The 57,428-nt window shown below is 59.7% G+C and carries 49 protein-coding genes, 2 other RNA genes and 1 pseudogene (1 of these 52 running past the window's edge); 33 read left to right on the forward strand and 19 right to left on the reverse strand.

The window, feature by feature from the left end; genetic code table 11:
• The first annotated feature begins 135 nt into the window (after positions 1-135).
• From PG899_RS13980 to PG899_RS13990, 3 genes are all read left to right on the forward strand, one after another.
• Positions 136-1,041: a hypothetical protein gene (locus PG899_RS13980; RefSeq protein ID WP_077098391.1), complete on the forward strand. Its 906-nt coding sequence runs from the start codon at positions 136-138 to the stop codon at positions 1,039-1,041.
• Positions 1,042-1,188: 147 nt separating this feature from the next.
• Complete coding sequence (locus PG899_RS13985; RefSeq protein ID WP_143239049.1) at positions 1,189-1,761, forward strand: YkgJ family cysteine cluster protein; 573 nt, start codon at positions 1,189-1,191, stop codon at positions 1,759-1,761.
• Positions 1,762-1,853: 92 nt separating this feature from the next.
• Positions 1,854-2,366 carry a hypothetical protein gene (locus tag PG899_RS13990; protein WP_143239050.1) on the forward strand — a complete coding sequence of 171 codons (513 nt, stop codon included), beginning with the start codon at positions 1,854-1,856 and terminating at the stop codon, positions 2,364-2,366.
• A gap of 177 nt (positions 2,367-2,543) precedes the next feature.
• On the opposite strand, the pseudogene PG899_RS13995 reads toward PG899_RS13990, so the two are convergent.
• Positions 2,544-3,532, reverse strand: a pseudogene (locus PG899_RS13995) (replication endonuclease); the annotation flags it as partial.
• 85 nt (positions 3,533-3,617) lie between these two features.
• Positions 3,618-5,117 (reverse strand): alanine/glycine:cation symporter family protein, encoded by a 1,500-nt coding sequence (locus PG899_RS14000; protein WP_011705934.1) that lies wholly within the window; start codon positions 5,115-5,117, stop codon positions 3,618-3,620.
• Between the two features lie 314 nt (positions 5,118-5,431).
• On the opposite strand from PG899_RS14000, the gene PG899_RS14005 reads away from it, so the two are divergent.
• Together PG899_RS14005 and PG899_RS14010 are read left to right on the forward strand one after the other, a co-directional pair.
• The gene (locus tag PG899_RS14005; RefSeq protein ID WP_179101507.1) at positions 5,432-5,869 is read left to right on the forward strand and encodes a GNAT family N-acetyltransferase; all 438 of its coding nucleotides are present in this window, start codon (positions 5,432-5,434) and stop codon (positions 5,867-5,869) included.
• A gap of 18 nt (positions 5,870-5,887) precedes the next feature.
• Entirely contained in the window at positions 5,888-6,697 is an 810-nt protein-coding gene (locus PG899_RS14010; RefSeq protein WP_077097695.1) for a zinc-dependent peptidase, read from the forward strand.
• 82 nt (positions 6,698-6,779) lie between these two features.
• Here the strand turns inward: PG899_RS14010 and PG899_RS14015 are convergent, their stop codons facing one another.
• The 9 genes from PG899_RS14015 to PG899_RS14055 form a co-directional block, all read right to left on the reverse strand.
• The gene (locus PG899_RS14015) at positions 6,780-7,376 is read right to left on the reverse strand and encodes an acetate uptake transporter (protein ID WP_011705937.1); all 597 of its coding nucleotides are present in this window, start codon (positions 7,374-7,376) and stop codon (positions 6,780-6,782) included.
• A 673-nt stretch (positions 7,377-8,049) separates the two neighbouring features.
• The gene (locus tag PG899_RS14020) at positions 8,050-10,950 is read right to left on the reverse strand and encodes a DUF748 domain-containing protein (protein WP_190283606.1); all 2,901 of its coding nucleotides are present in this window, start codon (positions 10,948-10,950) and stop codon (positions 8,050-8,052) included.
• Between the two features lie 48 nt (positions 10,951-10,998).
• Positions 10,999-11,760 (reverse strand): substrate-binding periplasmic protein, encoded by a 762-nt coding sequence (locus PG899_RS14025; protein ID WP_077097691.1) that lies wholly within the window; start codon positions 11,758-11,760, stop codon positions 10,999-11,001.
• Positions 11,761-11,797: 37 nt separating this feature from the next.
• Positions 11,798-12,220 (reverse strand): MerR family transcriptional regulator, encoded by a 423-nt coding sequence (locus PG899_RS14030; protein WP_016350898.1) that lies wholly within the window; start codon positions 12,218-12,220, stop codon positions 11,798-11,800.
• 11 nt (positions 12,221-12,231) lie between these two features.
• Positions 12,232-13,188, reverse strand: coding sequence for a hydroxymethylglutaryl-CoA lyase (locus tag PG899_RS14035; protein WP_077097689.1), 957 nt, complete (start codon positions 13,186-13,188; stop codon positions 12,232-12,234).
• Positions 13,185-15,149, reverse strand: coding sequence for an acetyl/propionyl/methylcrotonyl-CoA carboxylase subunit alpha (locus PG899_RS14040; protein ID WP_077097687.1), 1,965 nt, complete (start codon positions 15,147-15,149; stop codon positions 13,185-13,187). Before PG899_RS14040 ends, PG899_RS14035 begins: the two co-directional genes overlap by 4 nt.
• Complete coding sequence (locus PG899_RS14045; RefSeq protein ID WP_077097685.1) at positions 15,146-15,985, reverse strand: enoyl-CoA hydratase-related protein; 840 nt, start codon at positions 15,983-15,985, stop codon at positions 15,146-15,148. Before PG899_RS14045 ends, PG899_RS14040 begins: the two co-directional genes overlap by 4 nt.
• 9 nt (positions 15,986-15,994) lie before the next feature.
• Positions 15,995-17,596 (reverse strand): carboxyl transferase domain-containing protein, encoded by a 1,602-nt coding sequence (locus tag PG899_RS14050; protein ID WP_190283605.1) that lies wholly within the window; start codon positions 17,594-17,596, stop codon positions 15,995-15,997.
• On the reverse strand, positions 17,593-18,741 hold the full coding sequence (locus PG899_RS14055; RefSeq protein ID WP_077097681.1) for an isovaleryl-CoA dehydrogenase: 1,149 nt from the start codon (positions 18,739-18,741) through the stop codon (positions 17,593-17,595). The genes PG899_RS14050 and PG899_RS14055 overlap by 4 nt, the downstream gene beginning before the upstream one ends.
• Positions 18,742-18,986: 245 nt before the next feature.
• Between PG899_RS14055 and PG899_RS14060 the strand changes: the two genes are divergently transcribed.
• The 10 genes from PG899_RS14060 (at position 18,987) to PG899_RS14105 (ending at position 29,743) form a co-directional block, all read left to right on the forward strand.
• On the forward strand, positions 18,987-20,498 hold the full coding sequence (locus PG899_RS14060) for a CoA-acylating methylmalonate-semialdehyde dehydrogenase (RefSeq protein ID WP_077097679.1): 1,512 nt from the start codon (positions 18,987-18,989) through the stop codon (positions 20,496-20,498).
• Positions 20,499-20,563: 65 nt separating this feature from the next.
• Positions 20,564-21,721 carry an acyl-CoA dehydrogenase family protein gene (locus tag PG899_RS14065; RefSeq protein ID WP_167825099.1) on the forward strand — a complete coding sequence of 386 codons (1,158 nt, stop codon included), beginning with the start codon at positions 20,564-20,566 and terminating at the stop codon, positions 21,719-21,721.
• A 137-nt stretch (positions 21,722-21,858) separates the two neighbouring features.
• Complete coding sequence (locus PG899_RS14070) at positions 21,859-22,671, forward strand: enoyl-CoA hydratase (protein ID WP_077097675.1); 813 nt, start codon at positions 21,859-21,861, stop codon at positions 22,669-22,671.
• Between the two features lie 59 nt (positions 22,672-22,730).
• Positions 22,731-23,834 (forward strand): enoyl-CoA hydratase/isomerase family protein, encoded by a 1,104-nt coding sequence (locus PG899_RS14075; RefSeq protein ID WP_190283604.1) that lies wholly within the window; start codon positions 22,731-22,733, stop codon positions 23,832-23,834.
• 27 nt (positions 23,835-23,861) lie between these two features.
• Positions 23,862-24,782, forward strand: a complete 921-nt coding sequence (gene mmsB / locus PG899_RS14080) for a 3-hydroxyisobutyrate dehydrogenase (RefSeq protein ID WP_190283603.1) — start codon at positions 23,862-23,864, stop codon at positions 24,780-24,782.
• A 71-nt stretch (positions 24,783-24,853) separates the two neighbouring features.
• Positions 24,854-25,615: an SDR family oxidoreductase gene (locus tag PG899_RS14085; protein WP_041218642.1), complete on the forward strand. Its 762-nt coding sequence runs from the start codon at positions 24,854-24,856 to the stop codon at positions 25,613-25,615.
• Positions 25,616-26,004: 389 nt separating this feature from the next.
• Positions 26,005-27,441: an arginine-ornithine antiporter gene (gene arcD, locus PG899_RS14090; RefSeq protein ID WP_039214372.1), complete on the forward strand. Its 1,437-nt coding sequence runs from the start codon at positions 26,005-26,007 to the stop codon at positions 27,439-27,441.
• A gap of 90 nt (positions 27,442-27,531) precedes the next feature.
• The gene (locus PG899_RS14095; protein ID WP_011705953.1) at positions 27,532-28,320 is read left to right on the forward strand and encodes a sulfite exporter TauE/SafE family protein; all 789 of its coding nucleotides are present in this window, start codon (positions 27,532-27,534) and stop codon (positions 28,318-28,320) included.
• 102 nt (positions 28,321-28,422) lie between these two features.
• An RNA gene (ffs, locus tag PG899_RS14100) (signal recognition particle sRNA small type) lies at positions 28,423-28,519 on the forward strand.
• Positions 28,520-28,603: 84 nt separating this feature from the next.
• Entirely contained in the window at positions 28,604-29,743 is a 1,140-nt protein-coding gene (locus tag PG899_RS14105) for a site-specific integrase (RefSeq protein ID WP_244776030.1), read from the forward strand.
• Between the two features lie 196 nt (positions 29,744-29,939).
• On the opposite strand, the gene PG899_RS14110 is transcribed toward PG899_RS14105, so the two are convergent.
• Complete coding sequence (locus PG899_RS14110; RefSeq protein ID WP_270697447.1) at positions 29,940-32,573, reverse strand: phage/plasmid primase, P4 family; 2,634 nt, start codon at positions 32,571-32,573, stop codon at positions 29,940-29,942.
• A gap of 592 nt (positions 32,574-33,165) precedes the next feature.
• Here PG899_RS14110 and PG899_RS14115 point away from each other — a divergent pair.
• Genes PG899_RS14115 through PG899_RS14140 form a run of 6 tightly spaced genes read left to right on the forward strand, consistent with a single transcriptional unit; the run spans position 33,166 to position 40,917 of the window.
• Entirely contained in the window at positions 33,166-35,127 is a 1,962-nt protein-coding gene (locus PG899_RS14115) for a type I restriction-modification system subunit M (protein ID WP_270697448.1), read from the forward strand.
• Entirely contained in the window at positions 35,124-36,476 is a 1,353-nt protein-coding gene (locus tag PG899_RS14120) for a restriction endonuclease subunit S (RefSeq protein ID WP_270697449.1), read from the forward strand. The genes PG899_RS14115 and PG899_RS14120 overlap by 4 nt, the downstream gene beginning before the upstream one ends.
• A complete protein-coding gene (locus PG899_RS14125) occupies positions 36,473-36,889 on the forward strand; it encodes a hypothetical protein (protein WP_198506210.1) in 417 nt (138 codons plus the stop codon). Before PG899_RS14120 ends, PG899_RS14125 begins: the two co-directional genes overlap by 4 nt.
• A complete protein-coding gene (mntA, locus tag PG899_RS14130) occupies positions 36,879-37,292 on the forward strand; it encodes a type VII toxin-antitoxin system MntA family adenylyltransferase antitoxin (protein ID WP_198506209.1) in 414 nt (137 codons plus the stop codon). Before PG899_RS14125 ends, mntA begins: the two co-directional genes overlap by 11 nt.
• 8 nt (positions 37,293-37,300) lie before the next feature.
• Positions 37,301-37,750 (forward strand): type VII toxin-antitoxin system HepT family RNase toxin, encoded by a 450-nt coding sequence (gene hepT / locus PG899_RS14135; protein WP_270697450.1) that lies wholly within the window; start codon positions 37,301-37,303, stop codon positions 37,748-37,750.
• Entirely contained in the window at positions 37,747-40,917 is a 3,171-nt protein-coding gene (locus PG899_RS14140; protein WP_270697451.1) for a type I restriction endonuclease subunit R, read from the forward strand. Before hepT ends, PG899_RS14140 begins: the two co-directional genes overlap by 4 nt.
• Before the next feature lie 264 nt (positions 40,918-41,181).
• Here PG899_RS14140 and PG899_RS14145 read toward each other — a convergent pair whose 3' ends face one another.
• Complete coding sequence (locus PG899_RS14145) at positions 41,182-41,559, reverse strand: hypothetical protein (RefSeq protein WP_024943929.1); 378 nt, start codon at positions 41,557-41,559, stop codon at positions 41,182-41,184.
• 261 nt (positions 41,560-41,820) lie between these two features.
• Here PG899_RS14145 and radC point away from each other — a divergent pair, with 261 nt between their 5' ends.
• From radC to PG899_RS14180, 7 genes are all read left to right on the forward strand, one after another.
• Positions 41,821-42,288 carry a RadC family protein gene (radC, locus tag PG899_RS14150; protein WP_157160914.1) on the forward strand — a complete coding sequence of 156 codons (468 nt, stop codon included), beginning with the start codon at positions 41,821-41,823 and terminating at the stop codon, positions 42,286-42,288.
• Complete coding sequence (locus tag PG899_RS14155; protein ID WP_043852068.1) at positions 42,285-42,653, forward strand: DUF2787 family protein; 369 nt, start codon at positions 42,285-42,287, stop codon at positions 42,651-42,653. The genes radC and PG899_RS14155 overlap by 4 nt, the downstream gene beginning before the upstream one ends.
• 17 nt (positions 42,654-42,670) lie before the next feature.
• Positions 42,671-42,799, forward strand: a complete 129-nt coding sequence (locus PG899_RS14160; RefSeq protein ID WP_254902196.1) for a hypothetical protein — start codon at positions 42,671-42,673, stop codon at positions 42,797-42,799.
• The gene (locus PG899_RS14165) at positions 42,796-42,939 is read left to right on the forward strand and encodes a hypothetical protein (protein WP_167332170.1); all 144 of its coding nucleotides are present in this window, start codon (positions 42,796-42,798) and stop codon (positions 42,937-42,939) included. Before PG899_RS14160 ends, PG899_RS14165 begins: the two co-directional genes overlap by 4 nt.
• Before the next feature lie 240 nt (positions 42,940-43,179).
• Positions 43,180-43,743: a recombinase family protein gene (locus PG899_RS14170; RefSeq protein ID WP_270697452.1), complete on the forward strand. Its 564-nt coding sequence runs from the start codon at positions 43,180-43,182 to the stop codon at positions 43,741-43,743.
• Positions 43,744-43,870: 127 nt separating this feature from the next.
• Positions 43,871-45,313 (forward strand): hypothetical protein, encoded by a 1,443-nt coding sequence (locus PG899_RS14175; RefSeq protein ID WP_270697453.1) that lies wholly within the window; start codon positions 43,871-43,873, stop codon positions 45,311-45,313.
• A gap of 135 nt (positions 45,314-45,448) precedes the next feature.
• On the forward strand, positions 45,449-46,222 hold the full coding sequence (locus tag PG899_RS14180; protein WP_270697454.1) for a hypothetical protein: 774 nt from the start codon (positions 45,449-45,451) through the stop codon (positions 46,220-46,222).
• 278 nt (positions 46,223-46,500) lie between these two features.
• Here PG899_RS14180 and PG899_RS14185 read toward each other — a convergent pair whose 3' ends face one another.
• Positions 46,501-46,683 (reverse strand): hypothetical protein, encoded by a 183-nt coding sequence (locus tag PG899_RS14185; protein WP_082030157.1) that lies wholly within the window; start codon positions 46,681-46,683, stop codon positions 46,501-46,503.
• Positions 46,684-46,952: 269 nt separating this feature from the next.
• On the opposite strand from PG899_RS14185, the gene ffs (PG899_RS14190) reads away from it, so the two are divergent.
• Positions 46,953-47,046, forward strand: an RNA gene (ffs, locus tag PG899_RS14190) — signal recognition particle sRNA small type.
• A 363-nt stretch (positions 47,047-47,409) separates the two neighbouring features.
• Here ffs (PG899_RS14190) and PG899_RS14195 read toward each other — a convergent pair.
• Entirely contained in the window at positions 47,410-48,390 is a 981-nt protein-coding gene (locus PG899_RS14195; RefSeq protein ID WP_081398581.1) for a LysR family transcriptional regulator, read from the reverse strand.
• A gap of 192 nt (positions 48,391-48,582) precedes the next feature.
• Between PG899_RS14195 and PG899_RS14200 the strand changes: the two genes are divergently transcribed.
• From PG899_RS14200 to PG899_RS14210, 3 genes are all read left to right on the forward strand, one after another.
• Positions 48,583-49,566, forward strand: coding sequence for an aldo/keto reductase (locus PG899_RS14200; RefSeq protein WP_041218643.1), 984 nt, complete (start codon positions 48,583-48,585; stop codon positions 49,564-49,566).
• Between the two features lie 108 nt (positions 49,567-49,674).
• Entirely contained in the window at positions 49,675-49,893 is a 219-nt protein-coding gene (locus PG899_RS14205) for a hypothetical protein (RefSeq protein WP_077095522.1), read from the forward strand.
• Positions 49,893-50,741 (forward strand): aldo/keto reductase, encoded by an 849-nt coding sequence (locus PG899_RS14210; RefSeq protein ID WP_077095521.1) that lies wholly within the window; start codon positions 49,893-49,895, stop codon positions 50,739-50,741. The genes PG899_RS14205 and PG899_RS14210 overlap by 1 nt, the downstream gene beginning before the upstream one ends.
• 124 nt (positions 50,742-50,865) lie before the next feature.
• Here PG899_RS14210 and PG899_RS14215 read toward each other — a convergent pair whose 3' ends face one another.
• Together PG899_RS14215 and PG899_RS14220 are read right to left on the reverse strand one after the other, a co-directional pair.
• Positions 50,866-52,503, reverse strand: a complete 1,638-nt coding sequence (locus PG899_RS14215) for a GGDEF domain-containing protein (RefSeq protein ID WP_077095520.1) — start codon at positions 52,501-52,503, stop codon at positions 50,866-50,868.
• A gap of 188 nt (positions 52,504-52,691) precedes the next feature.
• A complete protein-coding gene (locus tag PG899_RS14220) occupies positions 52,692-53,594 on the reverse strand; it encodes a LysR family transcriptional regulator (RefSeq protein WP_077095519.1) in 903 nt (300 codons plus the stop codon).
• A gap of 157 nt (positions 53,595-53,751) precedes the next feature.
• Here PG899_RS14220 and PG899_RS14225 point away from each other — a divergent pair, with 157 nt between their 5' ends.
• Positions 53,752-55,185: a glycoside hydrolase family 1 protein gene (locus tag PG899_RS14225; RefSeq protein WP_043161748.1), complete on the forward strand. Its 1,434-nt coding sequence runs from the start codon at positions 53,752-53,754 to the stop codon at positions 55,183-55,185.
• Between the two features lie 109 nt (positions 55,186-55,294).
• On the opposite strand, the gene PG899_RS14230 is transcribed toward PG899_RS14225, so the two are convergent.
• On the reverse strand, positions 55,295-57,217 hold the full coding sequence (locus tag PG899_RS14230) for a putative bifunctional diguanylate cyclase/phosphodiesterase (protein WP_179101329.1): 1,923 nt from the start codon (positions 57,215-57,217) through the stop codon (positions 55,295-55,297).
• A gap of 2 nt (positions 57,218-57,219) precedes the next feature.
• On the reverse strand, positions 57,220-57,428 hold the 3' portion of the coding sequence (locus PG899_RS14235) for a molybdopterin-dependent oxidoreductase (protein ID WP_077095518.1). It continues 277 nt past the right edge of the window; the window shows 209 of its 486 coding nt (coding positions 278-486); its start codon lies beyond the right edge, outside the window; it ends in the stop codon at positions 57,220-57,222.

Genomic DNA, 57,428 nt, shown 5'->3' on the forward strand with positions numbered 1-57,428 from the left:
AAGAGGGATTTGGTGATCAGATCACCGTCTCAACCATAAGTTCAATTCAGGTCACTCTGATTTGGGAAACAACGCCGCAGAACCGGCTAAACCCTGTCCCTTAACCAAACGTTACATGTTAATCGAGATCTACAAATGATTACACTTAATAGTGAACGAGGATTTGTTAAGGTTGAAAGCTGGGAAGATATTGAAACCCTTCCTGGCTTCACAACGAATTTAGATCCCAAAGAGCACGAACTAAATCAAATTATTGGTAGGTACATATTTAAAGATTATATTAAATGCGGTTTGTCCAGCTGCCACACCCCTCATGGAAAAGGATATATTGTTAGCACAAAATCAGGGCCTATTACGAATATTGGACATAATTGTGGAAAGAACCATTTTGATGTTGAGTTCGATCAGCTGTCTAAAGCATTTGAGAGGGATATTTCACTTCATACATACCGTGAGAATGTTGGAAGCACGCTTATAGTGCTCGATTTGTACAAAGAAAAGATCACAAGTATTAGGAGTGGGTCTCAAGGTGCAGATGTTTTGTATAAGAAGTCCAGACTTCTAGCAAAAGGATCGTCTGGTTGCCCAGAGGCTGCTACATCAATCATCTCTAAAATGGTTCGCAGCAGAAATCCAGTTATAACTACCGAGAGAGAGGCTAGTAGAGAGGAGATTGACGACCTCGAGGTAATTCAAGGGAAAAAATTACCACGTCCGTATTACATTGAGGAAAAGATTGGAGAATTATCTGGTCTGTCATTTCTTTTCGAAGAAAATTGCTTAAGAAGTATATTGATTTTAGATCTTGAGGAAGGCTTCAAAAGTTTGTCTGAGCTAGACGTTGACAACGGTAGTTTCAACGATTTAAAACGTTGGTCTGCATGGTGTTTCGATATAGAGCGGAAAATTGAGAAAACAAAGAGCTTAATTGAAGTTGGACGGATTTTTTTGCAAAAAGATAATCTTCTTAAGATTTCTGAGGCTATATCAGATAAAGAACAAAGGGATGAGTACATTAGATTTGTCAATGAAAATATGTAACAAACTGCTCTGTTAAGACTGACTGTGCTGCACAGGCTTTTTCTGTAGCTGGGTACAAACTTTACAAAACAACCCCCTCTGCTGTATGTGCAGGTGAGTGGAACTTTATGCCACGTTTTCTTCATCTATAGCAACTTAGGACTTTTTATGGATCATGAGTTCGATGAAAAAAATCCAAGAAGCGCTGTTGAATTCGCGAATGTGAATCGTGAAAAAATAATTAAATTATTTCCTGCTTCTCTATCTAAAAAAGAAGAAGGATTATATTTAAGAATGTTAAAAAGCAAAGGAAATTATTTAAATAAGTTGTCGTCATTATTCTCTGAAATGAATGAGATTTACGCTTATGTAGATAAGTATACTCCTTGTGAAAAAGGTTGCTCTCATTGCTGTTATATTCCAGTGACAGTGTCTGAGCTAGAGGTTGAATATATAGAAAGATCATTAAAAATAAAAAGAAAGTCATTCTCTGAATATGACAAAACGCAGAGTAAACCTTGTCCTTTTCTAAAAAATAATAGCTGTTCCATATACAATGTGAGGCCGTTTGTTTGCAGAAGGCATGTTGTTTTAACAAAAACACCTTATTGGTGTGAGCTTGAGCGTTGCAACCAAGAAATAATGCCTCTTTTAAATTTCACTGAAACTCAAAAAAGCTTTGAGTATTTGGTTTTTAAATCTGGAAAGAATAACTTTTTTGATATACGCGAAGTTTTTTAATTGTTACATATCAACAGCTGTTGGAGGGCTCTATTTTACGGGGGTGGGGGTAATTTTAACATTATGCATAGCCACAAGGTAGAGGTATAAAATTGAGTTCGGAAATAAATTGGTATTTGGAAGGTCTTAAGATTATAGCCCAATTGGCTGTAGGCGCAGTTGGTGCGGCTTGTGGTTACAAATCAGCAGTGAGAAAATTTTCAGAAACTACCAAAGATACAGATAAAACTATTTTTACCTCATCGGTTACTAATGAAAGAGCTGTTTGGCGCAGTGAGTTACGTGAGACTGTTGGTATATACATCGAGTGTTCATATAAGTTTATCGAAAACACAGGAAAACTTTCAGAACTTAGTAGTTTGAAATCTCTAGTTATTATGCGTCTTAACCCTAAAGCTTGGTTTTATAGTTCGGAGCATGCACTTGATCATGCTGTGTTAAAATCAATAAATTCAATTTATTCTACCTGTGAGAAAGAACGATTGAATTTAATCAAGCTAAAGGCTGAAATAGCCGCTCTTGAAAAAAATGCTCAAGAATTGTTAAAAAGTGAATGGCAAAAATCTAAAAAAGAAGCGGTTGAAGGGCGAGAGCGTGATGTATGAAAAAGCGTTTAACATGGCTTTCCAATGTTTGAGATCCTATGAGAGGATGGCGCAGGACGCAGACAGCTGTTTGCCCTGTATCAAAGCCAGCCACTGGTTGAGCTCGTTGTTGGAGAATACAGGCCACCCGATTACCCAGGCTGCGGTACTCTTCGCGGCTGATATTCTGCTTGCTCCTCATTTTAATGCCCAATCCGCGCTGTAGTCGTTCTGTTCTTGCAGCCACTTCGGGGTGTCCAGTTTCTCCAGTTCTGCCCACATCTCCAACCGATAGGACTCCGGCAGCATCTCAATCCATTGGTGTGCTCCGACATGGCCTTGTGCTTGGTAGACCTCGCTGCACAGCTCAACCAGCATCGGCCAATTCTGGTCATAATCCGGGATCGCGTATTCATCCGCTTCGGCCTGTTCGGGAGGCTGTAGTCCCTCCAGCTGCCAATCCGGCTGTCTTGTGAGCGATTTGCACGACTGCACCTGCCCGTTCTCAAGCCAGAGGGTGAAACCGTCAGCCGTGACGCTGGAACCCGCCCGCAATCGGTCGATGGAAAAGGGCGATAACTCCCACTGTTCGCTCATGATCAGGTCTGCGAAGGCATCAGGATCCGGTAGCGTACAGTTATTGTCAGAGCGCCAAGGTGCCGGGCTGTCGCCCGTCTTAACCCCAACCCCCTCGCAGCAGCCTCGGCGGCTTTCCTGGCTTCATGGGTGCCGGCGGGCACAATTTCCCACCCTTGCAGGCGGGTCTTGATGCCAAGGCGAGCGCAGGTAATGCCCATCAGGCGCTTGATGTCTTCGCCTTGAGCTTTGGTCTGCTCCTCAGTGAGGTGGGCCAGTTTGATGGGGTGTTCGGCACGGGTGGCCAGTGTACCGCCCATGGCGTGCTGGTAGCAGCGAAAGATGTCGTTATCTGCGGCAAAGCGGGCAGCCTCAAAACGCGGGTCTTGCAGCACTGGCTTGGGTGGGCCCACCAGATCGGCATGCTGCTTGGCGTTGCTGATGTGGCGCAGCGCGCGCCATACCCCGACCGGGGCGCCGCCGCTCTGCTGGAAGGTGCGAATGCCCCACCAAATGGCCCAGGCCACGGCATGCAGGGCGTCCTCATCGGCGGCAGTACCGACCTCTTCGTCATCGTCCAGGTAGGCGCCGTCGATGCTTTTGGCACTGAACTAATTGAGCTAACACAAGGTGTTGAATTTAAAGAAATAAAAATGGCAGCCGAGGCTGCCATTTTTGTTGGGGAGTTATGCGCGATCAGGAGATCTTGCGATCCTGGTCCGGTTCGAAGGGGTGACCGGATTTCTCCTGCTCCAGGTTGTCTTCGGAGCGGTGACCGGCCCAGTAGTCGGCGTTCTTGATGCCGAGCTTCTCCGGGTGGAACACCGGATCCAGCCCCTTGGCTTGCTGTGCTTCATAGTCGCGCAGGCAGGCAAAGGCGGTCTTTTGCAGCAGCAGGATGGCGATGATGTTGAGCCAGGCCATCAGCCCGACGCCGATGTCACCCATGCCCCAGGCGAGCTCGGCGGTCTTGACGGTGCCATAGACGGTGGAGGCCATCAGGGTCAGTTTCAGCACGAAGGTCAACCAGGGACGGTTTACCTTGCGGTTGATGTAGGCGATGTTGGTCTCGGCGATGTAGTAGTAGGCAACGATGGTGGTGAAGGCGAAGAAGAACAGCGCGATGGCCACGAACATGCTGCCAAAGCCAGGCATCATGCTCTCCATGGCGGTCTGCACGTAGCCCGGGCCTGCGGCCACGCCGGCGATGCCGGTGTAGAGGGCGGCGCCGTCCGGACCCTGCACGTTGTAGAGGCCGGTGATGAGCAGCATAAAGCCGGTGGCGGAGCAGACGAACAGGGTGTCGATGTAGACCGAGAACGCCTGCACCAGGCCCTGTTTGGCCGGGTGGCTTACTGCGGCGGCGGAGGAGGCGTGCGGCCCGGTACCCTGACCCGCTTCGTTGGAGTAGACCCCGCGCTTGACCCCCCACATGATGGCCAGACCCAGAATGGCGCCAAAGCCGGCATCAAAGCCGAAGGCACTCTTCCAGATCAGCAGGATCACGCCGGGCAGGGCGTGGATGTTGAGGGCGATGATGACGCAGGCGACGATGATGTAACCCAGCGCCATGAAGGGCACCACGGTACTGGCGAAGTTGGCGATGCGCTTGACGCCGCCGAAGATGATGAAGCCGAGCAGCAGCGCCAGGCCGGCGGCGGTGACATTCGGATCGATATCAAACGCGGTTTGCAGGCTGGCGCCGATGGAGTTGGCCTGCACCCCCGGCAGCAATACGCCGCAGGCAAAGATGGTGGCGATGGCGAACGTCCAGGCGTACCACTTCATGCCAAGCCCCTTCTCGATGTAGAAGGCCGGACCGCCGCGGTATTCGCCGTTGATCTTCTCCTTGTAGACCTGACCCAGGGTGGACTCCACGAAGGCGGAGCTGGAGCCGAGGAAGGCCACCATCCACATCCAGAACATGGCACCCGGGCCGCCGAAGGTGATGGCGGTGGCGACCCCGGCGATGTTGCCGGTACCCACCCGGCCAGCCAGGGTCATGGCCAGCGCCTGGAAGGAGGAGACGCCAGCATCCGTGCTTTTGCCATCAAACATCAGCCGGATCATCTCCTTGATGTGACGCAGTTGCAGGAAGCGGCTGCGCAGGGAGAAGTAGAGGCCTACCCCCAGACACAGATAGATGAGCGCCGGGCTCCAAATCACACCATTGATGGCATTGACGATCTCATTCATGTACAACAACTCCTTTGTTGTGCTGTCTTGTTGGCGGGGTCTGTGCCCTGCTCCCTCAAATTGGTGGTGACCCTCGGGTCACTCGTTATGGTATGGGACGGGTCGGTGGATGTTTCCACTGGCCAGTCCGCGGGTTTTAACATATCGATTTGTGCTGGGGCTTCCCAGCGAAATATGTTGTTATCTTGTTAATTTGTGAATTGACATTAACAAATGGCCGGTGCAACTGGACAGAATGCGGTGCTGGCCCGGTATCATCTCCTCTTTCGTCGGCGCTCTGCGGCGGGAGAGGGAGAGCAAAATCAAGGCCAAGGATGAAGATGGAGCAAGAAAAAGCGATGATCCGCCCGGCGTGTGCCGAGGATATGGCTGCCATGGCCGACCTGTTCGGCCAGCTGGGTTATCCGGTCAGCCCGCAGGTGCTGGGCGAGCGGTGGTTGGCGCCGGATCCGGCCCGCGAGGTGCTGGTGGCCTGCCTGGGGGAAGAGATTGCGGGCGTGCTGGTGTGGCACTGGCTCAGCCCGCTGCACGTTGCACCAGCGTGGGGCCTGATCTCGGCGCTGGTTGTCGATGAGGGTGCAAGGGGACGCGGCGTCGGCGCCGCCCTGCTGGTGGCGGCAGAGGTGCGGGCGCGAGCGCAGGGTTGCAGCCAGCTGGAGCTCTCCAGCAGCCTCAAGCGGGAAGGGGCCCATCGCTTCTATCTGGCGCAGGGGTATGTCGAGCGTCCGAAACGGTTTGTGAAAACAGTCTGATCAGCAAGAGGAGTCTGCGTGTTCTGGTCCCGCTTACGAAGTGTGTTTGGTGGTGCGTCCCGGCAAGATGACAATGGGCCTGGTGCGCTGGAGTGGCAGCAGGCCCTGGCTGCAGTGCCCATTTTGCAGGGTTTTTCCCGGGAGGAGGAGCAGACCCTGATCGGGTTGGCGCAGCAGCTGCTGGCTCGCAAGACCCTGACCCAGCTCGGGGTGTCGCTCACTCCCCGTCAGCAGGCGGTGCTGGCCCTGCAGGCGGCGCTGCCCATTTTGCACCTGGGGCTCGACTGGTATCGGGGCTTTCACGAGATCATCCTGATCCCCGAGCCGGTGGTGCGCCGGCAGCAGGTGCAGGACGAGTTCGGGCTGGTGAGCGAAGTTGAAGAGGAGAACGCCGGCGAATCCTGGCCGCAGGGGCCGCTGGTGCTGGCCTGGAGCGAGCTGCAGCAGGACGGGGATTGGGACGGCTTCAATCTGGTGATCCACGAGCTGACCCACAAGCTCGACATGCTGGGAGGGGAGGCCGACGGGGCGCCGCCACTGCCGGCGGGCATGGATCCGCGCCAGTGGACCGATGCGCTGCAGGCGGCATTCGATGCCATGCAGGCGCAGCTGGATCGCCACGAGCCTACCGCCATCGACCCTTACGCTGCCTCGCACCCGGCCGAATTTTTTGCGGTGTGCAGCGAGTGCTTTTTCACCGATCCGCTGCGCCTGCGCGACACCTATCCGGCGGTGTATCAGCAGTTCACCCGCTTCTTCGGCCAGCAGCCGGCAGCGCGTTTTCCTGCCACCCGGCTGCTGGCGGAGGAGCCCGAGTATCACGGCTAGCCGGGCGATCCTGGCAAATCGCGCCCAACAAAAAGGCACCCCGCAGGGTGCCTTTTTCGTGACAGCTGTGTCGGCCGGGTGCTTAGGCTGCGGCTTTGAGCTGAACGGCGGCGGCTTTCTTGTGATCGCCGATGGGCATCACGGTGCGGCCGAACTGCTCGTTGATCACGGTGGCCATGGCCAGATAGATGGCGCTGGCGCCGCAGATGATGCCTTCGAAACCGGCGATGGTGCCGATCAGGGTGCTGCCGGTAAAGTCACGGGCGGCCAGCAGGAAGAACAGCACGGTCAGGGAGGCGAACACGAATTGCTTCACGCGCGGGTAGTTGACGGTCCCGATCAGCATGAACAGGGTGAACATGCCCCACATCAGCAGGTACCAGCCCATGTAGGCGTGCGGGGTGGCTTCGGCCAGACCCATGGTCGGCATCACCAACAGGAACACCAGGCTCCACCAGAAGGTGCCGTAGGAGATGAAGGCAGTCACACCGAAGGTGTTGCCGCGCTTGTACTCCATGATACCGGCGATGATCTGGGCCAGACCGCCATAGCACAGGCCCATGGCCAGGATCATGGCGCTGATGGGGAAGAAACCTGCGTTATGGATGTTCAGCAGAATGGTGGTCATACCGAAACCCATCAGACCCAGAGGGGCAGGGTTGGCCAATTTTTCGCTCACGTGGCGTTCTCCAAAAATAGAGGTGGGGGTTGATAAAAGACGCGCGATTTTAGGCAGGGTCTGGGCGCTGGGCAAGGGGGGGAATGGCTGAAACGGTAAAAAAATAACGGGATTTTTTACCTGACTGACCATTCGTGCGATCCAGGTAGATGGCAGGTGAATGAATGGTACGGACAAGGTTGATAAATTGTATTGAGCTGCACGATTCTGAAAGTTTCATACAATTCAAGCCGATGGGTTGAGCCGCGTCGTCGACAGTATTTCCATCGCCAAGCCAGAGTACATTTGAGGCTAAAAAATACTCTCATATGCCATCAGACAAGGGGCGTCCATTACTTGATTAAGGCAAACGGCCAAGTTGTCTGCTCGCAGCGCTGGCAAGGTTAGGCAGAGGTCTTTGCGCCGGACTTGTTCGCTAAGGGGATTGAGGAGCGAAACAACCGAAGGCTAGGGGGCTGGGTGAGAAAATCCTGGGCCGATAAGTGGCTGTGTCATCACGCAGGCGTGGCCGTGCGGTGGCTGAATGGCCGAAGAGCCAGTGGCCGGTCGAAGAAGGGGGAAAAGCAACGTTGCGGCGAGACTATGCATGTAGCGGCAGGCGCGAGAAGAAGGCGAGCGTGCCACGTGCAGGATGAGGAGATGGCATCCCCCTCATCCTGCAGATGTCAGCGACTCAATCGTCCAGGGTCAGCACCACCTTGGCCTCCTTGTCGGCCTCCTTGACCTGGCTGTCCAGCACGAACAGCCGCTCCGGCGCGATCCCCTGGCGGTCCACCAGAAACTCCTTGGTGTTCTGGGCACGGCGCATGGCCAGATTGCGCAGAGACTTGGCGGTGATGAGCTGCTGATCCCGCAGCAGGAGAACCGCCTGGGCGCGCAGGGCCGGGCTCTCTTCATCGAGCTTCAGCCGAGCGGCCAGATCCCCGAGATCTTCGTTGAACCGGGCCTCATAAGCTTGTGCCAGCGCCGATTGCATGGCGGGGTCCTGCTCCAGCAGCTCGAGGTCCACCGGGCCGCCGGTGATCTTGGCCAGCACCCGCTCGAGCTTCTGGCGCTGCAGGATGGGGCGCTCCTCGTTGAAGTTGACCTTGCCGCGAATGTTCATGCTGAGCTTGGGCCTGTCCTTGAGGGCCTGCGCCAGTTTGGCCAGTTTCTCCTGCTGGGTGGGGGTGAGATCCGGCTCACCGGGCAGGAAGGGCAGCTCATCGAGATCCTCGCTGCCGCCCGCCAGGGAGGCAAGCAGCGAGAAGGGGGAGGTGACCGCCTTGCGCAGGGTGTTGCCGAGTACGTCCCAGAAAATGTTGCCGAGACTGAAGTCCGGCTGATCCAGATTGCCCTTCACCTTCAGGTTCATCTGGATGACGCCGTTGGCATCGCTCAGCAGGGCGACCGCCAGCCCCAGCGGCAGATCCTTGGCCTGTTCGCTTTTGACCTTTTCCCCCAGCTGCAGCTTCTTGATGGTGATGTCGTTGTCCCCCTCCAGCCGGTTGCCCTGCAACTGGTAGTTGAGCTTCATGGAGAGCTGGCCCTTGTCGATGGCATAGCCGGCGTAGGTACTGGAGTAGGGGGTGAAGGTGGTGAGCTCCAGGTTGTTGAAGGTGACGGCCACGTCCAGCACCGGCTGCTCGATCAGCAGGTTGGTGCCGCCGCGGATGGTCACCGGGGCGTAGCGGTCCACCTTGCCGTTGAAGGCCAGCTCGGAGCGCTGGCCGGGGATGTTGCTGATGTGGCGGCTCTGGCCGCTGAGGGAGGCGATGTCCACCACGAATTCCGGACTCAGACTGCGATCGGCAAAGCGCAGGTTGCCCTGCTCGGTGCGAACCTGGGCAATGCTGACGCGAGGGGCTGGCTCGCTGCTGGCGGACTTGGCCGTGGCGGGTTGCGGCAGCAGCAGTTGCTGCACGTTGGTGACCCTGTCTTCGTTGATCTCGATGCGGGCGAAGGGCTTGCGCAGCAGGATGTCGTCGATCTTCACCTGCTGGCTGATGCCGTCGTAATGCAGGCCGCTCAGCTGCAGCTGCTCAATTTGCAGCAGGCGCTGGTTGTCGGCCCGATCCAGCACGTTGAGCCGTTCGATATCGAGTCCGCCGCTCAGCTCCAGCTTGCTCAATGCCCCCTTGGCATCGGTGGCCAGCGCCAGCTTGGTGCGGCTGGCAAGCTGGCCGTCGCGCACGCTGATGCGCAGCAGATCCTGCAGATAGGGTTGGGCCCAGCTGAGCGGCAGACCCTGTTGCTTGATCTCGCCGTTGAGGCTGAAGGGGGTGAGGGCGAGGTCGCCGTCAAAATCCAGTTTCGCCTGGTTGTTGAACGCCCCGCTCAAGGTGAGCGGGGCGCTCTGTCCGCTCTGACTGCCCAGCGGGCCCAGCGCCAGCGTCAGGGCGGAGAGCTCGCGCAGCAGCAGTTTGCCGCTGCTCGATTCGGTCAGCTTGAGCTGGCCCTGTTCGATGCGGGTTTGTTTGAGGCTCCAGCGCCAGGGTTTGCCCGGCGCCGCCGGTTTGGCAGCTTTGCTGGTGTTGACCGGCGGTTGGGGGAGCAGCAGGGTCGCCAGATCCAGCTGCTGGTTGGCATCGAGCACCGCGCTGATGGCCGGGGCCTTGAGCGCCAGCCGGTCTATCTGCAGCGTCTGCTTGTTGCCGTCGAGTGCGATGCCGGTCAGCGCCAGCTGCTTGAAGCGGGCAAATTCGTCGCCCTGGCGGCGCTGGAGATGCCAGTCATTGAGGGTCAGCTTGCCCTTGGAAAGCTGCCAGCTCAGCCCCTGCTTGCCCTCGGCTATCTGGTAGGCAAGCTCGGCGTTGGCCTCGCCCTTGGGCAGCTTGACGTCGAGATAAGGCGCCCAGAGCGGGGCGAAGGGGGCGAGCGCCAGCTTGCCGAGGCTGATCTTACCCTTGCCGGCGCCGCTCATGATGTCGAGCTCACCGCTGGCTTTGAGCGGGCTCTGCTGGTTGAGGGTGGCGGCGAGCACGAAGGGGTTGGCGCGACCAGGGGCGGTAGAGAAGGTCGGCAGTTGCAGGTCGAGCCCGCTCAGGGTCAGGGTGGGCACCCAGCCGGGGCTGCTCTGCTTGCGGCTGTCCTGATAGGCGATGTGACCCTGCTCTGCCGCCAGTTGGTTGATCTGCACCAGCAGGGGGGCCTCGTTGCTGGTGGTCGGTACATCATCTTGCACGAGCAGGCTGGCCAGCGCCTCGGTCAGATTGAAGCGAACGGTTTTGTCTTGATCCGCCAGCCGCACCAGGTTGACGGTTGGCTTGACGAGGCGTGCCTCGTCGAGGATCAGGGCGCGCTGGCGCCAGCTTTCCCCTAGCAAGGGGGTGAGTTGCAGGCGCTCGAAGGTGACGAGGGGCTGCTGCTGGTCATCGAACAGGGTGGTGGGGCCGATGGCGAGGGAGGGGTGGCGCAGGCCGACGTCGATCTCCCCCAGGCTCAAGTGCAGGCCGTAGTGTTTGGCCAGCCAGGTTGGCAGGTGGCGCTGGGTCAGCGTGGGGGCTTGCCATAACAGAATAAGCAGGGAGAGCAGCAGGGCGGCGCAGAGGTAGAGGGCGTAGCGCAGCAGACGGGCACGCAGAGGCTTGGGCATGAGGGTCTCCAATTGATGCGCATAGGGTAACAAACTTTCAGGGCATGATCATGGTGCCACTTGATGCTGTACGCCGTACTTTGTCCAAAGGCTTGCCAATTGCCCGCTCTCTTTCAGCCGGGCCAGCCACTGTTCCAGCTGCTGTACCGAGATCCCGGCGTCCGGGCTGAGCAAGGCTCGTAGCTCATACTGTTGATCCCACCGGTTGGAGCGCAGCAGCTGGCTTGCCTGCTCGGGGTAATCCTTGTCGAACTGGTTGAGGTAGGAGAGGTTGAGGATGGCCACCTCGCCGCGCCCCTTGAACAGTCCCTGCAGGGCGCTGATGTTGTCCTTGACCAGGGTGATATTGAAGCGCAGCTTCAGGGTGCTGGCGGTGGCGTCGAAATCGGCGATACCGTAGTGATAGCCACTGACCCCGATCAGCTGGCGCTGGGCCAGGTTGTCAAAGAAGGATTGATCCCGCCCCGGTGCCTTGAGGGCGACGTAGCGCTCGCCCCCCAGCAGCAGTGGACGGCTGATGCGCACCTGATCGGCATTCCAGTCCCAGCGGATATCCTCGAACAGCATCAGCGAGAAGCGGCCGAGGGCCAGCGCCTTGTAGCGGTGGGGGGCAGAGGTGGGCACGAACACGAAGTGCACATCCTGCTGGATGTCGTTGAGCAGGGCAATGAGATCCAGAGTCAGCCCGCGATAGCGGCCGCTGTCGTCTTTTACGACGAAGGGGGCATAGGGATAGCCACCGACCCGGATCAGCGGGTGGCCCCATGCCGTACAGCAGAGCAGCAGCAACAACCAGCACCAGCGTTTCATGGGGTCTCCCAGGAGGCAGAGATGATCCCAGATTCGGTTAATCTGCGCTGGTTTTCAAGCTGTTAAGGGAATTAACACAGCGCTGCTCGGCCGCCTCCAGCTCGGCCATCACCATCTGGATGTCCTCCAGCTGCTGGCGCAGGGAGTGACGCTTGGCCTCGATGAGCTGGATCATGGAGTTGAGCTGGGTCTTGCTGGAGCGGTCGGTGTCATACATGTCGAACAGCTCGCGGATCTCCGCCAGGCTGAAGCCGAGGCGTTTGCCACGCAGGGTCAGCTTGAGCCGGATCTTGTCCTTGTGGCTGTAGATGCGGGTCTGTCCCTCCCGGGTCGGGGTGATGAGCCCCTCGTCCTCGTAGTAGCGGATGGTGCGCGGCGTGATGTCGAACTCGTGGGCCAGCTCGGAGATGCTGTAGGTCACCTCCTTGCCGGCGAGCCCGTGGGCGAGGGTATTGGACATGGCAGGGCTCCTTATTGCGGGGATGGCTGGCACAGCCGGGTGCGCAGCCGCTCGGCATTGGCGTGCAGGGCCCGGCCGACCCGCGAGCCGTTGGGGCGGCCGAGCCGCTCGCTCACCCACTGGCCGGTGGCGGCCAGCTGGTCGAGATCGACGCCGGTGCTCATGCCAAGGCCGTGCAGCAGGTAGACCACCTCCTCCGAGGCGACGTTGCCGGAGGCGCCGGGGGCATAGGGGCAGCCGCCGAGCCCGGCCACTGAGCTGTCGATGGTGCGGATGCCGCGCTCCAGCGCCGGCAGCAGATTGGCCAGCCCCTGGCCATAGGTGTCGTGAAAATGGACCGCGAGCCGGCCAGCCGGGATCTCGTGCAGCACCGCATCCAGCATGGGGGCCACGGTGCCCGGGGTGCCGACGCCGATGGTGTCGCCGAGGGATATCTCGTGGCAGCCCAGATCCAGCAGCCGCTCGGCCATGGCGGCGACCCGCTTGGGCCGGGTCGGACCATCGAACGGGCAGGCAATGACGGTGGAGAGGTAGCCGCGCACCTTGATGCCGAGGCTGCGCGCCTCCTGCACCAGCGGGGCGAAGCGCACCAGCGACTCCTCCACGCTGATGCCGATGTTGGCCCGGGTAAAGCCGTCGGAGCAGGCGGTGAAGAGGCCTATCTCGTCGGCGCGGGCGGCAATGGCGGCCTGCAGACCCTGCAGATTGGGCACCAGGGCGCCATAGCGGGTCGGCCCCCTGCGCGGCAGGGCGTTGAACAGCTCGGCGGAATCCGCCATCTGCGGCACCTTCCTGGGTGACACGAAGGCGCCCACCTCGATGCGCTGCAACCCGCTCTCGGCCAGGCGGGCGATGAGCTCCAGCCGCTGCACCAGCGAGAGGGTCGCGGCCTCATTTTGCAGGCCGTCCCGCGGCCCCATCTCCACCAGGCTGACCTTGTCGTCCCGGCTCTCCTGTGCTCGGCTCATGAGCGCTCCTCCTGAGTGGTATGCTGCTCGGCAAAGCGCACCAGCAGGGCGCCCTGACTCACCTGTTCGCCCTGGCGGCACTGCAGCGCCTCTATCACCCCATCCCGGTCGGCCTTGAGGACGTGCTCCATCTTCATCGCTTCCAGCACCAGCAGGGGCTGCCCCTTGCTGACCGGCTGGCCGGCCTCGACCTGCAATGCCACGACGATGCCGTGCATGGGGGCCAGGATGCCGGGGGCGTCGCCTGCCTCATGATCATGGTGCAGCTGATGGTGCTGATCATCGGCCGAGAAGCGGATGCGCCTGCCCGCCAGGTGCAGCAGATAGTCGCCCTCGTCGAGGGCGTGCAGCGGGTAGCGCTGCCAGCTGCCGGCCTGCTGCAGGCGGATCTGATCCGCCCCGAGCTCGAACGGGATCTGCTCGCCCTGCCAGAGCAGGCTGCCGGCCCGTTCGGTGAGAGTCAGCACGCGGGCCTCCTCGCCGATGCGCACCGCTGCGCTAAAGCTGCGGGTGGGGCCCAGCCGAAAGCCTGCGGCCTGCTGCCAGGGGGAGGCGCCGTGCTCGCGAGTGGCGAGCCAGAGCGCGGCGAGCGGCCAGGCGAGCGCCGGGACGGGCAGGGTATCGGTGGGAATGGGCCACTGGGTATGGTGGCCCATGGCCAGCACCTCTGGCTCTTCGCACAGGCGCAGCAAGAGCGGGCCGTTGTGCATCAGGGGGCCGAGCTCCAGTGCCGCCAGCGCGTCGGCCAGGCTGGCAAAGGCCTCGCTGCGGCTCGGTGCGTGGACGATCAGCTTGGCGATCATGGGGTCGTAATAGGGGCTCACCGCATCGCCGGCGCCGACGCCGGTGTCGATGCGCACGCCATCCGGCCAGTGGAGCCAATTGATGGGGCCGCTGGCGGGCAGAAAACCGGCGGCCACGTCCTCGGCGTAGAGACGGGCTTCCACCGCGTGGCCGCGCAGCACCACCTCATCCTGGGTGAGCGGCAGCGGCTTGCCTTCGGCCACAGCCAGCTGCCAGGCCACCAGATCCTGGCCGGTGACGGCCTCGGTGACCGGGTGCTCCACCTGCAGCCGGGTGTTCATCTCCATGAAGAAGAACTCCTCCCCGCACAGCAGAAACTCGATGGTGCCAGCCCCCTGATAGTGGATGGCTTTGGCAGCGGTGACGGCGGCCTCGCCCATGGTACGGCGCAGCGCCGGTGCGATGTGGGGGGCGGGAGCCTCCTCGATCACCTTCTGATGGCGGCGCTGCAACGAGCAGTCCCGGTCCCCCAGATAGATGGCGTTGCCAAGGGTATCGGCAAACACCTGCACCTCCACGTGGCGGGCACGGGCGAGATAGCGCTCCAGCAGTACGTGGTCGTCACCGAAGGCGGCGCTAGCCTCCCGCTTGACCGCCGCCAGGGCGTCGTCAAAGTCGGCGAGCTGATCGACCCGGCGCATCCCCTTGCCACCGCCGCCACTGGCCGCCTTGATAAGGAGCGGAAAGCCCACCTGGCTCGCCTGATCGCGCAAAAAGTCGGGGTGTTGATCCGCACCGTGATAACCGGGCAGCACCGGCACGCCGGCTGCCTGCATCAGCGCCTTGGCGCCCGACTTGTCGCCCATGGCGAGGATGGCGGCGCCGCTTGGGCCGATGAAGCGCACGCCCCGCTGCTCGCAGGCGGTGGCAAAGTCGCTGTTTTCGGACAGAAAACCGTAGCCCGGGTGGATGGCGTCGGCGTTGGCCTGTTGGGCGATGCGCAGTACCTTGCCGGTGTCGAGGTAGCTCTCCCGGGCGGGGGCCGGCCCCAGATGCCAGGCTTCGTCGGCTTCCCGCACATGCATGGCGCGGGCGTCGGCGTCCGAGTAGAGGGCGATGGTGTGAATGCCGAGGCGCCGGGCTGTCTTGATGATGCGCACGGCGATTTCGCCGCGGTTGGCGATCAGCAGGCGCTTGATGGAGTGGTATTGAGTCATGCTTCGTCCTTGAAACGGGGGCGCCAGGCGGGGGGGCGTTTGTCGAAGAAGGCCTGCATCCCCTCCTGGGCTTCGAGACCGACCCGTACCCGGGCGATGGTCTCGACGGTTTTCTCTTCGTGCAGGTTGGCGCCATGGCTCTCGAGGGCGGCCAGCAGCCGCTTGGTCTCTTTCATCGCTTCTGGCCCGTTGCGGCACAGGCGCAGAGCCTGCGCGCGTCCTTCGGCCAGCAGCTGATCCGGCGGGCAGCGTCGGTGCGCCACATTGAGCCGGCAGGCAGTGACCGCATCGAACGGTTCGGCGCAGAGCATCAGGGCCCGGGCCTGGCGCATCCCCATGGCGCGCACCACGTAGGGGCTGATCACCGCGGGCACCAGCCCGAGGCTCACCTCGGAGAGGCAGAAGCGGGCGTCATCGGCGGCCAGCACCAGATCGCAGGCGCAGATGAGGCCCAGCGCTCCGCCGTAGGCGGCGCCCTGCACCAGCGCCACCGTGGGGAAGGGGAGCTCGTCCAGGGTTTGCATCAGCCGCGCCAGCACCCGGGCGTCTTCCCGGTTGTGCTCGAAATCGGCATGGGCCAGGTTGCGCATCCAGTTGAGGTCGGCGCCGGCGCAAAAATGCTTGCCTTCGGCCCGCAGCAGCAAGGCGTGGGGGCGATCGGCGAGGGCCTGGCCGTGGGTGTGGGCCAGCTCGTCGAGGCAGTCGAGCAGCCCCAGCATGAGGTCGGCGTCAAAGGCGTTGTGGCGGGCCGGGCGGTCGAGCACCAGCTCGGCCAGCGGGCCGTGTCGCTCCAGCCGAAAACCGGGCTGGAGAGCGTGACTGAGTGGATCGGACATGTGAACTCCTTACATCCGGAAGATGCCGTACTGTTCTGGGCCGGTCTCGGCCCCCTGACAGGCCGCCAGCGCCAGCGCCAGCACGGTGCGACTCTGGGCCGGGTCGATGACGCCGTCATCCCACAGGCGAGCGCTGGCGTAGTAGGGGTGACCCTGACGCTCATACTGCTCGATCACCGGGGCACGGATAGCGGTTGCCTCCTGCTCGCTCAGGCTCTTGCCCTCGGCCGTCAGCTTGTCTCGGCGCACCTGCACCAGCACCCCGGCCGCCTGCTCGCCGCCCATGACGGAGATGCGGCTGTTGGGCCAGCTGAACAGAAAATCGGGGTCGTAGGCGCGCCCGCACATGCCGTAGTTGCCGGCACCGAAGCTGCCGCCGACGATCAGGGTGATCTTGGGTACCCGGCTGCAGGCCACGGCGGTGACCAGCTTGGCGCCGTGCTTGGCGATCCCTTCGCGCTCAGCTTGGCTTCCCACCATAAAGCCGGTGATGTTCTGCAAAAAGATCAGCGGGATGGCGCGCCGGTTGCAAAGCTGGATGAAGTGGGCCCCCTTCTGGGCGCTGTCGCTGTGCAGCACGCCATTGTTGGCGAGGATCCCCACCGGCATGCCGCAGATCCGGGCAAAGCCGGTCACCAGAGTGGTGCCGAACAGCGCCTTGAATTCGTCAAAATCCGAACCATCTACCAGCCGGGCGATCAGCTCCCGTGCGTCATAGGGGCGCTTGAGGCTGGTGCCCACCAGGCCGTAAAGATCCTCGATGGGATAGCAGGGGGGCTCATAGCCGGGGCTGGTCTCTACCGGTTCGCTCCTCAGGTGGGTCACCAGGGTGCGGGCGAGGGCCAGGGCGTGGCCATCGTCGCGGGCCATGTGATCAGCAACCCCGGAGTGGGCGCAGTGCACCTCGGCGCCGCCCAGCGCCTCGGCGCTGATCTCCTCGCCGGTGGCAGCCTTGACCAGCGGCGGCCCCGCCAGAAAGATGGTGGCCTGCTCCCTGACCATGATCGACTCGTCCGCCATGGCGGGCACGTAGGCGCCGCCGGCGGTGCAGAGCCCCATCACCACCGCCAGCTGGGGGATGTTCTGGGCCGACATGCGAGCCTGGTTGTAGAAGATGCGGCCAAAGTGATCCCGGTCGGGGAACACCTCGTCCTGCATCGGCAAAAAGGCACCGCCGGAATCCACCAGATAGAGGCAGGGGAGGCGCAGCCGCTCGGCGATGGCCTGGGCGCGCAGGTGCTTTTTCACCGTGAGCGGGTAGTAGGTGCCACCCTTCACGGTGGCGTCGTTCACCACCAGCATGCACAGGCGCCCAGAGACCCGGCCGATGCCGGTGATGATGCCGGCGGCGGGCACCGGCTCGTCATAGACCTGCCAGCCGGCCAGCGCCGACAGTTCGAGAAAGGGGGAACCCGGGTCCAGCAACTGGTTGATGCGCTCGCGGGGCAGCAGCTTGCCACGGGCCTGATGGCGGGCGTTGTTGGCAGCGCCGCCGCCCAAGGCTATCTCCTCCAGGCGGGCATTGAGATCGTCGACCAGGGCCTGCATGGCGGCCCGATTGGCCTCATAGTCGGGACTGGCAGTGTCGAGGCGGGAGTGGATCCTGCTCATGCGTTATCCCCCATCAGCTCGCGGCCGATGAGCCAGCGGCGGATCTCCGAGGTGCCGGCGCCTATCTCGTAGAGCTTGGCGTCCCGCAGCAGGCGGCCGGTGGGGTATTCGTTGATGTAGCCGTTACCGCCGAGCAGCTGGATGGCATCAAGCGCCATCTGGGTGGCATTTTCGGCGGCAAACAGGATGGCGGCGGCGCAATCCTTGCGGCTGGTGCGGCCCTGATCACAGGCGCTCGCCACCGAGTAGACCAGTGCCCGGCTGCTGGCGAGGCGGGTATACATATCGGCAAGCTTGCCTTGCACCAGCTGGAACTCGCCGATGGGCTGGCCGAACTGCTTGCGCTCGCGCACATAGGGCAGCACCACGTCCATGCAGGCCTGCATGATGCCAAGGGGGCCCGCCGCCAGCACCACCCGCTCGTAATCCAGCCCGCTCATCAATACCTTGACGCCGCCGTGCAGGGGGCCCAGCAGGTTCTCCTGCGGCACCCGGCAGTTATCGAATACCAGCTCGCAGGTACTGGAGCCGCGCATGCCGAGCTTGTCGAGTTTCTGGGCTGTGGAGAAACCGGGGGTCCCCGCCTCGACGATAAAGGCGGAAATCCCTTTGGGACCGGCAGCGGGATCGGTCTTGGCATAGATGACGAAGGTGTCTGCATCGGGCCCGTTGGTGATCCACATCTTGTTGCCGTTCAGCACGAAGTGATCCCCCTCACGCACGGCAGTCAGGCGCATGCTCACCACGTCGGAGCCGGCGCCCGGCTCGCTCATGGCGAGCGCCCCCACATGCTCACCGCTCACCAGCGGGGGCAGGTAGCGCGCTTTTTGCTCCGCCGTGCCGTGGCGGTGGATCTGGTTGATGCAGAGGTTGGAGTGGGCGCCGTAGGAGAGACCGACCGAGGCGCTGGCGCGGCTCACCTGCTCCATCACCAGCACGTGGGCCAGATAGCCGAGGTTCACCCCGTCATACTCCTCCGCCACCGTGATGCCGTGCAGCCCCAGCTCACCCATGCGGGGCCAGAGATCGCGGGGGAAGGCGTTGCTTTGATCAATCTCGCTGGCGCGCGGCGCGATCACTTTCTGGCAGAAGGCCTCGACCTGCTCGGTCAGGGCGCACAGGGTCTCGTCCATCACTGCATGCATCCTTACTTTCCTCATATGAAGGGGGTGACAGCTTGGCGGCCGAGCTGAAACAGGGGGCCAAACTGGTCAGTCCATTTGTGATTTAAGTTTACGTTAGCGTAAACGTAAATTGATTGTTAGTCTAAGGTAAATTTGTTGCGCCATGACGGCAAGGGCGATTGCCCGGTCGTGATGGCCCCCGTCACAGGAGTGCCCATGGTCCGTCCGCAAACGGCCCATGATGTGCCAGCAAGGAGAGAGTGCCCATGAACAACCATCAGACCCGGTTCGGCGACGTGCCGCTGCACATCGGCGGGGAGGCGTATCCTTCCGCGAGCGAGCAGTGGATCGAGGTGACCGATCCGGCGGATCAGAGCCTGCTGGCGCGGGTGCCGAAGGCCACCTCGGCGGAAATTGAACTGGCGGTGCGCACCGCTCACGACGCCTATCTGCTGTGGCGAGAGGTGCCGGCCTCCGAGCGAGCCCGGGTGATGTTCAACTACCAGCATCTCTTAAAGACGCATCACGACGAGCTGGCGGCCCTGCTGGCCCAGGAGACCGGCAAGAATCTGGCGGATGCCAAGGGGGATGTGTGGCGCGGCATCGAGGTGGTGGAGCAGGCCTGCGCCATCGCGAGCCAAACCCTGGGGGAGACCATGGGCAACGTGGCGCGGCGGGTCGACGGCCACTCCTGGGTGCAGCCGCTCGGGGTCTGCCTTGGCATCACTCCCTTCAACTTTCCGGCCATGATCCCGCTCTGGATGTTCCCGCTGGCGGTGGCCTGCGGCAACGGCTTCGTGCTCAAGCCCTCCGAGCAGGATCCGCTCACCCCCATGCGCCTGGTCGAACTGTTTGCCGAGGCGGGGGCCCCCAAGGGCATTCTGTCGGTGGTGCACGGCGGCGCCGAGCAGGTGGATGCGCTGCTGGCCCATCCCGACATCAAGGCGGTCAGTTTCGTCGGCTCGGCCCGGGTTGGCGGCCACGTCTATCGCAGCGCCACGTCGCAGCTCAAGCGGGCCCAGTGCTTTGTCGGTGCCAAGAACCACATGGTGATCATGCCGGATGCCAACAAGGCGCAGGTGCTGAGCAATCTGGTGGGGGCCGGGGTCGGCGCCGCCGGTCAGCGCTGCATGGCCATCAGCGTGGCGGTGTTCGTGGGCAGTGCCCGGGAGTGGATCCCCGAGCTCGCCGCCGAGTTCGCCAAGGTGAAGCCCGGCGTCTGGCACGATCCAGAGGCCGCCTATGGCCCGCTTATCAGCCCGGAGGCCAAAGTCAGGGTGGAGGGGCTCATCGAGGCGGGGATCGCCGAGGGGGCCGAGTGCCTGCTGGACGGCCGTTTTTGCGACGTGGCCGGCTACCCGGTGGGCAACTGGGTGGGGCCGACCCTGTTTCGCGGCGTGAGCCCAGAGATGCGCATCTACAAGGAGGAGATCTTCGGGCCCGTGCTGGCCTGTCTCGAGGTGGCGAGCCTCGATGAGGCGCTCGCCCTCATCAACGACAACCCCTACGGCAACGGCACCTCCATCTTCACCGGTTGCGGTGCTGCTGCCCGCAAGTTTCGTCACGAGGTGGCGGTGGGCCAGGTGGGGATCAACGTGCCCATCCCGGTGCCGCTGCCGTTTTTCTCCTTCACCGGCTGGCGCGGCTCCTTCTACGGGGATCTGCACGCCTACGGCAAGCAGGCGGTGCGTTTTTACACCGAGACCAAGACGGTCACCGAACGCTGGTTCGACGAAGACATCCCCAGCGGTCCCAACATGACGATTCAGCTGCGCTGATGGCAGGTTGCCCAGGCGCACCCACTGACAGAAACGGATCGAACAAGTACAAGGAAGCGAACAAGATGGATTTTACGTTGACCCCGGATCAGCAGGCCTATGTGGAGGCCGCCAGTGCCTTCGCCGAGGAGGCGCTCAAGCCCCACGCCGCGCGCTGGGACAAGGAACATGAATTTCCCATCCCTACCATCAAGCAGGCGGCGGCACTCGGCTTTTGCGGCCTCTACACCCCGGAGCAGTATGGCGGCCTCGGCCTGCCGAGGCTCGATGCCAGCCTCATCTTCGAGCGCCTCGCCATGGGCTGCACCTCCACTACCGCCTATCTGACCATCCACAACATGGTGAGCTGGATGCTGGGCAGCTGGCTGCCTTCCGAGGTGGCCGAGGAGTGGGTACCAAGGCTCGCCAGCGGCGAACTACTGGGCTCCTACTGCCTCACTGAGCCGGGCGCAGGATCCGATGCCGCGGCCCTCAAGACCCGCGCCGTGCGTGACGGCGAGGATTACCTTCTCGATGGCAGCAAGGTGTTCATCTCGGGCGCCGGCAGCACCGACGTGCTGGTGGTGATGGCCCGCACCGGTGGCGAGGGGGCGAAGGGGATCTCCGCCTTCATGGTACCGGCCCAGACCCCCGGCGTGAGTTATGGCAAGGCGGAGGAGAAGATGGGTTGGAACAGCCAGCCGACCCGGGAGGTGAACTTCAGTGCTGTGCGCATTCCCGCCCGTTACCGGCTGGGGCAGGAGGGGGAAGGGTTCAAGTTCGCCATGCAGGCGCTCGATGGCGGGCGCATCAACATCGCTACCTGTTCTGTGGGCACCGCCCAGCAGGCCCTCGACGATGCCCTGGCCCATGTGCAGCAGCGCCAGCAATTTGGCCACCCGATCAGCGAATTCCAGAGCGTGCAGTTCCGCCTGGCCGACATGGCCACCGAACTGGCGGCCGCCCGGCTGCTGGTGCGTCAGGCCGCCGCCAGGCTCGATGCCGGGGCACCGGACAAGAGCGCCTGGTGCGCCATGGCCAAGCGTTTTGCCACCGACGTGGGGCACCGCGTCTGCGACGACGCCCTGCAACTCTTTGGCGGCTATGGTTATATCCGCGAGTACCCGCTCGAGCGCTACCTGCGCGATACCCGGGTCCACCGCATTCTGGAAGGGACGAATGAAGTGATGCGGCTCATCATCGCCCGCCGTCTGCTGGCCGAACCCGGGCTGGCGCTGGAGTAGCGGGAGGGCCGCCGTGCCCGTTGCCCGCCCTGACGCCGCGGCTGGCGTGACTCGTCGTCAGGCTTTGTGAGCCAGCCGCAGGTCGGCTCCATTCAACCCTGTCATCATGGGGCAGGTTTTTTGACAAGGACAACGCAATGACAAGGATCAGGCTCGAATATCACGGTCACGTGGCCTACATCACCCTCGACCATCCTCCCGCCAACACCTGGACCCTCGCCAGCCTGCAGGCCTTCTTGCAGATGATGGTGGAGCTCGACGGCCGCCCCGACGTGGTGGCGCTGGTGATCCGCGGGGCCGGGGACAAATTCTTCTGCGCCGGTGCCGATCTCAACATGTTTGCCGACGGCAACCTGGAGCACGCCCGCGAAGTGGCCGAGGCCTTTGGCCGCGCCTTCGAGGCACTGGCCCGCTTTCATGGTGTCAGCATCGCCGCCATCAACGGCTACGCCATGGGCGGGGGCCTCGAGGTAGCGCTGGCCTGCGACATCCGCATCGCCGAGCAGCAGGCCAAGCTGGGCCTGCCGGAGGCCTCGGTGGGCTTGCTGCCCTGCGCCGGCGGCACCCAGCGCCTCACCGAACTGGTGGGGCCGGGCTGGGCCAAGCGGATGATCCTCTGCGGCGAGAAGGTGAGCGCCACCCTGGCCTACGAGATGGGGCTGGTGGAGGAGGTGGTGAAGGAGGGCCATGCCTGGGAGGCGGCGCACCAGATGGCCCAGCTGGTGGAGCGCCAGAGCCCGAGCGCCCTGCGCGCCTGCAAGCAGCTCATCAACCAGGGGCGCAGCGGCCATCGGGACGCGGCACTGCCGCTCGAGCGCAGCCTGTTTCTCACCCTGTTTGACGATGCCAACCAGCGCGAAGGGGTGGCCGCCTTCCTCGAGAAGCGAGCCCCGCGCTGGCACTACGACCAATCCAAGTCGGTGAAGAGTGAGGGAGTGAAGGATGAATGAGGTAATGATGGCGGCCCGCCATGTCGCAGGGGCTGATACCCGGTCTGCGGGGGCTCGCCATGAGTGAGCCTGTGCGCATCGAGACCCACCCCACGGCGGATGGTGGCCAGATCGGCATACTGACCCTAGACAGCCCCGCCTCCCTCAACGCCCTGAGCCTTGAGATGATCCAGTTGTTGCAGGCGGCGCTGACCCGCTGGGAGCAGGATCCGGCCATCGTCTGCGTGCTGCTGCAGGGGGCCGGCGAGAAGGCGTTTTGCGCCGGTGGCGACATCCGCTCCTTCTACTACCGCAAACAGGAGGTGAGCGAGTCGGCACTGTTTGGCTATGCCCGCGACTTCTTCGAGCAGGAGTACCGGCTCGATCACCATATCCATCGCTACAGCAAGCCCCTCATCTGCGTGGCGGACGGCATCTGCATGGGCGGCGGCATCGGCCTCTTTGCCGGTGCCGGGTTCAGGGTGGTGACTGAAAAGAGCCTGTTCGCCATGCCGGAGGTGACCATCGGCCTCTACCCCGATGTGGGGGCCAGCTGGTTTTTGAGCCGCATGCCGGGGCGGCTCGGGCTCTGGCTCGGCCTCACCGGAGCCCGCTTCAACGGGGCGGACGCCATCGGCCTGGGTCTGGCGGATCACGCCATGGCGAGCCGCGAGCGGGTGGAGCTGCCGGCGCGCCTCGCCGCCCTCGACTGGTCTGACTCTGCCGATACTGGCGAGCAGATTGAGGGGCTGCTGGCCGGTTTGCAGCGATCCCTTGGCCAGACGCTGCCGGCCCCCGTGCTCTTGCCCCACCAGGAGCGCATCGATGCGCTGTTGGCCGGCCGCTCCCTGCAAGGGGTGTTGGCACGCCTCGCGGGCACCGAGCTGGACGAACCGGCGCTGGCCCTGGCGCGGGAGACCTGCCAGAGCGGCAGCCCCATCAGCCGCGCCATCCTCTGGCGTCAGTTCTGGCAGGCTCGGCGCCAGTCGCTGGCCGAGGTGTTTGCCGACGAGCTGGCCCTCTCGGTCAACTGCGTGCTCAAAGGGGATTTCGTGGAAGGGGTGCGGGCCCTGCTCATCGACAAGGACAAATCACCCCGCTGGCAGGCCCCGCAGGCGGGCGAGGCCTGGCTGGATGACTTCTATCGTTGGCCCGAGGGGAACAACCCCCTGCGTCCCTGCTGACGGGCGATCACACACAAGGAACAGACCATGACAAGGATTGGATTTATCGGGCTTGGCAACATGGGGGGCCCCATGGCCGCCAACCTGGCCAGGGCGGGGCACACGGTACAGGTGTTTGATCTGGTGGCCGAGAGCCTGACCCGCGCCATCGAGGCCGGCTGCATCGCCGCCGGCGATGCCCGCGAGGCGGTGAGCGGCTGCGAGCTGGTGATCAGCATGCTGCCGGCGGGCGAGCATGTGCGCAGCCTCTGGCTGGGTGAGAGTGCCGGTGAGCGGGGCGGGCAGGATCTGCTGGCAGCCCTGCCGCTTGGCGCCCTGGTCATCGACTGCTCCACCATCGACGTGGCCTCGGCCCGTCAGGTGGGGGCGGCGGCGCAGGCGCGCGGCATCCGTTTTCTCGATGCCCCTGTTTCGGGGGGGGTGGCCGGCGCGGCGGCGGGCACGCTCACCTTCATCGTCGGTGGCGAACAAGCGGATTTTGAGGCGGCCAAACCCGTGCTCGCCTGCATGGGGCAGAACCTGTTTCACGCCGGGGCGCTCGGCGCTGGCCAGATCGCCAAGATGTGCAACAACATGCTGCTCGCCATCCACATGGCGGGCACTGCGGAAGCGCTGGCGCTCGGGGTCAAGGAGGGGCTGGATCCGGGCGTGCTCTCCACCATCATGGGCAAGAGCTCGGGCAACAACTGGAGTCTCGAGCGCTACAACCCCTGGCCCGGGGTGATGGAAAACGTACCGGCGTCGCGCAACTATCAGGGGGGCTTCATGACCCGGTTGATGGTCAAAGACTTAGGATTGGCCATGGCCCTGGCCGAGCATGCCCACAGCGCCGTGCCGATGGGGGCCCTGGCCCGCAACCTCTTCAACCTGCACGCCAGCAAGGGGCAGGGGAACAAGGATTTCTCCAGCATTCTCGAACTCTATCGGGACAAGACAGCGCCGGATTAAGGGCCGCTATCTACCTTTTTACCCGATAGTCTTTGACTCGACAGTCACCGGCCATCTCACCAGGAGCATTTATGGATATCACACAGAAAGTTATCGCCATCACGGGGGCGGGCAGGGGGCTGGGCCGCGCCATCGCCCTGAGTCTGGCGGAGCAGGGGGCGCAACTTGCGCTCATCGACGTCAACCGCACCGATCTGGAGGTGACCGAGGCGGAAGTGCGCAGCCGTGACGGCCAGTGCGCCCTATTCGTCTGCAACGTGGCGAGCGAGCCGGAGGTCGAGGCGACCTTTGCCGCCATCAAGGGACAGTTCGGTGCCCTGCACGGCCTCATCAACTGTGCCGGCATTCTGCGCGACGGCATGCTGATCAAGGTGAAGGAGGGGGTGCTGACGGAGAAGATGAGCCTGGCCCAGTGGCAGAGCGTCATCGACGTCAACCTCACCGGCTCCTTCCTGTGCGGGCGCGAGGGGGCGGCGTTGATGGCCACCGGCGGGGAGGGGGGCGTCATCATCAACATCTCCTCCATCGCCCGCGCCGGCAACATCGGCCAGAGCAACTATGCCGCCAGCAAGGCGGGGGTGGCCTCGCTGGTGGTCACCTGGGGGAAGGAGCTGGCTCGCCACGGCATCCGGGTGATGGGTATTGCTCCCGGGGTGTTTGCCACCGACATGACGGCGGCGATGAAGCCGGAGGCGATGGCCCGCATGCAGCAGGCCATCCCGGTGGGCACCCTCGGGCAGGCGGCGCAGCTGGCCCAGACGGTGCATTTTATTCTCGCCAATGACTATCTGTCGGGGCGGATGATCGAGCTGGACGGCGGCTTGCGCCTCTGAATATCGGCGCTCTTTTGCAGATGCCCCTGGCCCTCGGCGCAGGGGCATTTTTATTGAAACGTTTGTCAGCAACCGGGTTTGTCGACCTCGGCCGCAAGCTGCATTCTCATGCAGGTCTGATCCGTAAAAACGGGGCTCAGGTCATGGAAAAATGTGAAATATCAACGGGTCTTTCTTAATTTGAACCAGCTCACAGGCCCCCGGGGTCAGTGCTGTAAAATTGCGCGCGGTCAAGACGGTGCATGATTGACGGTACGAGGGATTGCGGTCGGAATAGTCATGCAATATAGTTGCCGCCTTTTTCACGGGGTACGGATTTCTAGCCCCTCCCATATTGCGCGCAGTATGAATACGGACGCTCTGCCGCCGCCTAATTAAACAGGATTGAGATGGACAAGAAACTGGGGCTTGGTGCCCTCATCTCGCTGGTGATCGGCTCCATGGTCGGTGCCGGAGTCTTCAGTCTGCCGCAAAACATTGCCGCTCATGCCAGTGCCGGGGCCGTCGCGCTGGGATGGGCCATCACCGGTATCGGCATGATCTGCCTCGCACTGGTGTATCAGAACCTCTCCATGCGTCGCCCGGATCTCGATGGTGGCATCTTCAGCTATGCCAAGGCCGGTTTCGGCGATTTCATCGGCTTCAACGCCGCCTGGGGCTACTGGCTCTGTCAGTTGCTGGCCAACGTCTCCTACGCCATCGTGGTGTTCAGTGCGCTGAGCTACTTCTTCGACACGCCGGACAAGGTCATCTTCGGTGACGGCAACACGCCGGTGGCCATCACCTTGGCGTCCATCCTGATCTGGTCGGTGCACGCCCTGGTGCTGCGCGGCATTCAGGTGGCGGCGCTGGTGAACATCGTCACCACCATCGCCAAGATGGTGCCGCTCATCGTGTTCTGCGTGGCCATCCTGCTCGCCTTCAACATGGAGACCTTCACCCTGGATATCTGGGGTCAGGGCACCCCTGAACTGGGTTCGGTGATGGATCAGGTCAAGTCCACCATGAAGGTGACGCTCTGGGTCTTCATCGGCATCGAGGGGGCCGTGGTGGTCTCCGCCCGTGCCCGTCATCGCAAGGATGTAGGCCGTGCCACCGTGCTGGCGCTGCTGGGGGCCCTGGCGCTCTACGTGATGGTGACCCTGTTCTCGCTGGGGGTCATGAACCAGCCGCAACTGGCGGCCCTCAAGAATCCCTCCACCGCCATGATCCTGGAGGCCGTGGTTGGCCCCTGGGGCGCCTGGCTCATCAACATCGGCCTGGTGATCTCGGTGATGGGGGCCCTGCTGAGCTGGACCGTGCTGGCGGCGGAAGTGCCCTACATCGCGGGCAAGACCGGCGTGTTCCCCGGCTGGTTTGCCAAGGAGAACAAGAACGGCTCGCCGCAGGTGTCGCTCTGGTGCTCCACCTGCCTGGTGCAGACCTTCCTCATCATCATCTACTTCCAGAGCAGCACCTATCTGGCGCTGGTCAACATCGCCACCTCGGCGGCGCTGGTGCCCTACGTCTTCTCCGGTGCCTACGGGCTGAAGCTGGCGCTGAAAGGGGAGACCTACGCAGGCCAGCCCCATCAGCGCAAGCGCGACCTGCTCCTGGCGCTGGTGGCCACCGGCTACGGCTGCTGGCTGGTCTATGCCGCCGGGGTCGAGTACCTGCTGCTGGTGGCGCTGCTCTACAGCCCCGGCATCTTCATCTACTGGAAGGCGCGCCAGCACCACGGGCTGCGCGGCCTCAACCGGCTGGAGCAGGGGATGACGGCGGCCCTGCTCGGTTGCGCGGTGCTGGCCTTCTACAAGGTGATGGACGGTACCATTCCCTTGAGTTAACCGGCACAATAAAGAGATGGCCCAAGGGCCATCTCTTTTTTTATGTGCAGCGCACTCTTTGCTCGCTGCACCGCCTCGGAAGGAATTTTTATGCTGTTTATGGGTTATCTGCTGCTGGGGGCGTTCGCCGGCATGCTGGCGGGATTGTTCGGCATCGGCGGCGGTCTCATCATCGTCCCCGTGCTGGTGCTGAGCTTTCACGCCCAGGGCGTTGCGCCCGACATCATTACCCATCTGGCACTAGGTACCTCGCTGCCCACCATGATCTTCACCGGCTTCAGCTCGCTGCGTGCCCACCAGGAGGCCGGTGCGGTCGACTGGGTGATGATCCGCCGGCTCGGCGCCGGCATGCTGGTCGGGGCCTGGCTCGGCGGAATGACCGCCAACCTGCTCAGCGCCAGCACCCTCAACATCATCATCGGCTGCTTCGCCTGGACCATGGCGTTGCAGATGGGGCTCAACCTCAAGCCCAAGGCGGAGCGTCATCTGCCGGGGGCGCTCGGCACCGGCATCGCCGGCACCGTCATCGGCTGGATGTCGGCCTTGTTCGGCATCGGTGGCGGCTCGCTGACCGTGCCTTATCTGAGCTGGAACAGCGTGCCGATGCGCAACGCCGTGGCAGCCTCCGCCGCCTGCAGCATGCCCATCGCCCTGGCGGGCAGCCTCAGCTACCTCTACGCCGGCTGGAACAATCCAGACCTGCCAGAGTGGAGCCTGGGGTTCATCTACCTGCCGGCGCTGCTCGGCATCGTGCTCACCAGTACCCAGTTTGCCCGGGTGGGGGCCAAGCTGGCGCACCGGCTCTCTCCCCAGCGGCTCAAGCAGGCATTCGCCCTGCTGATGCTGCTGGTGGGCGCCAAATTCATGCTGTTTAGCTGAACCCTTGGCCAGATTGTTGAAAAATAAGGCGAACAGCATGAGCGAGGGCAGAAAGCCGTTGCATTGAGAGGCCAGTTTGCCTATTCTCCTCGCCGGTGGTCCTATTGGTCCTCTCGCATTGATAACCCGTCGACCTGGTCAGGACCGGAAGGTAGCAGCCAAGGCGGGGGACTCGAGTGCCGGGATGTGGCTGGTAGGGCCACCACTTGTTTCTGCAATTCAATAAGTTAGCTTCCTAAAGCCCTTGGTCATCCACTTTGTGTGGACGACGAGGAGCTCATCGATGAATCTCTGGCTCAGTCCCCACGGCATCTGGTATTACCGGAAAGTGACCACGCTCCCCTGTGGTCGTCGTAAAGAGATCAAAAAATCCCTGCATACCCGAGACAAGCTTACGGCACGAAGCAAGGTTGCCCAGTTGCTTGCCTGTGTGCGTTCCAGAGCTCAGCCAGTCGTGCAATCCGCAAGCGAGCCAGAGAACCCTCAACCTCAGTCGCACATCAAGCCTGCTGTTCCGGCGGCCAAACCGCTTGCTCCGCTCTTGTCGGTCTTGAGTGACCGCTATCTGAAAGAGAAGGCCCTCTCCTGGGCACCGAAAGAGCTCAGCAACCAGAAGAACTACATCGGCTGCTTCATCAAGGCGCTGGGTGATAGACCGGCCGCTGACTATGGGAAAGCGGATGTGGTCAAGTTCAAGGAGGGCCTGCTGAACTCCGGCAAGAGCCCGACCACCATCAACAAGTATCTCCAGAAGCTCTCCCTGCTGTTTAACTGGCTGGCTAACCATCAGGATGGGGTCATCAACCACTTCGCCGGATTGAAGCTACAGCGAGCCAAGGAGGTGAACTCACGAAGTGGGTACACAGCGGAAGAACGTCGCAAGTTTATCGGGTGGGCTAAGCAGCAAGAGCCCCACCGTAGGTGGATTGCTCTGCTGGGTCTGTTCACCGGAGCTCGTGCCAACGAAATCTGTCAGCTCTATGCCGATGATGTGCAACAGGTTGACGGTATATGGTGCCTGAATATTCGCAGTGGACGGCCAGACCAGAAACTCAAGACGGCCAATAGTGCTCGTCTCGTTCCTCTCCATCGGCACCTTCTCCAGAGCGGTTTCATCGAGTTTGTGAAGGGGAGGATAGGGGGACGCATCTTCCCTGAGCTTCCCCATCGACAGGACAGTTACAGCCACCTGTGGGGGCAGTGGTTTAGCCGCCATCGCCCCGTCGACAAGGACTTCCACAGCCTGCGGCATACCGTGGGGGCAGCACTCAAAGATCACGGAGTGCCATTGCAGTATGCGGCGGCGATCTTGGGTCACACCAACGGGGCGATCAGCTATGACCGATACGGTGGGGATGTCTCGCTGGAGAAGCTCAGCGAGGTGATAGAAGCGGCCCTCTCATCCTTTGCTGATGCCGGATAAAAGGAGGGATGGGTCTGCCGATCTGCTGAAATTTTGGCAGATTTAAGAACTTTTTCTACGAAGTCTCATACAGAAAAAGTTCTATAAATAGCTGAAATTTCTGCAGATTGATTGCTTGGTTTGAGCCCTTTGCTTTTGTTGGCGGGGAAAACGGGAAAATCAAAAACAGCAGAGGGGCCCGCAGGCCCCCCATTCGTCATACAGTGTAGTTCGCTCCTGTTTCCGGCTGCTCCCTACGGACTGAGACCGTCATGTCAGCCATCTCGCTATCGAGCAGGGTCAACCCGATGATGGTGTCCTTGCTGTTATAGCGGGGGATCAGATAGCCCTTTTCTAGCAGCTTCTTCTTGAGGGCCAGCTTCTTCATGGCCCATTCACCGTTCTGCTGTGCCCATCGGCTGTAGACCGCGTAGACCTCGCTCATGGGCACTTTGGCCCCTGCTCTGGCCTGGGTGCACTCTTCAAGGAAGCAGCCAACCATATCTGACTCGGCACGGTAGGTCTCGACATCCTGCTTGAGACGAGCAGGAATCGATGCCTTGAGCCTCTGCTCTTGCCACATCTGGCAGCCCTGGATGGCCCAGTTCAGAATGCCGGGCATCTCGGCCCGCAGCTTCTCCATCAGCATTGGGTCCAGCTGTTCCTTCGTGAAGGAGGCATTGAAGGGCAGCATCAGCATCCGACGCCACATGCCATTGCTGGTATCGCGGATCTCGGGCTTGTGGTTGCCCACCATCACCAGAGAGAAGGATGGGCGGAACTCCATCTCCTTCTTGGCGTAGGGAGCACGAGCGACAATTACGTCATCCCCCGTCATGGCCTTCACCAAGTTCTCATCCATACGGGCCCCCTCAGGCAGCTCGTTGGCGACCACCAGACGTGCATCCACCAGCTTGGTCAGGGACGGGTTCGGCCCGGTATTGCCGTTGCGGTTGAACAGCAAGACGTTACTGTTGATCTGCCGACTGAACTCTCCCAGCAACTGCTGAATGACCGACATGAAGGTACTCTTGCCGTTGCAGCCGCCCCCGTGGAGGAAGAACAGGAGCTGTTCGTCGGTGCGGCCGGTGATCCAGTAGCCCACACAACGTTGCAGGAAGGCAGCGTACTCGGCATTACCACAGCAGATCTCGTCGATGAACTGCTCCCATCGCGGGCAGACAGCAGCTGGGTCGTAGACCACCGGGCTATGGTGGGTCATCATGAATGCCCGTCTCGGTGCCAACAGGCGACCCGACTTCAGGTCGATGACACCGTTCGCCGTGCCCAACAGCATCGGATTGGCGTTCAGCTCGTGCAGTCTTGCCGTCATCATCGGCTTGGCCAGTTCCAACATGTTCTGAATGCCAGCCCGGTTAAGGCTGCTAGAACCGTGTCTGAGCACTGCATAAGCCCAAGACAGCTCCTCTTTCTTGCACGCCTGCTTGATCAACATCTGCCCGATTTCCTGGATCTCTTTGCCCACGGTTTGAGCAAGGATCATGGGCGTCAAGTCATTCTGGGTCCAGTGCGTACCATCGAAGTGGATGAAGCCACCTAACTCAGGGACGAACTTCAGGTTATGCCCGTGCATCTGCACGAACCGTTCGGCGTTGGCCGAATCGTTGAGCTCGTTTTCAAAGATGGCTGTACGTGGCAGGACCTTGACGACTTCCAGATGCTGATCATCGTCCTGAACGGCTTCGGCTTCGGCTTCGACCTCAGCCACAGGCTCAACCAGGGTGAATGCCGCCACCAGCTCGGTTAGAGGCAAGGGGTTGTCGCCATGCAGGTATTCGTCGATATCCTTCACGCAATCTGGCAGCTTGACTTGGGTCAGCTTGAGGCCCAGCCGAGCCATCTTTGAGCGGTACTTGTCGCCCGCCTCATCGGTGTCGAAGAAGGTCACGACGTCACGTTCAGTCAGCTCACGCTTCAGCCAATCCAATTGGGTCTGTGACAGCGTGCCAATAGTCGCGAGTACAGGGCCCGGCCAACCGACATCTACTAGTGACAGGCGGTCATTCTCTCCTTCTACCAGGGCGACAGGACCTGGAGCATTCAGACACTCTTCCCCGTAGAACTGCACCCCGTTAAGCCAATGACGGCTCGGCAGTTGGTACGGTTGACCCTTATTTGGATCCTTGAAGGTGAAGCGGCTGACTTGTCCGTTGCGGTCGAAGTGCGGGAACACATAGACACCGCTCGGGAAGTAGTCACGAAGCAGATCTGGGGCATCGTTGCGAAGCTTGACCAGACCGGAGGCCAGTCGCTCCTCTTGGCTGAACCCTGCATCCTTCAGAACCTTGTTCAGGCCACCGGAGAAGCCGATATCCAACCCCACCAACACCTCCTCAGAGTGGCCACGCCGCTCCATCAGTTCGTCTACATCCAGACGGGACTGATAGTGACTAGCTGCGAGATTGAAGAGTTCTTGCAGGCGAGCAGGTGGGGCCGTGTAGATCGGCTGCTCCAGCTTCACCACTTTGCGAACGGTTGGGGTGACTGCCAGTTCTCCCAGCAGGAGCAGACGAGCAGCATCAGATGCCTTGTCGGCTTGACCGCACTTGACGATCAGATCGAACACGTCGCCTCTTTCCTCGCAACTGAAGCAGTGGAAGCTATCGTCGTCAGGATAGAGGGTGAAGCAATCATTATGGCCGCACAGTGGGCAACTGGCATCATCCAGTCGATAGGTGTTGGAGCCGACTTTCTTGACGTCTTGCCCGGTCAGGGCCGAGGCGACATCCATAATGGGGAACTGCTCTTTGATGGCAGCAAAGTCGATAGTCAGGGAGTGGCCAGCATCGGCCAGGGCAAATTCAAGGTCAAATTGAGTGGATTGAGACATGGTGTCTCTCCTCTTAGAGGACCGCTGCTGTGGAACTAAAATTAGGTTGTGTGTGTTCCAAGCGGCGGTAATCAGGTCGGGTAACAGCGCCCCCCGTGGGCCTATGGCGTGAGCCAAGGTGCGATGTGCGGGGGCGTCTGCCCGCCGACAACCCCGACTATACGGATCGGCAGAAGCAATACAACCCCTCTTTTTTCCTCCCCAAGGTCCCATTTCGAGTTTTCGTTGTGAACAACGCAAAAACGGCTATTCATGAAATATTCTAATGATTGACAACAGGTGATGTAGTGACATCCCTTACTAAGTTGATAGCTGCCCTCCGCCCCGCCAAATAGGTGGGATATGAGGTCTGCCGATCTGCTGAAATTTTGGCAGATTTAAGAACTTTTTCTACGAAGTCTCACACAGAAAAAGTTCTATAAAATGCTGAAATTTCCGCAGATTGAGCACCCTAATTGGCCCTTTTGCCCTTGTTGGTGGGCCAAACGGGAAAATCAAAAACGGCAGATTTACGCAGCCTGCTCCGAGGCCACGACTGGAGGCCAGATGCTGTGATAGGATCACGCTATTTCGAGCGTCCCACGGGGTTTCCATGACAACCAATATCTCATCCCTTGCCAACCTTATCTGGTCGGTGGCTGACCTCCTGCGAGGTGATTTCAAACAGTCCCAGTATGGCCGCATCATCCTGCCCTTCACCGTGTTACGTCGTCTTGAGTGCGTGCTGGCCCCGACCCGTGACAAGGTGCTGGCCACCGCAGAGAGCACCAAGGCCATGCCCGAGCTGGCCCGCCATAAGTTGTTGCTGAATGCCGCCGGACAGAGCTTCTACAACACCGCCAAGCTCACCCTCGACAACCTTGGCGAGAAGCAGATCGGTGACAACCTGGATGCCTATGTGCGGGGCTTTTCCCGTGAGGCATTCGAGGTGTTCGAGCACTTCAACTTCGCCGCCAGCATCGATCTGCTGGAAGATGCCGACCTGCTTTACAAGGTTGTCCGCAACTTTGCCAACGTCGATCTCTCCCCCGAGACCGTCGACAACTACCACATGGGTCTGGTGTTCGAGGAGCTGATCCGCAAGTTTGCCGAGAGCTCTAACGAGACCGCCGGTGAGCACTTCACCCCCCGTGACATCGTGAGGCTGACCACATCTCTGGTGTTTGCGGCTGATGACGAGGCCCTGACCACTGCGGGGGTGGTGCGGACCATCTATGACCCCACCGCTGGCACCGGCGGTTTTCTCTCCTGCGGCATGGAGTACCTGCACGAGCTGAACCCGGCGGCCCGTCTCGCCACCTTTGGCCAGGAGCTCAACCCCGAGTCGTTTGCCATCTGCAAGGCCGACATGCTGATCAAGGGGCAGGACATCAGCAATATCAAGCTCGGCAACACCCTCTCCGATGATCAGTTACCGCAGGAGAAGTTCGACTACTGCCTCTCCAACCCACCATTCGGGGTGGACTGGAAGAAGGTCGAGAAGCAAGTAAGGGACGAACACCTGCTAAAGGGCCACAGCGGCCGCTTCGGGGCGGGTCTGCCCCGTGTTTCTGACGGTTCGTTGCTGTTCCTGCAACATCTTATCGCCAAGATGAAGCCGGAAGGTTCCCGCATCGGCATCATCCTCAACGGCTCCCCGCTCTTTACCGGTGGGGCAGGCAGCGGCGAGAGCGAGATCCGCCGCTATATCCTGGAGCACGACCTGCTCGATACCCTGGTGGCCCTGCCCACCGACATGTTCTACAACACCGGTATCGCTACCTATATCTGGGTGCTCTCCAACCACAAACCGGCCGAGCGTAAGGGTAAGGTGTTGCTGATCAACGCCACTGACCTGCACAGCCCCATGCGTAAATCCTTGGGCTCCAAGCGTAAGCAACTGAGCGACGAAGCCATTGAGCAAATCGTCCGTCTCGCCAGCCGTTATGAAGAAGGGCCCATCGCCAAGATCTTCCCCACCACCGCCTTCGGTTATCGCCGTATCACGGTGGAGCGGCCGCTGAAACTGGCGTTCTATCCGCAGGATGCCGAGCGCCTTGCCAGCCTCACTGCCGATAAGGGTTGGGCCAAGCTCGATGGCACCCTGCAGTCTGCCATTCTGATAGCCTTGGGCCAGTTCGCTGAGGCCAAGTTGCTCTCTCGCGACAAATTCAAAAAGCAACTGACCAAGCTGCTAGGTGAGGTCAAGCTGCCCGCCCCGGCCTTCAAGCTGCTGGTGAACCATCTGGCTGAGCAGGACGATGCCGCCGAAGTGTGTAAAACCAAGGGCGAGCAGGAGGCTAATGCGGATCTGCGGGATAACGAAAATGTGCCGCTGGGCGAAGACATTCATGAATATCTGAAGCGTGAGGTGCTGCCCCATGTACCGGATGCCTGGATAGACACCAGTAAAACTGACCCGCTCGATGGCCAGGTGGGTATCGTTGGCTACGAGATCCCCTTTAACCGCCACTTCTACCAGTACCAGCCGCCCCGGGAGCTAGCAGCGATTGATGCTGATCTCGATGCGGTAGCCAAGGAGATTATGCAACTGCTGGCGGAGGTGCATTCATGAGCGAAGCAGTGACTACCCGACAGCAAGAACTGGCAGGCAAGTATCGCCCCTATCCGAAATATAAGGATTCTGGAGTGGTGTGGTTGGGCGAGATGCCTTCTACTTGGGTTTTAGCTAAAACAGCACGTTATTTTAAAATTGCCATGGGGCAGACGATTTTAAAGGAGCAGCTAGAGGATAACGGGGAGTGGCCAGTGTATTCGGCCACTGAGGGTGATCACTATTTCGGTAGAGTAAACAATCCTCAGGTGAGGCTTGGTTGTGGTGATTTAGTCATACCAGCTCGCGGTAATTCAATTGGCTTTGTGAAGTTAGTCAAAGAACAGGTTACAACAACTCAGACAACGATATATTGTAAGCATCTAACACAAAAAATATATCCAGAGTACGCTTACCATTTTATGGTTGGCCAAAAGGAAAATTTGTTCTGGTTCACCCAAACTGCGATACCTCAGATCACAGTTGAGGAAATAGGTAGCAATCCGATATTGCTTCCTTCGTTCGAAGAACAACGCACCATAGCAGCCTTCCTCGACTACGAAACCGCCCAAATAGACCGGCTGATTGCCCAGCAGCAGCGGCTGATCGAACTGCTTAAAGAGAAGCGGCAGGCGGTGATCTCCCACGCCGTCACCAAGGGACTGAACCCCAATGCCCCCATGAAAGATTCCGGCGTCGAGTGGCTCGGCCAAGTGCCTGAGCATTGGCAGTGTGTACCATTTGGTTTGTTGGTATCACGTGCTGATTTGGGTGGAAATTATCTTGGTGGGCAAGAGGAAAATGGAATCCCATTTTTAAAAATGGGTAATTTAGGTCGAGGCCGTATTGTTCTTGATAAATTAGAGTGTTTAGAAGAAGGCTCTAGTTTTGACGACGCTCATCGACTAAGTATGGGCGATTTTTTATTTAATACTAGAAACAGTTTAGACCTTGTTGGGAAAGTAGCTGTTTGGCATGATGAGCTTGAATATGTTCTGTATAATTCAAATTTATTGAGAGTGAGATTTAAAAAAGATTTTATCTCTAGCCCAGATTTCATGGGATTTGTATTTAATTCCTCTGGTGCATTAGGATGGCTTGCCCTTCTTGCGAAGGGAACAACGAGTGTAGCTGCAATATATTATAAAGACTTACGTTCGATGGTAGTCCCTATTCCTCCAGTAGATGAGCAAAATGCAATCTCGTCATTTATTTCAAAGTGTTTAAGTCGACTGGATACTCTTGAGGAAAAAGCAATTCAATCAATAAATCTGATGAATGAGCGCCGTACAGCCCTGATCTCTGCCGCCGTGACCGGCAAAATCGACCTACGGGGCTGGACGCCACCCGCCGACGAGGTGGCGGCATGAGTTATGAGCTAGCAAACCTATTTTTGAGTGGGGTTTCAGCTCTGACCTCTGTTTGTCAGGCCGCGCTGGACATATCTGATCGCACAAAAATGCTGAAGAAGGCAGATTTTCGATTGGCTACGCCACTACAGCGTGGTGGTAAGTCTGTGGCTGTGATTGATGGAAAGCTTCTCAAGGAGTACGACAAGAAGATCCGCAAAGCGGTAAGTCAACAGATTCTCACGCTTCGAGCAGAGCCTGATACCGCGACCTGTGCCAAGGTAGCCGAAGAAGCACAACAAAGCGTTTGCTTTTATCTGAATGAAATCAAACGTCATAATGCGGGCCATTTATCAACCAAGCAATTACAGGATTGGTGGGCATCGTACCGTTGCAATGATCTGTATTGCGTAAGGGATTCTGATGTCACTTAACGAAGATCGCATTCAGCAACAACTGTCCGAGCTCGCCGCAGCCCATCCCGAGGTGGCGGTGCTCTGGCTCTATGGCTCGCGGGCCAAGGGCAATGCCACTGAGGCGAGCGACTGGGATCTGGCGGTGGCCTTCGATCCGGTCAAGCTCGTCGACCTTTTGGATAACCGGTTACGGCCCGAGTTGCTGGCCCTCGACTGGCAGCGGGCGCTGGGGCTGACCGAGGGGCAATTGTCGGTGGTGGATATCAATCAGGCCCCCATTCCGCTGGCCTTTGCCATCGTGGATGCCAATCAGGTGCTCTTTTGCCGCGATCAGGGTCGACGCCTGAGCGAAGAGGCCCGTATCATGTCACAGATGGAGCTTAACTACCGCCTTCCCCGTACTTCCCCACGCCAGGAGTGATCTATCCCATGGCCGATAACGCCTATATCACCGCCCTTCGTTTGAGCCTTAGCCGCTATCAGGCCGAGCTGCTCGAGATCAGAACTCTGCTTTCCCAGCGGGCCCTCTCCAATCTGGAATACCGGGCCGCCGAACGGACCCTGCAAGTGTCTATCGAAGCCTGTATCGGCGTGGCGAAGCACTGGGCCAAGGGGTTAGCGGGCCATAGCCCACAGGATGCCTATCAGGCGTTCGAGATCCTGGTTCAGCGGGGGGCCCAGCCTGCCGAGGGGTTGATCGGCTGGCGCAAGATCATCGGTCTGCGTAATGCCCTGGTGCACGACTACCTCAACATCGACCCCGAGATTATCCGCAGCGTGATTAGCCAGGGCTATAGCGATCAGCTGTTTACCTTTGCCGAGCAGGGGCTGGTGTGGCTTTCTTTGCAAGAAGAGCCAAAGCAAGGAGACCAGCCATGAGCCTGGATGCTAAAGCACGGGAGAAAGCGTTTCAGGACCATATCATCGAGCAACTGGCCGCCCAAGGCTGGCTGGTGGGCGAATCCGCTTACTATGACAAAGAGCGGGCCCTTTACCCGGAAGATGTGATCGCCTATGTGCAGGAGAGCCAGCCAGAGGGGTGGCAGAAATACTGCAAGACCTACGGTGAGGAGCCGGAGCGTCATCTGCTCAACGCCGTGGCTCGATCCCTTGAGAGCGATGAGCGGGGCACCTTGTGGTTACTCCGTCATCAGGTAGAGGATCGAGGGCACCGGCTGGCGGTGGCCACCTTCAAGCCCGACCATGACCTTAACCCAGAACTGGTCGAGCGGTATGCCAAGAACCGGCTGCGGGTGGTGCCCGAGCTGGTCTATAGCCCTCACGGTTATGATGGCAGGCTAGATCTGACGCTGTTCCTGAACGGCATCCCTGTGGCTACGCTGGAGCTTAAATCCTGCTTCAAGCAGAGCCTGGAGAATGCCAAACATCAGTACAGGGTCGATCGCCCGCTGATGACGGCGGGCAAGCGTGAGCCGCTGCTGGCCTTCAGGCGGGGAGCCCTGGTGCATTTTGCCCTGAACCAGTTCGAGGTGGCGATGACCACCCGGCTGGCCGGATCAGATACCTTCTTCTTGCCGTTCAACCGTGGCACCGCCAAGGGCGGGGCTGGGAACGATCAGCCTGAGACAGGGTTCGCCAGTGAGTACCTCTGGCAGGAGATTTTCGCCCCCGAGACCTTCCTTACTATTCTGGGTCGCTATCTGCATCTGCAGGTGAAATTTGATGAGGACGCCCTAGGCCGCATCAAGAAGAAAGAGACGATGATCTTCCCCCGCTATCACCAGTGGAAGGTGGTGGAGACGCTGCTTGCAACGCTGAGCCAGGAAGGGAGCGGCCAGAAGTACCTTATTCAGCACTCGGCGGGCTCTGGCAAGTCGAACTCTATCGCCTGGTTGACCCATCAGCTTGCGTCGCTGCGGCGTGACGGGGATAAGCTTTTCAATTCCGTCATCGTCGTCACCGACCGTACCGTGCTCGATAGCCAGTTGCAGGAGACCATCGCTCAGTTCGATCACGCATCCGGGGTGATCTCCCGCATTAATCGGGAAGAGGGGGATGGCAGCAAATCTGCTCAGTTGGCCGAGGCACTGACCAGCGGCACCCCCATCATTATCGTCACCATTCAGACCTTCCCCCATGTGCTCAAGGCCATTCAAGAGAGCTCCAGCCTGAAGGCCAGCCGCTTTGCGGTGGTGGCCGACGAGGCTCACTCCAGCCAGACCGGCAAGACTGCCCGTCAGCTGCGTGAGGTGTTGATGGCCGAGCAGTTGAATGATGAGGAAGAGCTCTCGGCCGAGGATGTGATGAACCTGACCTTGGCTGCCCGTGGCGGCAGTCAGAACATCAGCTACTTCGCCTTCACTGCTACCCCGAAGGCCAAGACGCTGGAGCTGTTCGGTCGCCCGCCCAAGCCCCATTTGCCCATTTCGGATGAGAACAAACCCGAGCCATTCCATGTCTACACCATGCGCCAGGCGATCGAGGAGGGGTTCATCCTTGACGTGTTGCGGAACTACACCAACTACCAGTTGGCGTTCAAGCTGGCGATGGATAGCGAAGCGGCCGATGCAGAAGTGGACAGCAAGAAGGCCAAGCGCAAGCTATCCCAGTGGGTCCGGCTGCACCCGCACAACATTGGCCAGAAAGTGCAGGTGATAGTCGAGCACTTCCGCCAGCATGTTGGCAAACTCTTGGGCGGACAAGCCAAGGCGATGGTGGTAACCAGCAGCCGGATGGAGGCGGTCCGTTACAAGCTGGCGTTCGACAAGTACGTTAAGGACCAGGGTTATCAAGCCATTCGGGCCATGGTGGCCTTCTCGGGCGACATCGAGGACGAGGGACAGACGTGGAACGAGCGGAACATGAACCCGGAGCTGAAGGGCAGGGACATGCGTAAGGCGTTCGATACGGCTGACTATCAGGTGATGCTGGTGGCCAACAAGTTCCAGACTGGGTTCGATCAGCCCAAGCTGTGTGCCATGTATGTGGACAAACGCTTAACCGGGGTGGACTGCATCCAGACCCTCTCGCGGCTCAATCGCACCTATCCGGGCAAGGAGAGTACCTATGTACTCGACTTCGTGAACGACCCGCAGGATGTACTGGAAGAGTTCCAGAAGTATTACGAAACCGCCACGCTGGACTCAGTGTCGGATCCCAACCTGATCTATGACCTGTTTCACAAGCTCAAGGGCGAAGGGATCTTCACCTGGCCCGAGGTGGTGGCGTTTACCGATGCCTACTTCGACCCCAAACGGGGGGCCGATGCCTTCTTGCGGCACGCCGTTCCGGCCAGAGATCGCTTCGCCAAGCGTTACCGGCTGGCCATCGATGCTATTCGGGAGTGCCGGACCCAGCTCAAGTGGCTGATGGAACAGGGTGGTTCAGGTAGCGACCAGGCGAATGCCGAGCGTCGCCTGAAGGAGGCGGGGGAGGCTCGCTCCGTACTCGAACTGTTCAAAAAGAACCTCAACGGTTATGTGCGGTTCTACGAGTTTGTCTCCCAGATCACCCCCTTCGACGATTACGACATGGAGCGGCTGTGTGTCTTTGCACGCCACCTGCTGCCTCTGCTGCGGGAAGAGGTGCTGGATGAAGAGCAAGTAGACCTTTCCTCGGTGATGCTGAGCCACTACCACCTCAAGGCCAAGCGGACCCAGGATCTGCAACTTAAAGAGAATGCTGCCGGTTATGGGCTGGAGGGTATCGCATCCCTTGGCAGTGCCAAGCCGAAAGAGGAAAAGAAGGATTTCCTCTCCGAGCTGCTGGCTCGGATGAACGATCTGTTTGGCCTGGAAGTGACTGATGGGGACAAGCTCGACTGGGTGCAGGGGATGGTCAGCAAGCTAAGCGAGAACGGCCCCCTGATGGAGCAGGTCCGCAATAACCCACGTGAATCGATTCTGCATGGCGATTTCCCGAATGCGGTGGATGAAGCCGTTATCGGACGAATGGAAACCCAGCAGGGCATGTCGCTGACGTACCTCTCTCACCCCGATAAGGCCAGGGCATTGCAAAATATGCTGCTGGACTTGTTGCTCGAGGGGTTGGCTGGCCATCAGTCATTACGGACACAGAGCCAGTAGGCGTTTGCTGGAGAAGCATGTCAAGGCTGACGTGCTCCTTCACCCGGCAACGAGACCGAGCAAAGGAAGTGGGAACACCATCCTAGGCTAGGTCGAGGAGGTCTGCCGATCTGCTGAAATTTTGGCAGATTTAAGAACTTTTTCTACGAGATTTCATACAGAAAAAGTTCTATAAAATGCTGAAATTTCAGCAGATTGAACATCCAAAATGACCCCTTTGCCTTTGATGGCGGGCAAAAGGGCCAGATTCAAAATCAGCAGATATTAGCCTTGCGGGTTCCGCAGTGGACGCCAGACGTATCCTGATAGCTCTTTGGCATTTGCCGGGGGCAGAGTATGCAGATCATCTGCTTCGAAACCGAAATGGTTCATCATCTCTGACAGGGAGTAGCAGAGTTGATCGCCTTCCGCTTGACTGAAGGTGCCGTCATAGCGCTGGATGAAGTTCGGGGTGAAGCTCTCACCTGTTGTGCAGACCGGCAGCGTCTGTATCTTGAGATCTTCTGGCCCACCTTCTGTAATCTTGACGGCGTACCCGAGCAATGGGTAACGCTCAAGGGTCGTTTCTCCGTTGTCGTTTGGTTCGACAATGATGTAACCGTACTCACTGGGCTGAGCGGGGATAAAATGAGTAGTTGCCACTGGTGTTCTCCTTCACACAAAACGAGACGATATTGCTAAAAAATGGTCTCAAGTGAGTTTTAATTCCTCTTTTTTGACCACGAGTGGAAACATATCGCGTCATAAAAGGGAAAACCGTGAAATCCGTCTAAAAATTTCTAAGAGGGCTCATAGGTGAATGTGGGCCCCTGCACCCCTTATACCAGTTCCGTTCGGATTCAATAACAACCAAGCCCCCTGGCATAAGTAACTCGTGTACCCAAACGACGCGAGGTTACTGTTATGTCACAACACTATGATGATCAACCCGGACAGGGCGATCACATCATCAATCAGGCATTGGCCATTCTGGAGAGCCGACAGCGGCATCTTGGCAATGCCTTCACTCAACCCAAAGCGGCAGCAGACTTCCTTCGGCTCAAGATGGGGGAGTACGAGCGGGAAGTGTTCGCCGTCATGCTGCTCGACAATCAACACCGACTGCTCGATTACCAGGAGCTGTTCTTCGGCACCATCAATGCAGGCACCGTTCACCCCCGTGAGGTGGTCAAGGCGGCCCTTAACAGAAACGCCGCTGCGGTCATTCTGGCCCACAACCATCCCTCCGGTATGGTCGACCCCTCGGACGCCGACAAGGCTGTCACTGTTCGTCTCAAGGATCTGCTTGAGATGGTAGACGTGCGAGTGCTCGACCACTTTGTGGTGGGACAGCACGACATCGTCTCGTTTGCCGATAGGGGGTTGCTATGACCCCATCCAAACCGCTACAGGCTTTGTTCACCAAGATCATCGGCAGCTACCCCGACGCCACCGCCCTGACCCTCAACTTCCGCAGTCACGATTATTCCGCCGACACCGGTGGTTACCGTCCGGTCGAAATCCGTCTGGAGAAACGGGCTGGCAGCTGGGGGATGGCCTACGTTACTGAGTTCACTTACCTCGGTGGCGAGCTGGTCAAGGATCTCGATTTTGACTTCAACGCCGGGCTGGCATCACAGCTCTGGAGTGGAGAGCGGCCACTGGCCACCACCATGGACCTCTACCGGCTCTGGGAGAGGAACTTTCTCGACTATCACCGGATGGAGGTCTACCGCCTGAAGATAACCCCTGAGTAATCGCCATGAATGACTTCATGAAAACCTTGCTGCTGGACGCCTTGAAGGCAGCCCTGACGGCATTTGCGTCGGTCATCGTCAACGCGATGATGGCCCGCTACATGCCGCCACACTTCTACAACATGAACGAAGAGGACTACCCATGAACAAAATGATCCTGACCTCGGTGACTCTGGTTGCCATTGCAGGGGGAACCCTGATGATCCGCCTAATCGCCCGTGACAAGGCTCACGCTGAGGAGCTGGCCAAGGTATTACGGATGCCTGGCGGGTCGACGCGTCATTGAGATCCCCTGGTCGGCACCCTGCATGACCAATAGATAGAGCAGCCAGAGCATCTGGTTGACTACCCCTGCGGGCCCTCCATCACGGAGCGGCCCGTTTTCATTTGTATCACTGGCTCAGGTCAATAGACCAAGCCCGTGTGACGCGAGCGAAAGTGCCACTTTTTGCCGGTCATATGGGTTCCTTTCGACCTTCTGACCGGTCGCGTCAGTGTACCTTGCCCTATTGACCAGGAGGAGACCATGGCACTGGTGGGCTATGCACGTGTCAGCACTGTGGGGCAGAGCCTGGATGCCCAGCTTCAGGCCTTGACTGAGTGCAGCAAGATATTCCAAGAGAAGGTGAGCGGGGCCAAGGACGATCGTCCCCAACTCTCGTTGCTGCTGGATTTTGTGCGTGAGGGAGACGTGGTGATGGTGACCAAGCTGGATCGCTTGGCTCGCAACACCCGCCACCTGTTGGAGATCTCGGAGTACCTGCACGCTAAGCGGGTCGCCCTGCGGATTTTGAATCTGGGTATCGATACCTCGACACCTACCGGTAAGCTGATGCTGACCATGATCGGGGCCATCGCCACGTTTGAGCGGGAGCTGATGCTGGAGCGACAGGCAGAAGGGATTGAGCTGGCTAGGAGGCGTGGGGTCTACAAGGGCCGCAAGCCGACAGCCATGGCAAAGGGGGAAGAGGTGCTGGCGCTGGCAGCAAGAGGACTCGCCAAGGCCGAAATTGCAAGGCGGACAGGGATCAGCCTGTCCAGCGTACAACGGATCTTGCGTGGAGGGGGTATAAATCCAATGAAATCATGATTGTAGAAATAAAAAATGTTCATGAAATCGGTATCAATCACATAAATCGACTCACAGACTCTTTAGTATCCCGCTTTTGTGTGGGCTAGCGAGTCGCGTTGAATCAATAGAGAACAAGGAGAAACTGATGACAGTTCGTTCGTTAATTAGTGTAGGGGTAAGTCTGGCTCTGGTGGCTTGTGGCGGCGGTGGAGGCGATGGTGGTTCTGATACCCAACCCGTCGCCAAGACGGCTATTCAGGGCAAGGCCATTGATGGTTACATCGAGGGCGCCACAGTGTACCTGGACCTGAACTTCAACAAGCAGATGGATGCCGGGGAACCCAGTGTGGTGACCACCGACAGGGGGGACTACTACCTGGAGCTCAATGAGGAGCAAAAAGAGTGTGCCGAGTATGTGCCGCTCGTAGTTGATGTACCGGTTGGTGCCGTCGATCTGGATACTGGTGTGGTCGAGCAGGCTTACCAGATGGTTCTACCGCCGAAGTTCACCCCGATCACTGACGATGACCTTAAGCACATCACTCCGCTGACTACAGTGCTGTGGAGTGAGGTGGAGAAGCAGCTGGCCAAAGGCGGTACTCTGACTTGTCAGTCCGTCATGGCTAACCGGCAGACACGCGAGAAGATCGCACGCGAGCTCGATGCAGCTACCGATCGCATGGTTCGTCACTACAACATCTCTGAGCAGAAGTTGTATGACGACTATATAGCTTCAGGTGATTCTGAAACCGCCACCATGGCAAAGGAAATCGTTCGCGGCCTGCAAGCTTCCTTCAAGGAGACTGACGAGCTTAAGAAGGCCAACCCGACTGCGAGCTATGCGTATGTCGATTACCATATCGGTGACTATCGGGATGCTGATTATGCGTACCCCGATGCTTGGTATCGTGAGCAGGAGGTCTTCTGGGATGATCATGTAGTATCGACGTTGGATAAGGTATCCTCCGACTTCACTCAGGTAGTCCGCAAAATATCTTATAGCGAGCGGTTCATCAGTAAGACAGCAGACTACAGCTATGTCAACTGGTACACCTTCGAGTCTCGCCAAGGAGATGATTCACCATACCGCTGCAGTGTCGAGGAGAAAATTGAGCACGTAGCGGGCAGTAAGGCGTATGAAATTGTTAATACGGCAGACTTCCAAGCCGACACCTTCGAAGAGTGCGTCATTGATAATCTCAATGAGGCTATCACTCACCGTAGTGCATCAGTGGGTTCTACAGTTGATGGCGTAGGTTCTAATGCAACCTTCTTCTATGATCGTCAGGCTGGCAGCTTCCCATTCCTGAACGACTGGGTGGCTATAGGGGATACTCTGAGTACTTTCAATAAGGCAGATATGGTAGCTGCTCTAGAGCAACTACCATATGGTTTCGAGGATGATACCCCGGAACCTGATGCTATTAACTGGATGAAGCGTCAAACCTCTACCGATGCTAACGGTGTGAAAACTGAGATCCGCTATACGAAGGGTGGTGATTACACCAAGATCGTAACCCAAACCGACGGCACCAGCACCACTGAGTGCGGCACAGATGGCGTCACCTGGGGTACTTGCAAGAAGTAGCCCTTAGGGAGCCCTCGCCGGGCTCCTTTCAATTCTTCCCAATCATATATACCCGATGCGGCACGGACTCCAACCAGCTAGAACAGCAAGAGGGCAGATGTCTGTTCAAAAATGTGTGTGGGGAGTGGTCGGAGAATGAATAGTTTTGACAACAAGGAAAACGACATGGAACAAGAGAAGACGAAACAAGAGTCCGGCCGGTTCTTCGAGCAGCGGGAGACGTTTTCGACACAGATGGCGAGCAAATGGATCCGTTATCGTCTGTGGCTGAAGCGGTCGCTGCGTAGAGACCCTGAGCTAGATTCGAGTGAGGTCAACAATAATCCCTACCAGCGGGGGGGCATATGCAGTTACAACGCTTACCTCTCGGGGATGTTGAAGGCTCACTTGTGGGGGATATGGTTAACAGCAGTGGTAGTCATCGTGTTCTATTTTGGGTTGGGTTTGGCGGGCTTTCGGTCAAATCGCTTCCCAGGCTTGCCGATCATGCTGTTGGTCGCGGCCTTTTGGTCATTCCACTGGGCCCTGATCAGCTTCATCTGCCTCGAAAAGCGGCTGAGGGCGATAGGGATGGCTCAGAGTAAGCTGCGAGTTGTTGCTCTAGCGTCAGTTGGTATGACAACAGCAGGCATCATGTTCGGATGGTTTATCCGCTTTAAACGTGATGGCATGGCTGGGAACCCCTTGATTGATTTCGCGATGTCACAGTACGAAGCTGTGGGCCAGATAGGTGCCGGTATGGTCTACCTCGGTTTTGCCATGCTCTTCGTACTGCCTTGCTACCGTAATAGCGATGCGTTATCAGAGGGGGTAAAAGAGGAGCTGGGGAAGGTGCAGGGTTATCCGACCCCGATCCTGTTGCTATTCCATTTGCTTCTGCTGTTTCCAGCAGTGGCGATTCTGGCCTAGTAGACTTCAAGGAGCTCATATCAGAGCTCCTTTTCTTTAGCAGGTATGCAAGGCATCAAGTCGGTAGCGGTGTTTGGCTCGGCAACCACGGCACCATGATTGTATCCTGGTTACGCCAGCCATCCTCCTGAATCCAAACTCTCCTGCTCGATAGAACACATGAACGCCAGCCTGTTCTGAACAGTTCGGGCAGCTTTTGAGTTTCTGCCCGTTTTGATGGAACACAACAGAATGATTGAGTGGCTGGCCACAAGAACACTGGTCGGTCATCGGCGATCTCACTTACGGCGGTTGTCAGTTTCTTTGGCTACCCCTTTGAAGGGCTCTCCATCTTGTTTCTGGTCGATAAAGCGGCCAGTTTCAGCGTCCCGTTTCACCCAGTTTCCAGTCACCGGATTTTTTACCTGGGTACGGTCGTTGACGGAACCTTGTCGATAGCCTTTGCCTGTGTTCGTAGCCATATGTCACCTCGGGTTTAAGTGAGACCCAAAGTTATCATTAGATGTCATTTTGCTCAACATTGGGTTGATTGTTGAGCTGCTGCGGGAGCGGATGGGGTCTTTAATGAGGTGCTTGCAGTGTACGGGGGAGAGCGGGTAGGATTGCCCTGTTTGTTACCCATTTAAGCATGTCCACTTGATGTGGATGACCGTACTTGCGGCGGATTCTCGCTTGTTGAGGTTTCAGAACACTGTGATGGCAATCAGTTCCATCCCCAAGTGCCTGATTTATTTGGGCTCGCATTGATAACCCGTCGACCTGGTCAGGACCGGAAGGTAGCAGCCAAGGCGGGGGACTCGAGTGCCGGGATGTGGCTGGTAGGGCCACCACTTGTTTCTGCAATTCAATAAGTTACAGCTAATAGCCCCCTTCAGATCGCTTGGTAATCCACTTTGTGTGGATGAGTCAGGCCTCTTAATCTCGGATCTCCGACCCTCTGCAGCAACTTATCAGGTACGACCGCAAGGTGCCTGGAGTCTGGTGCAAACTTCCCCTTGATCTTCAGGGCCGGCACCTTACGCGAGCATTTTCCCTTCAGTCACTTTCCGTGGGCTCTATTGCCATTTCATCCTCTTTATTCTCACCCCGCTACGACCCTTTTTCGAAAGAGAAGTGCTTGCCGTGCACCAACGCCCAAGCCCGGAACGCACCCAGCAATCAGCAACCCCGAGCGCTTATCTGGGACGTTATGTCGGTTGCAGTGACCCCGTGCCGGCCAGATGGGCCTGCGCCAGTTCATCCATGTCGAGCACATAGTCGCGCTTGTCCGCGAGGCAGGCTATCGCTAGATCGATGAAGTGGCGTACCCGGGCGGGCTGGGCGGCGCGACTGCCATAGTAGAGAAACAGGCCGTGCATCTGGGTCATGTGCTCGAGCAGCAGGGGCACCAGGCGGCCGGCGCGGATATGCGCCGCTGCCGTCGGCCCGGCCAGCTGGCCGATGACGTCGCCAGCCAGCACGGCCCCCAGCTCCACCATCTCGTCGTTGGTGGAGAGTGCCGGGCGTACCGGATGTTCCTGCAGTTCGTCCCCTATCTTGACATGCCAGGGCACCAGGCGACCGTTGCCCGCGTGGCGAAAGGCACTGCAGCGGTGCAGGCCGAGATCATGCAGGGTGAGGGGCACGCCATATTTGCGCAGATAAGCGGGGGCGGCGCAGATGATGAGCTGCATGGGGAACAGGCGGCGCGCGATCAGCCCCTCCTGAGGAGAGATGCCGATGCGCAACCCCACATCGACCCGCTCCTCCACCCAGTTGCCGACCCTGTCATCGAGCTGGATATCCGGTTGCACATCGGGATAGCGCCGGCAGTACTCCTCCAGCACCGGCCCTATGATGGTCTGCACCACGGAACGCGGGCCCACGATCCGCAGCGGACCGGCGAACTCCTCACGGGTCTGGCGCGCTGCCGTCAGAGCCTGTTGCAGGCCGAGCAGGGCAGGCTGCGACGCCTCCAGAAACCGCTGACCCTCTTCGGTCAGCGACATGCTGCGGGTGGTGCGATGAAACAGACGCACCCCCAGATACGCTTCCAGCTGGCCGAGCGCCTTGCTGGCGGCCTGAGGGGAGATCTGCTGAGCCTCGGCCGCCTTGCTGAGACTGCCCAGCTCGGCCGTGTGGACGAAGGTGGTGATGGATCGCAATTCGTTGATCATGGTCTTGCTCATGGATTTACATCATTTGGTTGTAACTGATTCCGCTATTTACCGTCTAGTTCGATGTTTATCCCATCTCTATAGTTCGTCCATCCAACGTGCCAGCCTTTAACGCTTGTCTCCCACCGGTTGGGTTGAGACAAGAGGCTGAGCATCCATGGTTATCAGGGCAGTTCCGGCTGCATTGTGAGAACAGGAGCAAACATGCAAACACGTCAATTGGGTAACAGCGGGCTGACGGTGTCCGCCATCGGTCTGGGTTGCATGGGCTTGAGCTTTGGCTATGGCCCCGCGACCGACAAGGCAGAGGCGATCGCCCTGATCCGGCGTGCCTTTGAGCTCGGGGTCACCTTCTTCGATACCGCCGAGGCCTATGGCCCGGGCGACAACGAGTTGTTGCTGGGAGAGGCGCTGGCCCCGTTTCGCGACAAGGTGGTGATCGCCACCAAGTTCGGCTTCAAAAATGGCAAGGTGCCTGATGGGCTGGACAGTCGGCCGGAGAATATCCGCGCCGTGGCGGAAGCATCGCTGCGCCGCCTCAACACCGACGTCATCGATCTCTTCTACCAGCACCGCGTCGATCCCGATGTGCCGATGGAAGACGTCGCAGGGACGGTGCGCGATCTTATTCAGGAGGGCAAGGTGCGTCACTTCGGCCTGTCCGAGGCCGGCGTCGATTCCATCCGCCGTGCCCACAAGGTGCAGTCAGTAGCGGCGCTGCAGAGCGAATACTCCCTCTGGTGGCGGGAGCCGGAGCAGGGGATCCTGCCGCTGCTTGACGAGCTGGGGATAGGTTTTGTGCCGTTCAGCCCGCTCGGCAAGGGCTTTCTGACGGGAGCCATCAAGGCTGATACCCGGTTCGAGGCGAACGATTTTCGCAGCATAGTGCCGCGCTTTGCCGAAGGCGCCCGCGCGGCCAACCTGCGCCTGGTGGAGGTGCTGGGGGATCTGGCCGCCAGCAAGGGGGTGACGCCAGCCCAGATTGCGCTTGCCTGGTTGCTGGCCCAGCGGTCCTGGATCGTGCCCATTCCGGGCACCACCAAGCTGCACCGGCTGGAAGAGAACCTGGGGGCGGCTGCCATCAGGCTCGGCAGCCGCGAGCTGGCCGATATTGACGCCGCCGTGGCAGGCATCGAGCTGGAAGGGGGGCGCTACCCGGCGCACCTGGGAAAACTGGTGGGGCGCTGAGGCTCCCTGCTGGAAAGCGAGCCCGGCCACTGCCGCGTGTCGAGACGCTGGTTCGCGTCGCCCCGGTTGGCCGGGGCCGTTCTGTTGTTATGACTCACAGGAGCCGCGATGGCCGGTATCATCTCGCCTGTAGTGCAATCGGGGCTGCCCGAACACCAGGATTCCGCTCAGTATCGGGCGGGCCGGTTTCACAATCTGGTGGCGGGATTGAGCGGCGTTGCCATCTTGAAGGTCACCAAGATGCGGTTACCCGCAGCCAGGCTGACAGGATCCGGCATGGTGGCGGTTCATGTCATGCCAATGACAAACAACACAAGGAGCAGATGATGCAAGCAGTAAAGCTGAACAATGATATCGAGATGCCCCTGCTGGGCTTTGGGGTCTTCCAGATGGCGGCGGCAGAGTGCGAACGTGCCGTCATCGAGGCCATCAATGCAGGTTACCGGCTGATCGATACCGCCGCCTCCTATCAAAATGAAACCCAGGTCGGCAACGGGATTAGGCGGAGTGGCATCGAGCGCGGCGAGCTGTTCATCACCACCAAACTCTGGTTGCAGGATGCCAGCTATGAGGGGGCCAAGGCGCAATTCGAGCGTTCCTTGAACCGCCTGCAGCTCGATTATGTGGATCTTTATCTCATCCACCAGCCCTACGGGGATGTCCACGGCGCCTGGCGGGCGATGGCGGAGTTGCAGCAAGCCGGCAAGGTCCGGGCGATTGGCGTCAGCAACTTCCACCCGGACCGGCTGGCGGATCTCATGGCATTCAACAAGGTGGCGCCCGCCATCAACCAGATAGAGGTGAACCCCTTCAATCAGCAGCTGCATGCCGTGCCCTGGATGCAGAGCAGACATATACAGTCGCAGGCGTGGGCTCCTTTCGCAGAGGGCAGAAACGGACTGTTCCAACACCCGCAGCTGACCGCCATCGGGGCGAGACACGGGAAAAGTGTGGGGCAGGTAGTGCTGCGCTGGCTGTACCAGCGGGGCATAGCGGCGCTGGCCAAGTCTGTGCGCAAGGTGCGGATGGAGGAGAATCTCGCTATCTTCGACTTTGAACTCAGTCATGAGGAGATGGTACAGATAGCGGCGCTCGATACGGCGGTCAGCGCATTCTTCTCGCACCGCGATCCGGCCATGGTGGAGTGGCTGACCCAGCGCAGGCTCGACGTCTGACCGGGGCAATGAGCCATCGAGTCGGGTCATGGCTGACGGCGAACCGCCTGTCGCATCAAGCCGCTTGCCGCAGCTGACGCCCATGGTACTGGGTCTGTACACCCGGTTGCCCAGCTGACGTTGTCTAGCCGTGCTGCACGCGCTCGGGGACATCCTCGGACGGTGGCAGGGCGCTGTCGGGGGCACGTTGCTGGTCACGACCGGCCTGCACGGTACGATTGCGTCCCCGTCGCTTGGCTTCATAAAGTGCCTGGTCGGCCTGCTTCAGGACGACGTTGAGATCGTCATCGCTGCCGGGCCAATGGGCGACCCCGAGCGAGATGGTGATGTGGCCGGCGCCGGGCATGGGGTGCGCGGCGACCCGCTGGCGCAGCCGCTCGGCGATCTCGAAGGCGAGGGGAAGCGACAGCCCGGGCAGCAAGATCAGAAACTCTTCACCGCCGCTGCGGCACACGGTATCGGCCTGTCTGGCACCTTGCTGCATCAGGGTGGCGAGGGTGGCCAGCACCTGATCCCCGACATCATGGCCGAAACCGTCATTGATCTGCTTGAAATGGTCGATATCCAGCGCAATCACGGCGAGGGGTTGATCCAGTGTCTGATAACTGTCGAGCACCTGCTGCATGCCCCGGCGGTTGAACAGGCCGGTCATGGCGTCGGTATGGCTGTCATTGTGCAACTGGGTGATCCGGGTATTGAGCAGCCCCAGCCCCTTGAGCATGGCCTGCTTGAGCTGCGCCGCCTCGAAGTACCAGGCCCGGATCTTGGCGAGGTTCTTGAGCGATTCTTGCTGATCCATCAGCTTGGCCTTGTGGGCCAATTGCCACAGCGGCCTGGAGATGAAGATGGCGGAAATCCAGATGAACAGCAGGATCAGCAGGTTGATGGGAATGATCTTGAGCAGCACCCGCACCATCTGCTGATCCAGCCCGGTCAGGGTGGCGGCGCGGGGACGCTGCGCCACCACTCCCCAGTGGGTCTGCCGGATGGGGGCAAAGCCGGCCAGCATCTCGGTGCCCGTCTCATCGGTCAGCTCGAGCGCCCCCTCTTCGCCGTTCAACACCCGGTCGACCACCCCGTTGTCACGGATTTTTTCACCGACCCTGGCAGAGTCCGGATGATAGATGCGGGTTCTGTTGCGATCGACCACATAGAGGGAGGATCCATCCTGGTAGTAGTGCTGGCCCAGCATGCCGGAGAGCAGATTGGGTGACTGGAGATAGATGGTGCCTGCCACATAGCCGAGATAGTTCTTCTCCTTGTCGAAGATGGGGCTGGAGAGGCTGATGAGATAGTTGCCGGAGAGGGAAATAAACGGATCCGTGATCACCGGCAGCCGGGTCGTGATGGCGGCTCTGGAACCGGCGGAGGTGAGCTTGGCACCCTTGATCTTGAGGGTATCCGGGTAGACGCTCACCACCACGGCGTCGGCATTGACCACGGCCACCGAGTTGAACGTCGCGGTCTGCTGTTGCAAGCGTCGGACTTCACCCAGCAGGACATCGTCATCGGCCATGGCAGGGGCGAGCAGGGTGGCGCTGTAGGCCAGCTGGCTCTGGCTGGACTGGATCATGGTATTGGTCATGTCGGCCAGCTTGGCGGCGTAGACGCGGTTGGCATCCAGGGTATTGGAGATCAACAGCTCCCGTTGCGCCTCGTAGGTGGCATAGAAACTGTTGCTCAGGGTCGCCATGACGCCGACGACGGCCAGCGCCAGGATCAGACGACGCAGATCAATTTTCAATAACCGGTGAAGCAGCATGGCAGTGTGGCATCCGCGATGAGGGTGAGTGATCGTAAAACGATTGATTCTAATGGAGCCAACTGCCGAAAAGCTATCACTATCCAACCCCCTTCTTCACCATAATCACTTGATCGGCAAAGGGATGTCAGCGCTATCACCAAGCGGCCGCCTGCCAGGAGGGGGGAAGGCAGAGGCGCCGAGCAGGCTCATGGCTGCTCTGGAGAAGGCCCCGCTTGCAGCGTGGGAGCTGGCTCACTCAGGTCGGCGACAATCTGCCAGAAGGCGTCGATGAGCGGGCCCTTGCTGTGGGGCGGGCGGATCAGGCCGATGATCCAGCTCGCTTCGGTATCATGCAGCGGCAGGGTCAGCACATCCGGGTGCTCTATGGTGGTGGAGGAGGGCACCAGGGTCCAGGCGATGTCGGCGGCGGCGGTGGCGACGCCGGCGGCGAAGTCGTTGACGTACTGGATATCGCGAAAGCGCAGCCCGCTCTGGGCCAGATAGTTCATCAGGTGATCATAAAACGAGGGGGCCTTGTCCCGGCGCAAGATAGCCAGCGGTTTGTCCACCAGATCCGCCAGTTCGCGCACGCCGGCGTAGCTGGCCGGCAGCACGGCGACAAAGTGTGCTCGCACCACCGGCAGACAGTGCCACCCCTTGGGGGCGGGCAGGCGGCAAAAACCGAGGTCCAGCTTGCCCTCGCTCAAGGCCAGCAGTTGGTGGTGAGTGGAGAGATCGTTGAGCTCTATGGTGACCTGCGGGCGTTCGGTGCGAAAACGGGCGATGGCGGCGGGCACCAGGATCTTGGTGGCAACCCCGAAGCCGATGCGCAGGGTGCCGCTGTTGCCCGCCAGCACGTCACGGGCGGTGCGACCGAGCTGCTCGCTGGCCGCCACCACCGCGCTGGCATCCTGGTAAAGAGCCCGCCCCAGCACGGTGAGGCGGGTACTGCTGGCATTGCGTTCGAACAGCTCGCCGCCCAGCTCCTCTTCCAGCCGCCGTATTTGCTTGCTCAGGGCCGACTGGGTGACGTGCTGGCGTACCGCTGCCTGACCGAAGTGCAGCACTTCTCCCAGGGTGACGAAGGCTTTCAGATCCCGTAACTCCATCCCGGCCCCTATGATTCCTGCTTGGAATGTTGAATGGTTTTATTTGTCATTGGACGGAATTTTATAACTGTTCGATGCTTATGCCAATTCCATTGGGCGCCGCCAGTCGGCGCGATAAAGGTGGCAGGTGCCACCGCCGCAGAAGGAGCAACCCCAGATGCATCACCACAAGTTCAACGACTTCCCCGCCGATTTTCTATGGGGCGCCGCCTCCGCCGCCTACCAGGTGGAAGGGGCCTGGAACGCCGATGGCAAGGGCCCCTCGGTGTGGGATCTGTTCACCAAGCTGCCGGGCAAGACCTTCGAGGGCAGCAATGGCGACGTGGCGGTGGATCACTATCACCGCATGGAGGAGGACGTGGCGCTGATGGCGGAAATGGGGCTCAAGGCCTACCGCTTCTCGGTGAGCTGGCCGCGTATCTATCCCACCGGCCGCGGCGAGGTGAACGAGGCGGGGCTGGCCTTCTACGAGAAACTGATCGATACCCTCTTGGCTCACCAGATAGAGCCGGTGCTCACCCTCTATCACTGGGATTTGCCCCAGGCGCTGCAGGATGAATACGGCGGCTGGGAAGACCGACGCATCATCGAGGATTTCGAGCGCTACTGCGTGACCCTGTATCAGCGTTTTGCCGGCAAGGTGAAATACTGGGTGTCGCTCAACGAGCAGAACTACAACCTGACCAACGCCTATCAGCTCGGCACTCACCCGCCCGCAGTGCAGGACCGCAAGCGCTTCTTTGCCGCCAACCACATCGCGTTTCTGGCCAACGCCCGGGTCATCAAGGCGTTCCGCCAGCACGTGCCGGGGGGGCTGATCGGCCCAAGCTTTGCCTACTCGCCCGCCTATCCGGCGTCGTGCGATCCCAAAGACATGCTGGCGTTTGAAAACGCCGAGGAGTTCACCAACCTCTGGTGGCTGGATGCCTACTGCTTTGGCCGTTATCCGCAGGCGGCGCTTGCCTACCTGCGGGAAACCGGCGAGGCGCCGGATATCCTGCCCGGCGATCTCGAGCTGCTGCGGGAAGGGACGCCCGACTACATCGGCGTCAACTACTACTACACCCTGACCTTCACCGACAACCCGCTCGGCGGCCAGACCCTGCAGCGCATCAATACCACGGGGCAGAAGGGCACCACTCCCTCGAGCGGCATTCCCGGCCTCTACAAGACGGCCCCCAACCCGCACCTTGAGACCAGCAACTGGGACTGGGCCATCGACCCGACCGGGATGCGCATCGCCCTGCGCCGGCTCTCCTCTCGCTACGGTCTGCCGCTGATGATCACCGAGAACGGCCTCGGCGAGTTCGACAAGTTGGCAGCGGGAGATCGGGTGCACGACGACTACCGCATCGACTATTTGCGCAGCCACGTCAAGGCGTGCCAAGAGGCGCTGCAGGACGGGGTGGAACTGCTCGGCTATTGCGCCTGGTCGTTCACCGACATCCTGAGCTGGCTCAACGGCTACCAGAAGCGCTACGGCTTCGTCTTTGTGGAGCGTGACGAGCAGGGCGGCTCCCTGCGCCGGCTCAAGAAGGACAGCTTCTACTGGTACCAGACGGTGATAAGCTCGGGCGGCAAAACGCTCTAAGCAAATCAGCAATACTTTGACAGGCTCCGCCCACCGGCGGGGCCTGTTGTTTTTGGTGGGAACGAGACGGTGAGGCGAAAGATAGGGTGGTCCGCAATGGGATGTGCGTTTAGTGATAGCTGACGTCCACGCTCTCCTCGGCGCTATGGGCCAGATGGGTCATGGCATAGATGAAAAATTCGGCAGGGGAGAGCGGCTTGGAGTAGTAGTAGCCCTGGATCTCGTCCACCCCGATATGGGCCAGCTGCTGCAGTTCATGCAGGCTCTCGACTCCTTCTGCCACTACTACCAGCCCCAGCTGATGGGATAGCTTGGTGATGGACTCGACGAACATGAATTGCCGCGGGTCGGTCTCGATGTTGCTGACGAAGGACTTGTCAATCTTGAGCTTGTCAAAGCTCAGAGACATCAGATAGGAGAAGGAGGACCAGCCGGTGCCGAAATCATCCAGCGCGATGCGCACGTGGATGTGTTTGAGCTCCTTGAAGATGCGCTGGCTGAGCGGCAGATCGTCGAGTGCGATGGTTTCGGTCAGCTCCAGAATGAGCTGTTCGGCGCGCAGCGGGCTCTGTTGCAGCATCTCGTTGACCTGGTGGAACAGGGCCGGGGTGAACATGGAGTTGGAGAGGTTGATGGCCAGCTCCAGCTTGTCCACGAAGCTGGCCGGCAGCTGCGACATGTCGTGGTTGACCCGGCTGAAGATCCATTTGCCGAGCAGCTCGCCGAGGCCGTTCTCCTCCGCCATGGCGATGATATCCAGCGGGTTGATGAAGCCGTATTCGGGATGATGCCAGCGGATCAGCACCTCGGCCCCCATGTTGTAGGCATTGCCCGGTTTTATCACCGGCTGATAGTGCAGATAGAGGGTGCTGTTGGAGATGATATTCAGATGTTCACGCAGTTCGGCGGCCAGTTTCCGGTTGCGGCTGTAGTGTTCGAACATCCGGTGGTTGAACACCTGCAGGTGGTTCTCCTTGAGCTTTTTGGCATTGGCGAGGGCAATGTCGGCGAACAGGATCAGCTCCTCGATCTTGTGGGCGGTGATGGGGTGCTGGCTTATTCCCATGCTAACGCGCACCCGGTGCGCCGGATCGGCCTGAAAGACGGTGGGCCTCAACTCATCCAGCAGCCGGACAAGATAGGGTACACGGTGCTCGATGGGCATGGCGCCATAGATGAAGAGGGCAAATTCATCGCCGCCCATGCGGGCGATGAAGGCCTGGTCATGGGCATACTCTCTGATCTGGTTGGCCACCATGGTGAGCAGCTCATCCCCGGCGGCATAGCCCAGGCTGTCGTTGACCTCCTTGAAGTTGTTCAATTCGACCAGACAGATGGTCAGGGTAGCGTCGGCGGGCTGCTTGCCCTTGGCCAGCCGCTCCAGCCGGGTCATGAAGGCGGCCCGGTTGGGCAGCAGGGTCAGTGGGTCGTTCCAGGCCAGGAAGTATTGCAGCTTCATCTCCCGGGAGACCACGAACAGGATGAGCAGGCCGATGGCCAGCAGGGCGACCAGCACCAGTACGTGCCCTTCCTTGGACTGCTGCAGCTCCTGACGCTGCTTGATGGCGGAGGGGCCGGTGAAGTTCATCACCATCAGATCCCGGATGGAAGGCAGCAGCTTGCTTAGCCTAGTTTCCATCTCGGCCAGCCGGGCTGAATCGGGGGTGGGGTTGACCACGTCCTGCTCATACTCCTTGAGCACCTCAAAGAAGGCGCCGACTCTCTCGCTGGCGTTGAAACGCTCGCGAATGAGAGCGGTCTCCTGCCCGGTCAAGAAGATGTCCAGCCGGTTCCAGGCGATGTCATAGGCCTTGTTCAACTGCCCGGCATCGGTCTGACCGCTGCGATACAGCGACAGCTGCTCGTCAAAACCGTGCAGCTCCAGTTCCAGCTGGGCCAGAGACCAGGCGGAGAGCTGGTTGTATTTGACCATGTCATTGAAGGTGCGATCGTAATTGAAGAGTGACCAGATGGTCACCCCCAGAAAGGAGACCATGATAAAGGCAAGGGAGAGGAACTTGCCCTTGATCATCGTTACATCCCTTCAAGCTTGAGCACTTGCCACACCATCAGGCTGTGATATTGCTCGATATTGAGCTCGGGGTGGTCCGACAGGGGGTAGATGACCCAGACTGGGCCCTTGTTGCGCAGGGTCAGAGCCTTGCCATCTTCCTCGATGGCCAGCAGCACGGGGTATTTCTCGACATCTTGCCGCGGGATCACCGCGAAGTAGTCGTTCTGGG

Source organism: Aeromonas sp. QDB39 (assembly GCF_027707585.1).
In the GTDB taxonomy this organism is placed as follows: domain Bacteria; phylum Pseudomonadota; class Gammaproteobacteria; order Enterobacterales; family Aeromonadaceae; genus Aeromonas; species Aeromonas hydrophila.

Excerpts from the sequence above, each read along its gene's own strand:
- PG899_RS13980 (WP_077098391.1), top strand. The coding sequence starts at position 136 with ATGATTACACTTAATAGTGAACGAGGATTTGTTAAGGTTGAAAGCTGG.
- PG899_RS13985 (WP_143239049.1), top strand. The coding sequence starts at position 1,189 with ATGGATCATGAGTTCGATGAAAAAAATCCAAGAAGCGCTGTTGAATTC.
- PG899_RS14000 (WP_011705934.1), bottom strand. The coding sequence starts at position 5,117 with ATGAATGAGATCGTCAATGCCATCAATGGTGTGATTTGGAGCCCGGCG.
- PG899_RS14005 (WP_179101507.1), top strand. The coding sequence starts at position 5,432 with ATGAAGATGGAGCAAGAAAAAGCGATGATCCGCCCGGCGTGTGCCGAG.
- PG899_RS14020 (WP_190283606.1), bottom strand. The coding sequence starts at position 10,950 with ATGCCCAAGCCTCTGCGTGCCCGTCTGCTGCGCTACGCCCTCTACCTC.
- PG899_RS14025 (WP_077097691.1), bottom strand. The coding sequence starts at position 11,760 with ATGAAACGCTGGTGCTGGTTGTTGCTGCTGCTCTGCTGTACGGCATGG.
- PG899_RS14030 (WP_016350898.1), bottom strand. The coding sequence starts at position 12,220 with ATGTCCAATACCCTCGCCCACGGGCTCGCCGGCAAGGAGGTGACCTAC.
- PG899_RS14035 (WP_077097689.1), bottom strand. The coding sequence starts at position 13,188 with ATGAGCCGAGCACAGGAGAGCCGGGACGACAAGGTCAGCCTGGTGGAG.
- PG899_RS14040 (WP_077097687.1), bottom strand. The coding sequence starts at position 15,149 with ATGACTCAATACCACTCCATCAAGCGCCTGCTGATCGCCAACCGCGGC.
- PG899_RS14045 (WP_077097685.1), bottom strand. The coding sequence starts at position 15,985 with ATGTCCGATCCACTCAGTCACGCTCTCCAGCCCGGTTTTCGGCTGGAG.
- PG899_RS14050 (WP_190283605.1), bottom strand. The coding sequence starts at position 17,596 with ATGAGCAGGATCCACTCCCGCCTCGACACTGCCAGTCCCGACTATGAG.
- PG899_RS14055 (WP_077097681.1), bottom strand. The coding sequence starts at position 18,741 with ATGCATGCAGTGATGGACGAGACCCTGTGCGCCCTGACCGAGCAGGTC.
- PG899_RS14060 (WP_077097679.1), top strand. The coding sequence starts at position 18,987 with ATGAACAACCATCAGACCCGGTTCGGCGACGTGCCGCTGCACATCGGC.
- PG899_RS14065 (WP_167825099.1), top strand. The coding sequence starts at position 20,564 with ATGGATTTTACGTTGACCCCGGATCAGCAGGCCTATGTGGAGGCCGCC.
- PG899_RS14070 (WP_077097675.1), top strand. The coding sequence starts at position 21,859 with ATGACAAGGATCAGGCTCGAATATCACGGTCACGTGGCCTACATCACC.
- PG899_RS14075 (WP_190283604.1), top strand. The coding sequence starts at position 22,731 with ATGAGTGAGCCTGTGCGCATCGAGACCCACCCCACGGCGGATGGTGGC.
- mmsB (WP_190283603.1), top strand. The coding sequence starts at position 23,862 with ATGACAAGGATTGGATTTATCGGGCTTGGCAACATGGGGGGCCCCATG.
- PG899_RS14085 (WP_041218642.1), top strand. The coding sequence starts at position 24,854 with ATGGATATCACACAGAAAGTTATCGCCATCACGGGGGCGGGCAGGGGG.
- arcD (WP_039214372.1), top strand. The coding sequence starts at position 26,005 with ATGGACAAGAAACTGGGGCTTGGTGCCCTCATCTCGCTGGTGATCGGC.
- PG899_RS14095 (WP_011705953.1), top strand. The coding sequence starts at position 27,532 with ATGCTGTTTATGGGTTATCTGCTGCTGGGGGCGTTCGCCGGCATGCTG.
- PG899_RS14105 (WP_244776030.1), top strand. The coding sequence starts at position 28,604 with ATGAATCTCTGGCTCAGTCCCCACGGCATCTGGTATTACCGGAAAGTG.
- PG899_RS14110 (WP_270697447.1), bottom strand. The coding sequence starts at position 32,573 with ATGTCTCAATCCACTCAATTTGACCTTGAATTTGCCCTGGCCGATGCT.
- PG899_RS14115 (WP_270697448.1), top strand. The coding sequence starts at position 33,166 with ATGACAACCAATATCTCATCCCTTGCCAACCTTATCTGGTCGGTGGCT.
- PG899_RS14120 (WP_270697449.1), top strand. The coding sequence starts at position 35,124 with ATGAGCGAAGCAGTGACTACCCGACAGCAAGAACTGGCAGGCAAGTAT.
- PG899_RS14125 (WP_198506210.1), top strand. The coding sequence starts at position 36,473 with ATGAGTTATGAGCTAGCAAACCTATTTTTGAGTGGGGTTTCAGCTCTG.
- mntA (WP_198506209.1), top strand. The coding sequence starts at position 36,879 with ATGTCACTTAACGAAGATCGCATTCAGCAACAACTGTCCGAGCTCGCC.
- hepT (WP_270697450.1), top strand. The coding sequence starts at position 37,301 with ATGGCCGATAACGCCTATATCACCGCCCTTCGTTTGAGCCTTAGCCGC.
- PG899_RS14140 (WP_270697451.1), top strand. The coding sequence starts at position 37,747 with ATGAGCCTGGATGCTAAAGCACGGGAGAAAGCGTTTCAGGACCATATC.
- radC (WP_157160914.1), top strand. The coding sequence starts at position 41,821 with ATGTCACAACACTATGATGATCAACCCGGACAGGGCGATCACATCATC.
- PG899_RS14155 (WP_043852068.1), top strand. The coding sequence starts at position 42,285 with ATGACCCCATCCAAACCGCTACAGGCTTTGTTCACCAAGATCATCGGC.
- PG899_RS14160 (WP_254902196.1), top strand. The coding sequence starts at position 42,671 with ATGAAAACCTTGCTGCTGGACGCCTTGAAGGCAGCCCTGACGGCATTT.
- PG899_RS14165 (WP_167332170.1), top strand. The coding sequence starts at position 42,796 with ATGAACAAAATGATCCTGACCTCGGTGACTCTGGTTGCCATTGCAGGG.
- PG899_RS14170 (WP_270697452.1), top strand. The coding sequence starts at position 43,180 with ATGGCACTGGTGGGCTATGCACGTGTCAGCACTGTGGGGCAGAGCCTG.
- PG899_RS14175 (WP_270697453.1), top strand. The coding sequence starts at position 43,871 with ATGACAGTTCGTTCGTTAATTAGTGTAGGGGTAAGTCTGGCTCTGGTG.
- PG899_RS14180 (WP_270697454.1), top strand. The coding sequence starts at position 45,449 with ATGAATAGTTTTGACAACAAGGAAAACGACATGGAACAAGAGAAGACG.
- PG899_RS14185 (WP_082030157.1), bottom strand. The coding sequence starts at position 46,683 with ATGGCTACGAACACAGGCAAAGGCTATCGACAAGGTTCCGTCAACGAC.
- PG899_RS14195 (WP_081398581.1), bottom strand. The coding sequence starts at position 48,390 with ATGAGCAAGACCATGATCAACGAATTGCGATCCATCACCACCTTCGTC.
- PG899_RS14200 (WP_041218643.1), top strand. The coding sequence starts at position 48,583 with ATGCAAACACGTCAATTGGGTAACAGCGGGCTGACGGTGTCCGCCATC.
- PG899_RS14205 (WP_077095522.1), top strand. The coding sequence starts at position 49,675 with ATGGCCGGTATCATCTCGCCTGTAGTGCAATCGGGGCTGCCCGAACAC.
- PG899_RS14210 (WP_077095521.1), top strand. The coding sequence starts at position 49,893 with ATGCAAGCAGTAAAGCTGAACAATGATATCGAGATGCCCCTGCTGGGC.
- PG899_RS14215 (WP_077095520.1), bottom strand. The coding sequence starts at position 52,503 with ATGCTGCTTCACCGGTTATTGAAAATTGATCTGCGTCGTCTGATCCTG.
- PG899_RS14220 (WP_077095519.1), bottom strand. The coding sequence starts at position 53,594 with ATGGAGTTACGGGATCTGAAAGCCTTCGTCACCCTGGGAGAAGTGCTG.
- PG899_RS14225 (WP_043161748.1), top strand. The coding sequence starts at position 53,752 with ATGCATCACCACAAGTTCAACGACTTCCCCGCCGATTTTCTATGGGGC.
- PG899_RS14230 (WP_179101329.1), bottom strand. The coding sequence starts at position 57,217 with ATGATCAAGGGCAAGTTCCTCTCCCTTGCCTTTATCATGGTCTCCTTT.